At 33.6% G+C, this 57,671-nt stretch carries 52 protein-coding genes, 1 tRNA gene and 1 pseudogene (2 of these 54 running past the window's edge); 27 read left to right on the forward strand and 27 right to left on the reverse strand.

Features of this window, described 5'->3' with window-relative positions:
• Positions 1–4, forward strand: the 3' portion of a protein-coding gene (locus ACOOWA_RS11335; protein ID WP_421375319.1) for a sensor histidine kinase. The gene continues 728 nt to the left of window position 1, outside the view; 4 of the gene's 732 nt are visible here — the last part of the coding sequence; its start codon lies beyond the left edge, outside the window; the stop codon is at positions 2–4.
• On the forward strand, positions 1–648 hold the full coding sequence (locus ACOOWA_RS11340) for a response regulator (protein WP_421375320.1): 648 nt from the start codon (positions 1–3) through the stop codon (positions 646–648). Before ACOOWA_RS11335 ends, ACOOWA_RS11340 begins: the two co-directional genes overlap by 4 nt.
• Before the next feature lie 169 nt (positions 649–817).
• A pseudogene (locus tag ACOOWA_RS11345) lies at positions 818–1,147 on the forward strand (hypothetical protein); the annotation flags it as partial.
• 17 nt (positions 1,148–1,164) lie between these two features.
• The gene (locus ACOOWA_RS11350) at positions 1,165–1,518 is read left to right on the forward strand and encodes an ISAon1 family transposase N-terminal region protein (protein WP_421375321.1); all 354 of its coding nucleotides are present in this window, start codon (positions 1,165–1,167) and stop codon (positions 1,516–1,518) included.
• A gap of 28 nt (positions 1,519–1,546) precedes the next feature.
• Positions 1,547–2,491 (forward strand): ISAon1 family transposase, encoded by a 945-nt coding sequence (locus ACOOWA_RS11355; protein ID WP_421373631.1) that lies wholly within the window; start codon positions 1,547–1,549, stop codon positions 2,489–2,491.
• A 99-nt stretch (positions 2,492–2,590) separates the two neighbouring features.
• Here ACOOWA_RS11355 and ACOOWA_RS11360 read toward each other — a convergent pair.
• Together ACOOWA_RS11360 and ACOOWA_RS11365 are read right to left on the reverse strand one after the other, a co-directional pair.
• Positions 2,591–2,670: transfer RNA gene (locus ACOOWA_RS11360), tRNA-Leu, on the reverse strand.
• Between the two features lie 78 nt (positions 2,671–2,748).
• Positions 2,749–3,516, reverse strand: a complete 768-nt coding sequence (locus ACOOWA_RS11365; protein WP_421375323.1) for an MBL fold metallo-hydrolase — start codon at positions 3,514–3,516, stop codon at positions 2,749–2,751.
• Between the two features lie 54 nt (positions 3,517–3,570).
• On the opposite strand from ACOOWA_RS11365, the gene ACOOWA_RS11370 reads away from it, so the two are divergent.
• Together ACOOWA_RS11370 and ACOOWA_RS11375 are read left to right on the forward strand one after the other, a co-directional pair.
• A complete protein-coding gene (locus ACOOWA_RS11370; RefSeq protein ID WP_421375324.1) occupies positions 3,571–4,998 on the forward strand; it encodes a TonB-dependent receptor in 1,428 nt (475 codons plus the stop codon).
• An 11-nt stretch (positions 4,999–5,009) separates the two neighbouring features.
• Positions 5,010–5,459 carry a GAF domain-containing protein gene (locus ACOOWA_RS11375; protein WP_421375326.1) on the forward strand — a complete coding sequence of 150 codons (450 nt, stop codon included), beginning with the start codon at positions 5,010–5,012 and terminating at the stop codon, positions 5,457–5,459.
• 126 nt (positions 5,460–5,585) lie between these two features.
• Here ACOOWA_RS11375 and ACOOWA_RS11380 read toward each other — a convergent pair whose 3' ends face one another.
• The 3 genes from ACOOWA_RS11380 to ACOOWA_RS11390 form a co-directional block, all read right to left on the reverse strand.
• Positions 5,586–6,314 (reverse strand): ABC transporter substrate-binding protein, encoded by a 729-nt coding sequence (locus tag ACOOWA_RS11380; RefSeq protein ID WP_421375328.1) that lies wholly within the window; start codon positions 6,312–6,314, stop codon positions 5,586–5,588.
• 23 nt (positions 6,315–6,337) lie between these two features.
• Positions 6,338–7,660 carry a magnesium transporter gene (mgtE, locus tag ACOOWA_RS11385; protein ID WP_421375330.1) on the reverse strand — a complete coding sequence of 441 codons (1,323 nt, stop codon included), beginning with the start codon at positions 7,658–7,660 and terminating at the stop codon, positions 6,338–6,340.
• 83 nt (positions 7,661–7,743) lie between these two features.
• Positions 7,744–8,301: a pyruvate decarboxylase gene (locus ACOOWA_RS11390; protein ID WP_421375332.1), complete on the reverse strand. Its 558-nt coding sequence runs from the start codon at positions 8,299–8,301 to the stop codon at positions 7,744–7,746.
• Between the two features lie 202 nt (positions 8,302–8,503).
• Between ACOOWA_RS11390 and rpsO the strand changes: the two genes are divergently transcribed.
• The 3 genes from rpsO (at position 8,504) to ACOOWA_RS11405 (ending at position 12,546) form a co-directional block, all read left to right on the forward strand.
• Positions 8,504–8,773 carry a 30S ribosomal protein S15 gene (gene rpsO / locus ACOOWA_RS11395; protein ID WP_027386233.1) on the forward strand — a complete coding sequence of 90 codons (270 nt, stop codon included), beginning with the start codon at positions 8,504–8,506 and terminating at the stop codon, positions 8,771–8,773.
• Positions 8,774–8,977: 204 nt separating this feature from the next.
• Positions 8,978–10,108, forward strand: coding sequence for an acyloxyacyl hydrolase (locus tag ACOOWA_RS11400; RefSeq protein ID WP_421375335.1), 1,131 nt, complete (start codon positions 8,978–8,980; stop codon positions 10,106–10,108).
• A 140-nt stretch (positions 10,109–10,248) separates the two neighbouring features.
• Positions 10,249–12,546, forward strand: coding sequence for a polyribonucleotide nucleotidyltransferase (locus ACOOWA_RS11405; protein WP_421375336.1), 2,298 nt, complete (start codon positions 10,249–10,251; stop codon positions 12,544–12,546).
• A 390-nt stretch (positions 12,547–12,936) separates the two neighbouring features.
• Here the strand turns inward: ACOOWA_RS11405 and ACOOWA_RS11410 are convergent, their stop codons facing one another.
• On the reverse strand, positions 12,937–13,596 hold the full coding sequence (locus tag ACOOWA_RS11410) for a hypothetical protein (protein WP_421375337.1): 660 nt from the start codon (positions 13,594–13,596) through the stop codon (positions 12,937–12,939).
• Positions 13,597–14,480: 884 nt separating this feature from the next.
• Positions 14,481–15,011, reverse strand: a complete 531-nt coding sequence (locus tag ACOOWA_RS11415; protein WP_421375338.1) for a hypothetical protein — start codon at positions 15,009–15,011, stop codon at positions 14,481–14,483.
• Positions 15,012–15,566: 555 nt separating this feature from the next.
• Here ACOOWA_RS11415 and ACOOWA_RS11420 point away from each other — a divergent pair.
• The 3 genes from ACOOWA_RS11420 to ACOOWA_RS11430 all read left to right on the forward strand — a co-directional run bounded on the left by ACOOWA_RS11420 (position 15,567) and on the right by ACOOWA_RS11430 (position 17,696).
• Positions 15,567–16,421, forward strand: a complete 855-nt coding sequence (locus ACOOWA_RS11420; protein WP_421375340.1) for a hypothetical protein — start codon at positions 15,567–15,569, stop codon at positions 16,419–16,421.
• 44 nt (positions 16,422–16,465) lie between these two features.
• Positions 16,466–16,957 (forward strand): hypothetical protein, encoded by a 492-nt coding sequence (locus ACOOWA_RS11425; protein WP_421375341.1) that lies wholly within the window; start codon positions 16,466–16,468, stop codon positions 16,955–16,957.
• A gap of 343 nt (positions 16,958–17,300) precedes the next feature.
• A complete protein-coding gene (locus ACOOWA_RS11430) occupies positions 17,301–17,696 on the forward strand; it encodes a surface-adhesin E family protein (RefSeq protein ID WP_421375343.1) in 396 nt (131 codons plus the stop codon).
• Positions 17,697–17,866: 170 nt separating this feature from the next.
• Here the strand turns inward: ACOOWA_RS11430 and ACOOWA_RS11435 are convergent, their stop codons facing one another.
• Both ACOOWA_RS11435 and ACOOWA_RS11440 read right to left on the reverse strand, forming a co-directional pair.
• The gene (locus tag ACOOWA_RS11435; RefSeq protein WP_421375344.1) at positions 17,867–20,290 is read right to left on the reverse strand and encodes a TonB-dependent receptor domain-containing protein; all 2,424 of its coding nucleotides are present in this window, start codon (positions 20,288–20,290) and stop codon (positions 17,867–17,869) included.
• Between the two features lie 6 nt (positions 20,291–20,296).
• Positions 20,297–20,737: a MarR family winged helix-turn-helix transcriptional regulator gene (locus ACOOWA_RS11440; protein WP_421375346.1), complete on the reverse strand. Its 441-nt coding sequence runs from the start codon at positions 20,735–20,737 to the stop codon at positions 20,297–20,299.
• Between the two features lie 446 nt (positions 20,738–21,183).
• Between ACOOWA_RS11440 and ACOOWA_RS11445 the strand changes: the two genes are divergently transcribed.
• On the forward strand, positions 21,184–21,618 hold the full coding sequence (locus ACOOWA_RS11445) for a cold-shock protein (protein ID WP_421375347.1): 435 nt from the start codon (positions 21,184–21,186) through the stop codon (positions 21,616–21,618).
• Positions 21,619–22,350: 732 nt separating this feature from the next.
• On the opposite strand, the gene ACOOWA_RS11450 is transcribed toward ACOOWA_RS11445, so the two are convergent.
• The 4 genes from ACOOWA_RS11450 to ACOOWA_RS11465 form a co-directional block, all read right to left on the reverse strand.
• Positions 22,351–22,815, reverse strand: a complete 465-nt coding sequence (locus tag ACOOWA_RS11450; RefSeq protein ID WP_421375349.1) for a hypothetical protein — start codon at positions 22,813–22,815, stop codon at positions 22,351–22,353.
• Entirely contained in the window at positions 22,718–23,074 is a 357-nt protein-coding gene (locus ACOOWA_RS11455; protein WP_421375350.1) for a hypothetical protein, read from the reverse strand. The genes ACOOWA_RS11450 and ACOOWA_RS11455 overlap by 98 nt, the downstream gene beginning before the upstream one ends.
• 221 nt (positions 23,075–23,295) lie before the next feature.
• Positions 23,296–25,566, reverse strand: a complete 2,271-nt coding sequence (locus ACOOWA_RS11460) for an AAA family ATPase (protein ID WP_421375352.1) — start codon at positions 25,564–25,566, stop codon at positions 23,296–23,298.
• Positions 25,567–25,717: 151 nt separating this feature from the next.
• Positions 25,718–26,518 carry an RtcB family protein gene (locus ACOOWA_RS11465; RefSeq protein WP_421375589.1) on the reverse strand — a complete coding sequence of 267 codons (801 nt, stop codon included), beginning with the start codon at positions 26,516–26,518 and terminating at the stop codon, positions 25,718–25,720.
• Between the two features lie 1,037 nt (positions 26,519–27,555).
• Here ACOOWA_RS11465 and ACOOWA_RS11470 point away from each other — a divergent pair.
• The 3 genes from ACOOWA_RS11470 (at position 27,556) to ACOOWA_RS11480 (ending at position 29,328) form a co-directional block, all read left to right on the forward strand.
• Positions 27,556–27,888, forward strand: a complete 333-nt coding sequence (locus ACOOWA_RS11470) for a HopJ type III effector protein (protein ID WP_421375354.1) — start codon at positions 27,556–27,558, stop codon at positions 27,886–27,888.
• Positions 27,889–28,118: 230 nt separating this feature from the next.
• Complete coding sequence (locus tag ACOOWA_RS11475; RefSeq protein WP_421375356.1) at positions 28,119–29,141, forward strand: helix-turn-helix transcriptional regulator; 1,023 nt, start codon at positions 28,119–28,121, stop codon at positions 29,139–29,141.
• A 58-nt stretch (positions 29,142–29,199) separates the two neighbouring features.
• On the forward strand, positions 29,200–29,328 hold the full coding sequence (locus ACOOWA_RS11480) for a hypothetical protein (RefSeq protein ID WP_421375358.1): 129 nt from the start codon (positions 29,200–29,202) through the stop codon (positions 29,326–29,328).
• Between the two features lie 34 nt (positions 29,329–29,362).
• Here ACOOWA_RS11480 and ACOOWA_RS11485 read toward each other — a convergent pair whose 3' ends face one another.
• The gene (locus ACOOWA_RS11485; protein WP_421375360.1) at positions 29,363–30,553 is read right to left on the reverse strand and encodes a DUF1501 domain-containing protein; all 1,191 of its coding nucleotides are present in this window, start codon (positions 30,551–30,553) and stop codon (positions 29,363–29,365) included.
• A gap of 65 nt (positions 30,554–30,618) precedes the next feature.
• Positions 30,619–31,995, reverse strand: a complete 1,377-nt coding sequence (locus ACOOWA_RS11490; RefSeq protein WP_421375361.1) for a DUF1800 domain-containing protein — start codon at positions 31,993–31,995, stop codon at positions 30,619–30,621.
• A gap of 423 nt (positions 31,996–32,418) precedes the next feature.
• Here ACOOWA_RS11490 and ACOOWA_RS11495 point away from each other — a divergent pair, with 423 nt between their 5' ends.
• From ACOOWA_RS11495 to ACOOWA_RS11525, 7 genes are all read left to right on the forward strand, one after another.
• Positions 32,419–32,991 (forward strand): hypothetical protein, encoded by a 573-nt coding sequence (locus tag ACOOWA_RS11495; RefSeq protein ID WP_421375363.1) that lies wholly within the window; start codon positions 32,419–32,421, stop codon positions 32,989–32,991.
• 112 nt (positions 32,992–33,103) lie between these two features.
• Entirely contained in the window at positions 33,104–34,153 is a 1,050-nt protein-coding gene (locus ACOOWA_RS11500; RefSeq protein ID WP_421375365.1) for a glucokinase, read from the forward strand.
• A gap of 152 nt (positions 34,154–34,305) precedes the next feature.
• Positions 34,306–34,872: a YceI family protein gene (locus ACOOWA_RS11505; RefSeq protein ID WP_421375367.1), complete on the forward strand. Its 567-nt coding sequence runs from the start codon at positions 34,306–34,308 to the stop codon at positions 34,870–34,872.
• Between the two features lie 78 nt (positions 34,873–34,950).
• Entirely contained in the window at positions 34,951–35,562 is a 612-nt protein-coding gene (locus ACOOWA_RS11510; protein WP_421375369.1) for a YceI family protein, read from the forward strand.
• Between the two features lie 107 nt (positions 35,563–35,669).
• A complete protein-coding gene (locus tag ACOOWA_RS11515) occupies positions 35,670–36,311 on the forward strand; it encodes an alpha/beta hydrolase (protein WP_421375370.1) in 642 nt (213 codons plus the stop codon).
• Positions 36,312–36,406: 95 nt separating this feature from the next.
• Positions 36,407–37,753, forward strand: a complete 1,347-nt coding sequence (locus ACOOWA_RS11520; RefSeq protein ID WP_421375371.1) for an ammonium transporter — start codon at positions 36,407–36,409, stop codon at positions 37,751–37,753.
• 276 nt (positions 37,754–38,029) lie between these two features.
• Positions 38,030–39,448 carry an L-serine ammonia-lyase gene (locus ACOOWA_RS11525; protein WP_421375373.1) on the forward strand — a complete coding sequence of 473 codons (1,419 nt, stop codon included), beginning with the start codon at positions 38,030–38,032 and terminating at the stop codon, positions 39,446–39,448.
• A gap of 98 nt (positions 39,449–39,546) precedes the next feature.
• On the opposite strand, the gene ACOOWA_RS11530 is transcribed toward ACOOWA_RS11525, so the two are convergent.
• The 4 genes from ACOOWA_RS11530 to ACOOWA_RS11545 all read right to left on the reverse strand — a co-directional run bounded on the left by ACOOWA_RS11530 (position 39,547) and on the right by ACOOWA_RS11545 (position 42,906).
• Positions 39,547–40,932 carry a serine hydrolase domain-containing protein gene (locus ACOOWA_RS11530; RefSeq protein ID WP_421375374.1) on the reverse strand — a complete coding sequence of 462 codons (1,386 nt, stop codon included), beginning with the start codon at positions 40,930–40,932 and terminating at the stop codon, positions 39,547–39,549.
• Between the two features lie 10 nt (positions 40,933–40,942).
• Positions 40,943–41,512, reverse strand: a complete 570-nt coding sequence (locus tag ACOOWA_RS11535) for a YIP1 family protein (RefSeq protein ID WP_421375376.1) — start codon at positions 41,510–41,512, stop codon at positions 40,943–40,945.
• 5 nt (positions 41,513–41,517) lie between these two features.
• The gene (locus ACOOWA_RS11540) at positions 41,518–41,784 is read right to left on the reverse strand and encodes a DUF2089 family protein (protein ID WP_421375377.1); all 267 of its coding nucleotides are present in this window, start codon (positions 41,782–41,784) and stop codon (positions 41,518–41,520) included.
• Positions 41,785–42,060: 276 nt separating this feature from the next.
• Positions 42,061–42,906, reverse strand: coding sequence for a prephenate dehydrogenase (locus ACOOWA_RS11545; protein ID WP_421375378.1), 846 nt, complete (start codon positions 42,904–42,906; stop codon positions 42,061–42,063).
• Positions 42,907–43,280: 374 nt separating this feature from the next.
• On the opposite strand from ACOOWA_RS11545, the gene polA reads away from it, so the two are divergent.
• On the forward strand, positions 43,281–46,148 hold the full coding sequence (gene polA, locus ACOOWA_RS11550) for a DNA polymerase I (protein WP_421375379.1): 2,868 nt from the start codon (positions 43,281–43,283) through the stop codon (positions 46,146–46,148).
• Between the two features lie 34 nt (positions 46,149–46,182).
• On the opposite strand, the gene ACOOWA_RS11555 is transcribed toward polA, so the two are convergent.
• From ACOOWA_RS11555 to ACOOWA_RS11570, 4 genes are all read right to left on the reverse strand, one after another.
• Entirely contained in the window at positions 46,183–47,142 is a 960-nt protein-coding gene (locus ACOOWA_RS11555) for a Fic family protein (protein ID WP_421375380.1), read from the reverse strand.
• A gap of 43 nt (positions 47,143–47,185) precedes the next feature.
• Positions 47,186–47,572, reverse strand: coding sequence for an immunity 22 family protein (locus ACOOWA_RS11560; protein WP_421375381.1), 387 nt, complete (start codon positions 47,570–47,572; stop codon positions 47,186–47,188).
• Between the two features lie 180 nt (positions 47,573–47,752).
• Positions 47,753–48,316: a DUF4256 domain-containing protein gene (locus ACOOWA_RS11565; RefSeq protein ID WP_421375383.1), complete on the reverse strand. Its 564-nt coding sequence runs from the start codon at positions 48,314–48,316 to the stop codon at positions 47,753–47,755.
• Between the two features lie 372 nt (positions 48,317–48,688).
• On the reverse strand, positions 48,689–49,246 hold the full coding sequence (locus tag ACOOWA_RS11570) for a YdeI/OmpD-associated family protein (protein ID WP_421375385.1): 558 nt from the start codon (positions 49,244–49,246) through the stop codon (positions 48,689–48,691).
• Positions 49,247–49,557: 311 nt separating this feature from the next.
• Between ACOOWA_RS11570 and ACOOWA_RS11575 the strand changes: the two genes are divergently transcribed.
• Together ACOOWA_RS11575 and ACOOWA_RS11580 are read left to right on the forward strand one after the other, a co-directional pair.
• Positions 49,558–52,425 (forward strand): M16 family metallopeptidase, encoded by a 2,868-nt coding sequence (locus ACOOWA_RS11575; protein ID WP_421375387.1) that lies wholly within the window; start codon positions 49,558–49,560, stop codon positions 52,423–52,425.
• A gap of 160 nt (positions 52,426–52,585) precedes the next feature.
• Positions 52,586–52,945 carry a hypothetical protein gene (locus ACOOWA_RS11580; protein ID WP_421375389.1) on the forward strand — a complete coding sequence of 120 codons (360 nt, stop codon included), beginning with the start codon at positions 52,586–52,588 and terminating at the stop codon, positions 52,943–52,945.
• 112 nt (positions 52,946–53,057) lie between these two features.
• Here the strand turns inward: ACOOWA_RS11580 and ACOOWA_RS11585 are convergent, their stop codons facing one another.
• The 4 genes from ACOOWA_RS11585 to ligA all read right to left on the reverse strand — a co-directional run.
• A complete protein-coding gene (locus tag ACOOWA_RS11585; RefSeq protein WP_421375391.1) occupies positions 53,058–55,199 on the reverse strand; it encodes a S46 family peptidase in 2,142 nt (713 codons plus the stop codon).
• A gap of 254 nt (positions 55,200–55,453) precedes the next feature.
• A complete protein-coding gene (locus ACOOWA_RS11590; protein WP_421375393.1) occupies positions 55,454–56,035 on the reverse strand; it encodes a Crp/Fnr family transcriptional regulator in 582 nt (193 codons plus the stop codon).
• Positions 56,036–56,190: 155 nt separating this feature from the next.
• On the reverse strand, positions 56,191–56,835 hold the full coding sequence (locus ACOOWA_RS11595) for an MgtC/SapB family protein (RefSeq protein ID WP_421375395.1): 645 nt from the start codon (positions 56,833–56,835) through the stop codon (positions 56,191–56,193).
• Positions 56,836–56,912: 77 nt separating this feature from the next.
• Positions 56,913–57,671: the 3' end of an NAD-dependent DNA ligase LigA gene (ligA, locus tag ACOOWA_RS11600; RefSeq protein WP_421375397.1), read on the reverse strand. Its footprint extends 1,248 nt past the window's final position; only the last 759 of its 2,007 coding nucleotides appear in the window; its start codon lies beyond the right edge, outside the window — the gene reads right to left on this strand; it ends in the stop codon at positions 56,913–56,915.

The following is a 57,671-nucleotide window of genomic DNA, read 5'->3' on the forward strand; positions in this document are numbered from 1 at the left end:
ATGAAGGCTTTAAAACAAAATGTACGTATTGTTGTAGCAGATGATCACGGTATCGTCCGGATGGGTTTGATTCAAACGGTTAAAAGGCTCAAGCCGGAAGCTATTATCTTAGAAGTAGAAGATTATAAATCATTGTACAAAATAATTCAGAAAGAAGAATTAGACCTGGCTATTATGGATGTTAATATGCCTAACGGTACTGTTCAGGAAGCAATAGATTACATAAAAATTCACCAGCCAGATTTAAAAATTCTTATATTTTCTTCACAGGATGAGGATGTGTATGGGATGCGGTATCTTAAGATGGGTTCCGGAGGTTTTCTAAGCAAGCAGAGTTCCACTGAAATAATAGAAGCTGCCTTGACATCAATGTTCACAAAAGGTCGATACATCAGTGACAATGTTAAAGAAGCGATTTTATCAGAATCATTAAGTGGCTCGACAAAAAATTCTCCTTTTGAAATGCTCTCAGACCGCGAATTGCAGATTGCCAATAAGCTTGCGGAAGGTCTTTCCCTTAAGGAAATTTCTAATCAGTTTAATCTCCATTCATCTACGATCAGTACATATAAAAACAGACTATTTGAGAAGCTTAAGATACGATCTATACCAGAACTGGTAGAGATACTTAGGTTGTATAATAATTAAATTTTTTATTTCTCCTTTTGTTATCCCAAGTAATTGTATAATTTTGTCTTTTCATCAAAATCTGATGAAAACTATAGGTCTAAAAAATAAGTAATCGCACCAGAACAAAATATAAGCTTTTACTTTAAATATGGATTATTCGTGCATTTGTTCGGAAGTTAAATAAAGTTTTTTATCTTCGGAATTTCAGATTGACTTATTCAAATATGCTCACATAGAATTAGAAACTCCTGAGAGAATCAATCAAAAAAATTACAAACCTCAATTTTACTTTCAAAAACGAAAGAGGATTGAAACATTTTCCAGCTTTGTGCTCAATTTATGATCAGACGTAATTCCGCAAAGACTTTTGAGGGATTCAAAACTTGATTATTAGCTAGCGTAATGGCTCTAACCATTGTGTGATTTATTAACAAAGTATGTTTCAAACGGAAATATTAATAACTTAAAAAAGATTAATAAAAAATGGATCAATCACAAAACCTGGGGAGCAAAATAAAATAATAACTTTGTTATATGTTAAACAATGCCGAACTTTTTAAATTATTTTTACCGGAACTCTTGATTGAACATTTTGAGATTGTGAAATTTGAAGAGGAAAATAAAATTCTCCATATTTATTTTGAAGAGAAAAATACAGCTCCCAAAGAGTTTTCCACACTCATTTTGCAGTCAAAAGGATTTGTTCCTGAAATTACGGCAGATGATTTTCCTCTCCGCGGAAAAACCGTAAAACTCCATATTAAACGCAGAAGATGGACGGAAACAAAAACCGGAAAGATTATTCAGAGAGACTGGAATCTTATTGCCAATGGAACGCGCATGACACAGGATTTTGCCGAGTTCTTAAAAAAAATCAGCCGATACTAAAGCACTTCCCTGCAAAACAATTGGCGAGATGTATGGCGTGGATGGTAAGAAATTCCAAAGGCAGTATAAACAAAGCCTCAGCAATTTTAACGATTGGGAACAAAAACCGCATGCTGAAGAACAGATTCTTTATCCTGAAAATATCTCATCACAGCTCTCCATTGACGAAGTAGCACTTTCCGAGGGTGAACTCTACACCGTTTTAACCTCAAAAAAGGCAAAAGGCAGAAAAGGATGTCTTGTTGCTGTTATCAGGGGAACAAAAAGTGAAACCGTCATTGAACATCTTTTAAAATTAAGTAGAAAAACACGAATGAAAGTTAAAGAAATCACTCTTGATATGGCAGGTTCAATGAAGCTGATTGCTAAAAGATGTTTTCCGGCTGCAACGCAGGTTATAGACCGTTTCCACGTTCAGAAGCTTGCCACCGAAGCGCTGCAGGAGATAAGAATAAAACACCGCTGGGAAGCTATTGAGCTGGAAAATGAGCTTTTGGAAAGATCTAAAGAAAAAGAAGTAAAAACAGAAATTGAAATTTTCAGCAATGGCGATACCAGAAAACAGCTTTTGGCAAGAAGCAGATACCTCTTATACAAAAGCAAAGAGAAATGGACTCTGGAACAAACTCACAGAGCGGAAATTTTATTTTATCAGTATCCCGATTTGGAAAAAGCATACAGTCTGTCTGATGGACTTCGCAAAATTTACAATCAAAATATCACGAAATCGGTGGCGATGCTCAAGCTGGCGCACTGGTTCAAGAACGCTGAGGAATCCGGATTTAAATCTTTCAACACCTTAATGAAAACAATAATGCTAAACTATAATGGTATTCTAAATTACTTTAATGCACGCAGTACAAATGCTTCAGCAGAATCTTTCAATGCAAAAATTAAAAACTTCAGATTACAGCTGCGAGGCGTAAGGGATAAATCGTTTTTCCTATTCAGATTATATAAACTTTTTGCTTAGTCCCCAAGTTTTGAGATTGAGCCATAAAAAATGGCAACCCTTTTGACTACCTTGAAAAGCAAAAACCTCTGAAAATCAAATGATTTCAGAGGTTTTTTGTACCCAGGACCGGGATCGAACCGGTACTCCTAAGAACTGGTGTTTGAGACCAGCGCGTCTACCAATTCCGCCACCTGGGCAAGTGCTATTATGCTGTAAATCGGTGTGCAAATATAGAAACTTTTTTACTATTTAAAAACTTTTTGTGAATTTTTTCTTTAAAAAATTATTTCCAGACCATCGTAAGCAAGGCGGATTCCCGGTGGAAGTTGTTTATCTTCAATATCATGCAACCCGAAGTGATGGCTGAGATGTGTTAAAAATAATTTCTTAGGCTTAAGTTCTTCACGTAATTTTATGACATCCGGCAACACAAAATGGGCAGGATGGGGATCAAATTTCCGAATGCAGTTCAAAATTAGAACATCCAAACCGTTTAGTTTTTCTTTTTCGGCATCAGAAATAAAACCCGCATCAGTAATGTAAGCAAGATTTTTAAATCGATATCCCAAAACAGAAATTTTATAATGTATAACTTCAATCGGAGTAATTTCGGTATCTAAAACAGTAAAAACTTCTTTATCAATCTCGTGAAGATCAAAAGCCGGCGCTCCTGGATATCTTATATCTGCAAAAGCGTAAGGAAAACGGTTTTTTACTTCATGTCCGACTCTTGAAAGGCAATAAATCGGCATATTCTCACCACTTTTAAAAATCAAAGGGCGCATATCATCCAAACCAATCACATGATCGTTATGTTCATGAGTCAGAAGGGTAATATCTATATGATCTTCTTTATTAAGAAGCATTTGTTGCCTGAAATCTGGTCCGCAATCGATAAGGATTTTTCGGTTTTCATCGGTCGTAACCATCGCTGAAGCCCTGAAACGACTGTCTTTTGGATTTTGTGAAGTACATACCTCGCAAGTGCAGCCAATTACGGGTACACCCTGAGAAGTTCCGGTTCCTAAAAATTTCAACTTCATTTTCTTTTGAGGTTGTTTTAATTTTGGTAAATTTACGAAAAATTTAATGTCCTAATGTATCAGAAATTAACTCCTAAACAAAAAGCATTAACAATCAATCTAGATCCTACCATCTATGGTACTTTCGCAGAGATTGGAGCAGGGCAGGAAACTGTTCGACATTTTTTTAGAGCAGGGGGGGCTTCCGGTACAATTGCTAAGGCAATGTCTGCTTACGACAAAGATTTTAGTGATGCCATCTACGGAAAAGAGATTAAAAACAGGTATGTTACCCAAAACAGACTTCGCAAAATGCTTCGCTACGAGGTGGCGCTTATTGAGGAAAGAATTTCCAGAGACAACAATCCCGGTAGAAAGTATTTTTCTTATGCAAATACCGTTACTACGATTAATTTTGATAAAACTGTAAAAGGTCACGGTTGGGTAGGAATTCGTTTTCAGGTGAAAGAAAATGAAGATTATAACGAGGTCGTGATCCACGTTAAATTCAAAGAAAATGATGCTACTTTACAGCAGGAAACGCTTGGAAATCTTGGTGTGAATCTTATTTTCGGGGCATATTATTATTACGACAACCCGAGAAGATTGATAGAGTCTCTTTACGATGATATTGCAAAAGATAGTCTTGAAATCGATATGATTGATTTTAACGGGCCGGCTTTTGAATACGTTGATAACCGATTGATGTCTTTACAGCTCGTGAAAAATAATATGACCGATGCTGTAATTTTTAATGCGGAAGGGAATAATATGCTTCCTGCGGATATTCTATACAAGAAAAATATTTTTGCAGTAAGAGGTAGTTTCAGGCCGGTCACAAAAGTAAATATCGATATGCTTCGAAATGGGATAGATATGTTTTTAAAAGACGCTATCTGTACCCAGGAAGAAACAGAAATTCTTATTGAAATTACCATCTCAAACCTTCGTGCAGACGGAGATATTGATGAAAGAGATTTCTTAGACAGAGTAGACGTTTTGGGGAAATTGGGCTATACAGTTATTATTTCAAACTTCTCAGAATATTACAGATTGATTGATTATTTCTCTCATTACACAAATGGTGACATCGGCGTCGCAATGGGCGTGAATAACATGTTGATGGTATTTGATGAGAAATATTATAAAGATCTTTCAGGAGGAATTTTGGAAGCTTTCGGTAAGTTTTTCAGAAACGGCATGAGGGTTTACCTTTATCCTTATAAAGATCCCGAAACTCACGAACTATTAGATTCCTCAAACTTAAAAGTAGAAGAGAATCTGAAAGAATTATACAAGTATTTCAAACTCAATAATCGTATTGTAGATATCACCAATTACAATCCTGAGTTTTTGGAGATTTATTCCAGAGAAATTTTAAGAAAAATTGCGTGCAATATGAGTGGTTGGGAAAACCAGGTTCCGGAAGGAGTGGCAGAAATGATAAAAGAAAGAGCAATGTTCGGTTTTAAAAACGAACTGTCTCTAAAACAATTTTCATAAAAATTATTACAATGTCTGAATTAAAAAAAAGACTTTCGTTTATTTTAGAAAGTCCAAAACATAATACTGAGGAGAAGCTTGAGAAAGTTTGTCATTTATTGGATCAGGAAATTTCTTATTTCAACTGGACGGGTTTTTACTTCAAAAACGGAGATAAAGACGAACTTAAATTAGGTCCTTATGTCGGCGCAGAAACTGATCACACGATTATTCCCTATGGAAAAGGAATTTGTGGGCAGGTTGCTGTTTCAAACGAAACGTTCATCGTTCCGGATGTGCATTTGCAGGATAATTATTTAAGCTGCTCAATTGATACAAAAGCAGAAATTGTAGTTCCTATCTTCAAAAACGGAGAAAATATCGGTCAGATTGATATTGACTCTCACACCATCGATCCTTTCACAAAAGAAGATTTAGAGTTACTCGAATGGCTTTGTAATGAAGTTTCAAAGATTTTGTAATCTTATTTGAATTAAAATATAAACTCCGATTTTTTATAAAGTCGGAGTTTTTGATTAAATAATATCAATAGGAACGGGTTTTAGCCCGTTTAACAATATGAAAATTCTCTTGACTTTAGTCAAAACTTAATTGTTAAATTCCGAAATCAGTTCCTTAAAATAATTTTCACACTTCGCAATATGCGTCCCATACCACGAAAAAGCTTCTCCATCTACAATCATTATTCTTTTATCAGGAAAAATCTTTTTCAGTTCTTCAATATGTTTTTCTTTAAAAGGAAAAGGTTCCGAAGAAAGCATAATTACTTCAGCTTCTGTTAAATCGGTAGCTTGAATTTCCGGATAACGGGTTTGATTTTTAAAAATATTTTCAAAACCAATTTCAGTTAAAATATGATGAATAAATGTATCTGAACCGACTGTCATGTAAGGATTATTCCAAATCAGATAAGCAGTTTTTATTCTGTAATTAATTTGAGTCTGATTGAGAATTTCGTAGATTTTAAGATTAAAAAGTTGTGCTTTTTCTTCTTTGTGAAAAAGTAATCCTAGGTTTTTTAGCAAGTAATAATTGTCTTCAATCGTTTCTGTATTATAAACAATCACTTTAAAGTCATTCATTAAAGCTTCGACTTGTTCTTTTACGTTTTCTTCTTTATTGGCTAAAATTAAATCAGGCTTTAAACTTTGAATTTTATCAAGATTAAGATTTTTTGTGCCGCCGATAATTTCTACATTTTTTACTTTCTCTGAAGGATGAATACAGAATTTTGTTCTTCCGATAACTTCATTTTCCGTTAAACCTAAATCAAACAAAGCTTCTGTAATAGAAGGAACGAGAGAAATTAATTTCATATAATTTTAGACTTTGCCTAAAATTACAAAAGTTTTCCGGTTAAGAAAAGTCCGGCAACGGAGAAGTAAATAATTAACCCGGTAACATCTACCAAAGTCGCCACAAAAGGAGCAGAAGAAGTAGCAGGATCGAGTTTTAGCTTTTTAAGAATAAATGGAACCATAGAACCCGAAAGTGTTCCCCATAAAACAATCATTACTAAAGAAACTCCCACGCTCAAACCTACAAAAGCCCAATGAATTCCGTAGTCGAAAAAACCGACTTTATGCCAAATCATTATTCTGAGAAAACCTATAATACCTAGGATTCCACCCAATAAAAGTCCGGTGAAAATCTCTTTTTTCATCACATACCACCAATCTTTTAAACCAATTTCCTGAAGAGCCATCGCACGAATAATTAAAGTTGCAGCTTGTGAACCTGAATTCCCCCCGCTTGAAATAATTAAAGGAACGAAAAGTGCCAAAACTACAGCTTTCTGAATTTCATCTTCAAAAAAACCCATTGCAGAGGCAGTCAACATTTCAGAGAAAAATAAAATAACCAGCCACATTCCTCTTTTTTTGATCATTTCCATCAGAGAGGTCTGTGTATAAGGCAGATCTAAAGCTTCAAGCCCTCCGAATTTCTGAATATCTTCGGTATTTTGTGATTCAATCTGGTCTAAAATATCATCAATAGTAACAATTCCCACCAAAACTCCGGCTTCTGTAATAATCGGAATGGCAGTTCGGTCATATTTTTCAAAATAGGTTACAGCATCTTCTTTAGAGGTTGTAGTTTTAATGGCAACAAATTGATTATCTGTAAGTTCAGAAACTAAGGTGTCTTCTTCTACTAACAACAGACTTCCCAAAGCCAAGTCGTCAATCAAATGATTTCTTTCATCGACTACATAAAGATGATTAATAGTTTCAACCTTTTTTCCGACTTTTTTGATTTGCTGAAGACATCTTTTTACCGTCCATTCTTTACGGATTTGAATGTAATAAGGTGTCATCAGTCGGGCGATAGAATTAGAATCGTAACCCAAAAGTTTCAGAGCAATTCTTCGTTCCTGAGGATTGAGGTGATTGATGGAATATTTAATCAATTCATCCGGAAAATCTTCAAACAGCGCCGTTCTGTCATCGGGAGTCATCGCGTTCAGAATTTCAGAAACGTCATCACTTCCTATACTTCGGATAGTTTCTTCCTGGAAATCAGGATCCAGATGAGAAAAAACGTCGGCTTTGTATTCTTTCGGAACTTTCAGAAAAGCAAGTAATCTTTCATCAGCGTGAAGTTCGCTAAGTCTTTCGGCAATATCGGCGGGATTAAAGATAAGTTCGTCTGTAGAATTCAAAACCTGAAATTTTTGATATGCAAAAATAATTCAATTTTTTAGAATAGGAGAACGATGTGCGAAATTTAAGGTTTATTTAAAGTTCAAAAACCGGCTTCCACGGAAGGTTTTATTTTTCTCAATTCTTTTAAAATACTTTTCATAGCACCGTTTGTTCCTATTTTTATAGAGTTTTCTGCGGAGCCTAGAAGTCGCATGTTTTTACGGTAAGTATCGTAATCTGAGGAAGTAACGAGATTTCCTTCAGCATCAAAAAGTTTCATGCTTACTACAACCTGATTAGAGAAAACGTATTTTCCCAGCCCGACTTTAAAATATTTTACTTTCGGAACAATAGCAAAATCTGCATCGTTGTTTTTGCAATATTCGATGATGGTTTTAGAGTCGATGCTGTCGAAAGAAACCTGAATTTCAGATCTCAGCATTTTATTTTTTCGAAATGCACTGATATTGTCTGAAACAGCAGTGAAGAAAGCCAGATTTGTAGGTTCTTTTATTTCTTCAACATCGGGCTCTACTTCAGGATTGAAGTACAGAACTTTCTTTATTTTATCATGCACAGTACTTTTCTGCGCTTTCACAGAAGATATACTGATGATAAATACAGAAGAAATAAGCGTGTAAAATAAAAAATTTTTCATCTTTTTGTCGGCTGTAAAATTACTGTCTTTTAGTGGGATGACATAATTTTATTAAGAATTTTTTAACATATTTTTCTATCAAAATTAATACATGAAATCAATAATGTGACCAACTTTTGTTTAAAGATAAAATATTTTTGCCAAATAAAAAAATAGTTGTATTTTTGCACCCGTTACATAATAATCATTAAACAATATTGGAATGTACTTAACAACAGAAAAAAAAGCAGAAATTTTCGCAAAACATGGAAAATCTGCACAAGACACAGGAACAGCTGAAGGACAGGTAGCTCTTTTCACGTTCAGAATTAACCACTTATCTCAGCATTTGAAAGCTAATCGTCATGATTTCAATACTGAAAGATCTTTGGTGAAATTAGTAGGTAAGAGAAAAAGTTTATTGGATTATCTTAAGAAAAAAGATATTACAAGATACAGAGCGATTATCGCTGAACTAGGATTAAGAAAATAATCAATCCGGGTTTCCAAAAATAAAGAAGCAACTTCGAAAGAGGTTGCTTTTTTCGTTTACTGTCATAAAACTTCATTACGAAATTTATAAATCTTTAAAGAATTCGTTTAAATTTGCTGTTTTTAAAAAATTTAAATTAAAAATTTGAAACACTTTTATCTCTATTTCTTTCTGTTGATATCGGCTTTTTACAATTGCCAAGAATTGGATACCATTTCCAGATCAAATTTGCAGGGTTCTGTAAGTATGCAGTTCGGAAAATTTTTAGGAACAAATGATTATCTGAAGAAACTTAAACACAGAGAATTTATCGGGGTTTCTGCAGAACTTACTGTACAAACCGATGGAAGTCAGGAGTGGCACAAAAGATTTGGGAGACCTTATTATGGAGGAGGAATTGTAGCTTTTGATTATCTTAAAAATAGTGAAATGGGTAAGCCTTTTGCTGTTTACGGAACTTTTGGCGGCGTTATTAAAGAAACACCAACTCATTCCTGGAATTATGAAACAAGCGGTGGGTTTGCTTTCAACTGGACTCCTTTTGATTTGAAAAAAGGGTATGTTAATCAGACTTTTGGCTCATCTGCAAGTATTTATATTAACCTTGGAGCTAATTATAAATATTATTTAGGAAAGCATTTCGATGTAGGTTTAGGTTTAAATTTTAATCATTTTTCAAATGGTGCTTTGAAACTTCCGAATAAAGGAATGAATACTTTTTCTCCAAAAATTTCTCTTACTTATCATTTTGATGAAAGACAATTTGCTCCCAAAGATTCTTTGTCGGCATTTGATAAATATTCTACACTGGATGTCAATGTGTTTGGTGGCGTAAGACATTCTATTTTTTACGGTGTAGATCCAGGTTTTCAGGCTTCCGATGTTGATATGATCCGGAAATTTGAAGGTAAACATCATCAGAATTGGGGTCTGGAAACAGTTTATCACAGACAGATTACCTACAAGTCTTCTCTTGGGTTAGGAATCGGTTTAATGTACGATGAAGATTACAATAATAAATTTTATCAAGATGAGAATGGAGTAATTCAAAATACCAAAAGATTTCAGCGGGAACAGCTTTTGCTGAATGTTTTTCCTTCTTATCGACTCTCTATTTCAAAATTTGCTATTCAGATTCAGCCTGGATTTTACCTATTTAAAAAAGAAATTGACCGCCGTTACGATAAAACAATTTTTTATCAGCGGGTTGGTTTCCAATACACTGTCGGAAAGAATTTTTTAATAGGAATAGGTTTGAGATCATTCAAATTTCACAAAGCTGATTATATTGAATGGAGATTGGGTTATAGAATTTTTAACAGGAAAAATTTATAGTTAATTTAAATAAAACGATGAATTTAATGCCAAAATACTTTCATCACACTATTTAAAACAAAAACACTAAATTTGCATCACATTTAGACGATATATAAATAATTAAAGTGCTCAATACGGAGCGCAACACAAAACAATTTATGAGTGTACCTCAAGCAATTACAGAGCTGATTACTCTTGCAGACGGCAGAGAAATCACATTAGAAACAGGGAAATTAGCGAAACAAGCTGACGGATCTGTAGTAGTAAAAATGGGCGGAACAATGCTTTTAGCAACAGTTGTAGCCAGTAAAGAAGCTAGAGATGGTGTAGATTTCTTACCATTAACAGTAGATTACAGAGAAAAATTCTATGCAGGTGGTAAAATACCAGGAAACTTCTTCAGAAGAGAAGCCAGACCATCTGATCAGGAAATCCTGACCATGCGTTTGGTAGACAGAGTTTTGAGACCATTATTCCCGGAAGATTTCCATGCAGAAGTTCAGGTAATGATTTCATTGATTTCTTATGACGGACAGTCGATTCCTGATGATTTGGCAGGTCTTGCTGCATCTGCGGCAATTGCGATTACTGATATTCCTTTCAACGGACCGATGTCTGAAGTAAGAGTAGTAAGAATCAACGGTGAACTTTCTATCAACCCGAAATTCGAAGATCTTAAAATTGCTGACCTTGATATTATGGTGGGAGCAACGAAAGATTCTATCGTAATGGTGGAAGGTGAAATGAAAGAAATTTCTGAAGCAGAAATGCTTGAGGCAATTCAGTTCGCTCACGTTGAAATTAAAAAGCAGGTTGAAGCTCAGGAAAGATTAGCCGAAAAAGTAGGCAAATCTTTACCGAAAAGAGAATACAGCCACGAAAATCACGATGAAGCAATTCGTGAGAAAGTATGGAAAGAAACGTACGATAAAGTATATGAAGTAGCGAAAACTCCTTCAGGAAAAGAAGAAAGAGGTGAGAAATTCAAAGCTGTTTTGGCTGAATTCTTAGCTCAGTATGTAGAGCATCCTGAAGAATTGGAGAGAGTAACTCCTTTTGCTAAAGTATATTACCACGATGTGGAAAAAGAAGCGATGCGTCAGATGATTTTGAATGATAAAATCCGTCTTGATGGTCGTGATCCTGAAACAATCCGCCCGATCTGGAGCGAAATCGATTATTTACCTGGAGCTCACGGTTCTGCAATCTTTACAAGAGGGGAGACTCAATCTCTTACGGCTGTAACTTTAGGTTCAGTAAAAGATGCGAATATGGTAGACAGCGTAATGGTAAATTATGACGAAAGATTCTTCTTACATTATAACTTCCCGCCATTCTCTACAGGTGAAGCCCGTCCTTTAAGAGGAACTTCAAGAAGAGAAGTTGGTCACGGAAACTTAGCTCAGAGAGCTTTGGCGAATATGATTCCTGAAGAAAATCCTTATACGATCCGTATCGTTTCTGATATTTTAGAATCAAACGGTTCGTCTTCTATGGCGACAGTTTGTGCCGGAACATTGGCTTTGATGGATGCAGGTATTCAAATTACAAAACCGGTTTCTGGTATTGCAATGGGATTGGTAACTGACGTAAAAACTGGAAAATTCACTGTTCTTTCTGATATCTTAGGAGACGAAGATCACTTAGGAGATATGGATTTTAAAGTGACAGGAACTGCAGACGGAATCACTGCTTGTCAGATGGATATCAAAATCCAGGGTCTTTCTATGGATATTATGGAGAAAGCGCTTCTACAGGCCAGAGAAGGAAGACTTCATATTTTAGATAAAATCACTGAAACGATTGCTGAACCAAGAGAAGATGTGAAACCTCACGCTCCGAAAATGGTGATGATGGAAATCTCTAAAGATTTCATTGGTGCTGTAATCGGACCTGGTGGAAAAATCATTCAGCAGATGCAGAAAGATACAGATACTGTTATCGCGATTGAAGAAGTTGGAGAAATTGGTAGAATTGAGATTTCTGGTGTCAGCAGAGAGAAAATCAACGAAGCAATTGCAAAAATTAACGAAATTACTTTTGTACCTGTTATTGGGGAAGTTTACCAGGGTAAAGTAGTAAAAGTAATGGATTTCGGTGCTTTCGTAGCAATTGCAAAAGGAACGGAAGGTCTTCTTCATATCTCTGAAATCGAGTGGGCTCGTCTTGATAAAGTTCCTTACAAAGAAGGTGACGAAGTTGAGGTGAAATTTATGGGATATGATGACCGTAAGAAAATGAAACTTTCAAGAAAAGTTTTATTACCAAGACCACCAAGACCAGAACAAAAACCAAGAGAAGAGGGACAAGGAAGACCAGAAGGACAAAACAGATCTGACAGACCTGCGAGACCAGAAGGTCAAGGAAGACCAGACAGACAGGCAAGACCTGAAGGAAAAGTAAATCCTGAAGGGCAAGATCAGCCAGGAGAACATAAGCCTTTGAACGAAGCTTAAGATTTTTAGAATCATACAAATTAAAACCACCGAAATTTTCGGTGGTTTTTTTCATTCTTTAGCTAAGAATTATTTTAGAACTTATGTATCTTCTATAAAAATAAAATACATTTTTATCTTTTTAATAGAAAATAAATAAGTAATATTATCCATATGCAGAATATTGAATAATGTATATAGTTTGCAGATGCTACAATATCAATATCATATTTAAAAATAAAAAATATAAGTGTTAACAAGGATATCATTACAATACTGACAAGGATGATTTTAAGATTAGTACTTATTCCATTATTTTTCTTCTTACTTTTCTGTCTGTACAGTATAAAAAAAGTAATTAAAGATAAAACTGTTTGTATGTAAATTATACTTGGCTTCATAATTTTTATTTTATTTACATCTGACTGCCTGTGCTACAGTTGAAGCATAATAACCTGCAGTTCCAACTGCACCAATTGCTGCTCCCACGCCTGTAGGTGAAAATATTGCAGTAGCTGCTGCTGAGATACCTGTATCTAAAATACCCGCTGCTACACCCCATCCACATCCTTTTGGATTGATAACTGTAACCAGAGCGCCGAAAATCAGTTTATTTTCAGATGCTGTGGATGAATTAAAAATTTCAGCTTCATTCGCAACTGCTTCTTGAAGCTGTTCTCTGTTTGCTTCTGAAATTAGCTCTCTATTATTATAGATGATTGTGAATAAATCTACGGTAGCATCTTTATCAATACCAAAATAGTTTTGAAATACATCTCCCATTTCTGCAAAAGTTACATGGTCAGAACTAAATACCTTACCTTTTTCAAGATCCATTTTAAAGATCGACTCGTTTTTTAAAATTAAATCTTCATTTAGCTTAATTTTTGAAGAAGCTAAAACAATTTTTTTTGCAAGATTCTCAATTTCTAAACTGTAAGATTTATTTGTAGAATTTAAGTTGTTATTCTCAATATTAGAACGTTGCCCCAAATCATCATAACCATCAGTATTTGTACATGAATTTACTGTCATCGAAATAACACAAATACCCAACAAAATTTTTTTCATTTTTTAGTAATTTAAATATATTAATTAGAATTCAGAATCATTCTTTTACATCATTGGATTCTGATGAGTGTTTGCTTGCAAGCGTATTTATTCATTAATAATTCTGTGTTGCGCACCACAAATTATTTCATGTTTAAACCTTCTGCAATTATAAAAATTATATTTTACACTATAAAGTGAATATTACATTTTAAGGCTATTTTAAGATTATTTTAAGGCAGTTTATTCCAGATTTCTATGCAAAATGTAGTAATGAATTATTTTGTTGAAAAGATTGTTGCCAAAACTACCCCGACCTGAATAAAAACCAAGAGAAGAACACAAGGAAGACCAGACAGACCGGCAAGACCTGAAGGAAAAGTAAATCCTAAAGGGCAAGATGAGCCCGGAGAACATAAGCCTTTGAACGAAGCTTAAGATTTTTAAAATCATATAAATTAAAACCACTGAATTTCGGTGGTTTTTTTGTGGGGTTTTCGTATTTAATTTATAGATTATTGAATGCAGATAAGAAAATATTGATTTGTAATACGAGAATACTGTTTTACAAGGCAAAATTATAATTTTACTATGCAAAAATATTATTCCGAAAGGCAAGAATATTAATTTTTATCATTACAATATGCAATCACATTGTGCCAATATGAAATGACATTGCAAAAAAATGAAGTTACATGGCAAGAATATAACTTTATCGTGAAAGTAGATGGAAAAACACTTCAGCTTTTGGTCCTAATACAAGAAAAATAGCATTTACTTTGTCATTCCGCAGGGATCTAAACCGTTTTATTTGCAGTGTGATGAGATTCCTGCGCAATGACAAGCATGCTGTTTGAATCTTACTTGTAATTGTCTGCAAAAATTAATTGGTTTTTTGAATTTTTTTATTTTCTGCTTGTAAATTCGATGGCTGATACAGTGGTGTATTCCGCTGAAGTAGCTCCGTAAAGGCTTTTTACATATTTTTTTACGTTTTGGGCGATGGAGTAGAGTCCGGTTTTTTCTGCGTATAAAATTTTATTTCTTTCCATCAGCTTTACATTGAGTTCGGCTTCGGTCTGGTCAACATTTTGAGTAGTGTTTACCAATGAATCTTTGTAAATGTTGAGATTGATTAATTTCAATTCGTCTTCATCAGGACTGTATTCGGGAATGGTAGCCAACAATTGCAGAAGAATTCCGAAGTTTTCGGCTTGTTGGGTAAATGACTGTCGGGAGCTGGAAATTTGGCTGTTGGTGGATGGTTCTTCGTTCTCAGTCTTTACGGAAATTGTTTTTTTCTTACTGCCGCCCTGAATAGAACGGTTTAAAGATTTTGCCTGATCTAATGTTCCTGACAATAATCCCAAAATTTCTAAACGGTTGATAATACGGGTACAGGTTGTTTTCAGGTTTTCAAAAGCGGTTTGGCGCAAAGCGATGGCATTTTTATTAGCATTTCGTTTGCATTCTACGTCGACTAATTTTGTATTCGCTGTGGTTTATAATACTTGAAGATTAGCAATTGTAAGATTTGGAATGGGCGGATTGTAAAGCGTGTAAACGGAAATCTGTTGGGTAAGTTTTTGTAGGTTTGCCACATTTTGGCGTGCCCTACTTCTGAAGTACCTGACATCTTATTTGTGTTTTAAATTATTTATTCAAATATAGAATTTATTTTGAATTGAAATGATTTTTCAGTGGATTATTTTGATAGTGAGGATATTATGTTAAGTTTGGCGATAGGGGAAACCTCAGAGTGAGGCTGAGATTTGTTATTATTTGAATATAAGCAATGAGAATAAGTCCACACTATCTGTTTTTGAAGTTATTGCTCAGAATCTGGTGACTTTGAGCAGCGGGGTTGCTGTTAAAAAATAATTTATAAATATTACGTCAAGTTTTGACGTAATAGGGGTTTATATTTATACGTATAAATACGGTGGTGGTTATTGATAAATATGTATATATTTATCAAAAAAATTATAAACATGTCAACTAAATCAAGAAAAATCGGTTTTTTTTATCTAACAGCCTTGCCAAACATTAATATAGCTGAATCAATAAAGAATTTATTAACTGATATTACTAACCTACCCAAAGAAGAGAGAAAATTTGAATTAGGAAGCAATAAATTTATGTTATTAGACTCGTATACATTAACTAATAATGGGCTTAAAAGCAAAGTGTTGTTTAAAAGTGCAACACATAGTTATAGACCCAATCTTTTACATAGAGATACTGTAGAAGAAAGGGAAAACCCAAAACTATTAGAAGAAGGTGATTCTGAAAAAACACATGTTGCTATGAAATTCATTGGATCAAGAGTATGTTTTATTTTAGAGAAAAAACAAGCGGGGATAAACATTGGACAGTTTATTACTTACTTAAATAATTATAGTCATACCCTTGTTGGAGATCCAATTATAATATATGGGTATGAAACTGTAGTAAAAGAAAATTTTTTAGAAGAAATTGAACGTTTAAGTAGGGTAGTTAGTACGCAAGTTGTAGTTGATAAACAATTATTAGGTAGTGATGCCTTAAATTTTTCTGAGAATATTGATAGCGTAAAGCATGATATTGTGGTTAACGTTACAGCTAAAAACAGAGATTCTATTACTGATTTTGCTCAAGATGTGTTTGCTTTAATAAATGGAGGGAGACGGGATATTAATAAAATAAGAATAGTTGGCAGAAATCAAAGCAATCAAGAAGTAATTATAAATACTGATTTTTTAGAAAGACAAGAGTATATAAATGCAGAATTTAGACCGGGTACTGGCGAGGTAGTAACAGATGATGTATTTTTAAAGATGTATGAAGTATTAAATAATTTTGAATAATGTATATAGAATTCATTTTAATAGTTTTCGATTATTTTAAAACATTGAAAAAAAAGAGTGTTATTGTCTATGAATGGATACTTCCATTCATATTAACTGTTGCTTGCGTTTATATTGCAGATGTAAAAAACACGGAATTGTTCAATATTTTTAAAGAATCTTCGATCAATGTTATAGGCGTACTGTTAGGTTTCTCGATAGCAGTTATTACAATATTAACTACTGGTAATGGAGAGAATTTAGAAGGAATCAGAAGAAAAGAAACTGGAATAATTATAAAAAATAGAGCTATTATGCTTTATGATTTATTGTTGATAAATTTTACGTATTCTGTAGTACTTGAAGTTGTTCTAATTATTTCATGTTTAATAACACCACTTGTTAATCAAATTTTCGTATTCAGCTTTGAATCTAAGCTTATTTTTTATTCATTGATGATTTTTCTCGTTTTACATATCCTACTTCTGAATCTACGCAATATCACAGATTTTTATTTGATAGTCTCACGTCCTAATAACAATTCAACTACAGTTTAAGTTTTCAAATTTTCGTGTAATTTGAATATTATCTTCCTCACTCTAAACAAAGTCGGGAGACTTTGTGCGAATTATTATTTATCATAAATGTATTTTCAAAATTCCTTCGCTCTCCTGCACGAATCTTTTTATGAGTTAGTTTTATCGACTTCGCTGACAGTAGTGGTATCGACAGATATAACCTGAGCGATTAAAAAAAGTCATTAATTTCTAACTATTCTTTTGGAAATACAAACAACAAATAGTAAAAAGCAACGTTATTTACATCGGCCTTTTCTTCCCCAAAACACAGTCTCTTATGCAAGTCTTATGCTTTTTTCATTATATTTGGAAAAACTTTATCATGAAAAAACTATTATTCATTCTATTACTATGTCCTGTAGTTTTGTTTGCACAGGAAGACTGGGAATTTGTTGGAACTTCAGCAAATGACACCCAATATTTCATTCGAGATGTTTCTGCAAAAACAAATTCTACTAAAATTAAGTTTTGGGTAAAATCTGTACAATCCGATAAAGATTCCAAAAGGCAAAATAATCAAAAACCCGGAGATTATTCTCTTTCAAAGTGGGAAGGAGATTGTGATGAAGAAACTACGCAAACTAAAATCATGGTAATCTACAACCGAGATGGTGAAGTGAAAAGTTCTTCTACTGGTCCTTTTGAAGAAACTCCGATAATTCCAGATACAATGGGAGAGAAAGTGCTGAAAGCTGCCTGTAACAAATTTTCAAACTAAATATAAAACCTCGCTGCGCAAAGTCTCCCGACTTTGAGCAAATTAGTTTTTACCAAATATATGATTTCTTCATAAAAAATAAAGATTACGAAATTCCGTAATCTTTATTTATCTGCTTTTGCAAAAGATTGCTTCGTCCCTCGCAATGACACTAATTCTTCACAATAACTTTACCCATTCCCAATTCTCGATTTCAAATCATCCGCACCACCGGTTTTTCTTGGTTGTCCGTTTTTGGATGAACCAAAATTGTAGGTATAAGAAAGCGTTGCAACACGGGTTTCTCTTCGCACTACGAAATTTTCGATGTAATTGGAGTAAACGTTTTTAGCTTCGGGATTGCTTGTGAAGAAAATATCATTAATGGCAAATTTTAAAGTGCTGTTGTTCTTAAATTTCTTCTGAGCACCGATATTCACATACCAGTTTGGTTTCAGATCCATATAAGCATAGACTTCTCTTGCTCTGTAATTTCCGGTAAGTTCGGCTGTGAAACCATTTCCAAGTTTCAAAGAATTAATGCTGTTGAGATTGAAGGTGAAATTTCCCTGGTTTTTAATATAGGTATCGGAAATGTTTCCGGTGTAAGAACCATAGTAGAAATTAGCGCTGTTGTTCATATCCCACCATTTTGCGACTTTCACAGGAGCAATAAGATACAATCCTAAATAAGATGCCGAACTTAAATTATCATTGGTCTGAACCACCACAATATTTCCGTTTTCTACGGTTGGTTTCAAAACATCGGTGATGTTATCTGAAGTTTTGCTGTAGCTTAAAGTAGCAAAATATTTGCTTTTTAAGCTGTAAGTAAACTCATAATTCATTGTTGTTTGCGGATTCAAATCTGGATTTCCGGCTCTGTACGTTGTAGGATCGAGGAAAAACTTAAATGGATTCAACTGATTGTAACTTGGTCTTGTAATTCTTCGGCTGAAATTAAGTTCAATATTATTCTGTTCGTTCAGATCATAAGAAAATACGGCACTCGGAAACAATTGAGTATAATTCTTTTTGTTCACCTGATTGGTGGTAATCTGCGTTCCCGTCACATTGGTGTTTTCGGCTCTTAAACCAAATGTGGTGCTGAATTTATCCCATTTTTTAGAAACATTTCCGTACAAAGCATTAATATTTTCTTCGTAGATGAAATGATTGGTTTTGCTCTGATCAACGATTGAAATTCCCGAAGTAGCATCGAAAAACTGCATATCATTGTCGGCTTTTACGAAGCTGGTTTTAATACCGGATTCTATTTTCCAGTTGTTTTTCAAATGTTTAGATAAGTCAGATTTTAAGGAGTAAATATTTAAACCACCGTTAATGTCGCCTTTTAAAATATTAAAACTGCTCATTGCACCGTTGATAGCGTAATTTTTTGTGTCAAAATTCTGCAATGAAGTGTTTGAATAATTGATATAATCCAAATCGGTTGTCAATTCTGAACCTAATGAATCGATTTTGTATTTATAGTTCAGATTGAAAGAAGCATTTTTCCAATGGTCTTTTGAGCGATTTTGTGTGGTGAAAGTACTTTCAGGAAGTTGATTACTGCCTAAAACCAAACTCGAATTATCACCTCTCGGATCAAATCTGTTGCTTACGAAACCTGCAGAAAATCCGATTATATTATTGTCGTTGATGTAATAATCCATCCCGGCTTTTGCAATGTGATTTCTGAAATTAAACTTCAAATAATTGTCCTGGAGATAAGCTTTTTCAAAGTTTCCATTATTGTCATAAAAGTTTCTGTCTAAAACTAAATGATTGTAAAATTCTCTGTACGCAAAGCCATAATTGGCAAAGATGTTTACTTTTTTGTTGCGGTGATTGATGCTGAAATTATTGTTATTTTTAATATATTTTCCCGTTCCCAGTGAAGTAGAAAGACTTCCGTTTGTTCCTTTTCGCTGGTCTTTTTTAAGCTTGATATTGATAATTGAAGTTCCCGCTGCATCGTATTTTGAAGACGGATTGGTAATAAATTCCACCTTCTCTACACTCGAAGACGAAATTCCACGAAGATAATTGGCAAGATCAGTTCCGGTCATTGGTATGTTTTTACCGTCGATTTGAACCAAAAGATTTCCTTTTCCACGTAAACTGATATTGTCACTTCCGTCAATATTAACTCCGGGAGCTTTTTCTAAAACTTCAAAAGCTGAATTTCCGGTTGCGGCAATGCTGTTTTCTACATTGAGAATCATTTTTCCTTCCTGTCTTTCGATGTAAGGTTTGGCTTTTGTGACTGTAACGCCTTCAATCGTTTTTTCGTTTACATGAATGATGGGAAGATTTGTATTTTCTGTAACAGAAACAGTTTCAGATTTGTAGACCTCAGAACCGTTCTTGTTGATTTTTACGATATAGTTTCCGTTTGCAAGATCATTAAACGTAAATTTTCCGCTTTGATCGGCAACTTCGGTTTTTACAAGTTTGTTTTCAGAATTAAATAGATTGATTTCAACCTGATTAATTTTATCAGAATCGATGCTTCCTGAAAGCGAATGATTTTGTATAGCAGTTTGTGCTGAAAGTTTGATGCTGAAAATGGAAAGCAGCCAAACAAAAATGAATAGGATTAGTCGTGCCATCGTGTTTTATTTTTTAGAGTTAATAGTATTTTCTGAGATTTTTAATAGGGCATTGTTCATGATTTGCAGTTCTTCTTTGGAAATCCCGTCTAATGCGATGGCTCTGTTTTGTTCTACAATTTTCTGAACGTCTTTAATGATTTTTAAACCAGAATCTGTTACTTCCAGATTGGTTTTCCTTCGGTCTTTGCTGTGAACTGTTCGGATTACATATTCTGATTTTACCAATAGCTCGATAATTCTTGTTACCGATGCATTGTCTTTAAAAACCAAATTCCCGATTTCATTTTGAGTGATTTCAGGGTTTTCGAGAATTGCTTTAATGATTAACCATTGGTCGATTGTAATGGTAAAACCATTGATTTTTAGCTGTCTCTGAGCATAATTTCTGTAGGTTCTTATCGCTTTATCTATATTGTAGAATATGATTGAATCTAATTTTTCCATAATTAAAAATTTAATAATGATTAATCAATTATTGATATATCAATTAATTGGTAGCTGGATTTTTTGTTTTGTTACAATTTTGAAAAAATATTCCATTGTTATTTTAATAAAGAAATTGTATTTTATAAATTCTTGACTATGAAAAAGTTATATTTAGCTTAAAACCAATAATATTTTCGTATATTTGCATAGCAATTAATAGAAAGGTTTTCGACTTTTGCTTCAGGCAGGGTTAAAAAACATTTATTTTTCCCTAAGTTTTCACATTTCAGATGCCTCAGTTTATTCCTTAAAAATATTTGTACCGGCAATCTTTATATCATTACTGAAAAACAATAGGATACCTTTCTACATCAATTTCAGAAATAGTATTTGGTGGGATGAAATGTTTTAAAGTAAAACTTCATTCAAATATCAGCTCGTAACAAATAAATTTTTAAATATATATGGCGGATTCTTTCTCAAAAAAAGAAAATTTCAAGAAAAAAGTTCAGAAAGCAAAAGAAAAAGCTCAGAAAAGAGAAGAGCGTAAAACAGTCAACAACAAAGGTAAAGGTCTTGATGACATGATTATGTATGTTGATGCAAACGGTCAGTTGACTTCTACACCACCGGATAACAGCAATGTTGAAGATTTTGACATCAACAACATCCAGTTGGGTGCAGCTCCGATTGAGGCTGAAGAAGTTGTAAAAACAGGAATTGTAACATTTTTCAGTGAAAAAGGTTACGGTTTTATTACAGAAGACGGTTCTAAAGAAAATGTATTCTTCCACAGTAACAACTGTATGGAGCCGATTAAAAAAGGAAACAAAGTATCTTTTGAAAAAGAGAAATCTCCAAAAGGTTTTGTTGCCGTAGAAATCAGAATGGTTAAATAAATATTCAATTTCGGAATCAAAAACCGAATAGATTATAGTACAGTAAAGGCTCCGAATTTCGGAGCCTTTGTTTTTTAGTGACTGTATAGATTTTCTCTTATTTCCGCTAAAAGACCGATGTCGCGGATTTGCAATCCGTGACTATCCCGCATTATTTCTGGAAAATACTGAAAAAGTACTACTAGATGATGTTACTGTTTTATTTTTAATTGTGTGACAGCACGGATTACAAATCCGCGCTATCGGATTACAAATCCGCGCTATCGGAGCTATCGGATTTGTAATAAGAAAATAGAACTTTTCTAATCAAGAATGTGGAATTACATTGCAACAATGTAAAACTACAACGCAAAAATGTAAAGTTACAATGCAAGAAAGTAAAACTGCATCGGAAGAATGTGAAACTACATCATGCCAATGTAGAATGACATCGGGAAAAAGTGAAAATACATTGCAAAAAAATAAAGTTACATCCTAAAAATGCAACTTTACTTTGATACAATATTGAATATGAATATCCGTTTGTTATAAAGCTAAATGAGCAGTCACTTTGTCATTCCGCAGGAATCTAAGCTGCTTATTTTCGGCTTGTTGAGATTGACTTCGTCGAACCACTTCGTTAGGTTTCCTACGGAATGATAAACAAACAGTTGAAAATTTACGTATTAAAATTTACAGACATTCATTATACTGAATTACAAAATTTTAATATTTTTCGATTTTAAACACAAATTATTTTCTTTTGGTAAATTCGATAGCGGAGACGGTGGTATATTCCGGGGAAGTGGCTCCGTATAGACTTTTGACGTATTTTTTAATTTTTAGGGAGATAGCATACACTCCGGTTTCTTCTGCATAAAGAATTCTGTCTCGTTCTATGATTCTGGTGTTCAGCTCAGACTCAGTTTGGTCTACCGCGAGGGTCGCTGCTTTTAATGAGTCGTGATACGTGCTGAGGTTTTGTAACTTGATGTTATCTTCATTAGGTGTGTAAGCGGGTAGGGTGGAAAGCATCTGTAAGAGGAGTCCGAAATTTTCAGTTTTTGAGGTGAAAGACTGTCGGGAAGTAGATGAGGTTTTAGGAGCTTCTTTGCCTTCTTCAACCGGTGTTTTGCTTTTCCTTGAACTGCCCTGAATGGTCTGGGTTAAAGATCTTGCCTGGTTTAAAGTTCCCTGTGGTAAGCCTACAATTTCCAATACATTGATGATTCTGGTACAGGTAGCAACTCAAATTTTCGAAAGCGGTCTGACGGGCAACGATGGCATTTTTATTAGCGCTTCTTTTGTCTCCAACTTCTGTCAGTTTTGCATCGGCATCGGTGTATAAAGTCTGAAGACTCGGCACTGTAATGTCGGCAATCGGTGGATTGTAAAGGCTGTACGTAGAAACTTGTTGCGTAATTTTTTGAAGGTTCGCTACATTTTTAGCGTGACCTACTTCTGAGGTGCTTGACATATCAATTGTGTTTTTTTGTTAATGATTCAAATATAGAAATTATTTTGAATGTGGGGGATGTTTTGTTGAAGTATTTTGATTTTTAGGATGTTATGTTAAGTTGAGGGTAGCAAAAAAGACCGGAATTGCTTCTGGTCTTTTGCTGGCGCAAGCGTCTCGCTTGTGACAATCGTATTTATTGACAATGGGTACGAGCGTGACGCTCGCACCAGCGGGGATAATCATATTTGCATCATTTTGTCATAGTGACTTTTACCGCCTATTTTTTCAAATAATAGTTCGAAAGTTTTTAATGCAACTTCTTTGGATTCATCAGAGATTCTTGTAAAATAAATTTCATCATTTGTGGATACACTATGACTTCCATCTTGCATTTCAGAAATTAATGCTGTAATAATTAAGTTCTCTGAACTTTCTTCAGGTATATCTTCTCGTAAGCTCCATAAATCTACACCATTTATTAGTCCCATAAAATTTGCATAACTTTCAACAATTCTGCGCATATTATTCATAAGAGATATTGAAATTTTTAGAGAATCATCTTTTTTGATTTCTTGCCATAATAATTGATAATCATTGAACGCTACATTTTTATAGTTTTCTATTCTCTCAATAATTGATTCATTATTAAATTTCTTTACATTAAAATATGCGGTCGAATTACATATTCTTCCTCCAAAGGCTAAAGCAACTTCTTTATAGAAAAAAATATTGTGTGTTAAAATAAAAACTTGTTCTATATTTTCATTTTTTAATTGGTCAATCAAATTATTTCGTTGTTGATCTTTTCCTTTCCCTTTTTTGGCAATTAGTCTTCTTATTATAGTTGAAACAAAAAATAAAACCTGACTATCCATACTTGATACTGGATCATCAATTACAATAATTTTCTTTTTTATAGAATTTTGTGTATCGTTAGTCCCTAAACACATTTGATAAAAATATAAAAAGGCTATAAAATTTTTTTCTCCCTCACTTAAGGTTTTAAAAATGTGGCTTTCGGAAGTTTCTCCTTCTCGCAGGATATAATATTTAATGATATTATTCTCAGATTCCTTTTTTTCAATTTTAAATCCTGTAAAATTATTTTTTAATAGCAAATCATTTATATTGTCAACGGCTTTTTGCGTATTTACTGTTTGGTTTTGCCATTCTTTAATTTTACCATTGGAATTAATTTTTGCATCTTCAAAAACTTTAATTTCTGCTTTTAATTTTTCTATCCGTTCAACTGTAATATCATTAGTAGTTTTAAAAGAACTGATTCTATCTTTAACCTGATGAGAAATATATTTCCATATTTCATCTTTTAATTCTTGTTGGCTTTCTTCTATGTTGTCAATTTCTTTATTGTGTATTCTAATATTTTCGTTGATTTTCTCAATTTCGATTTTAAATAATTCAATGGTTTCTAACTTTTTCTTTTCGTTAGGATTATCAATTTTAGCTTGAATTTCTTTTTCATTTTTATTCAAAATTTTTGTTAGCTGACTTTGTATTTTTAGGACATCAAATTTGATCAAATCTAAATCTGTCAAATCCTTCAAACTTGAATCAAAAGAAGAAACTTTGTTGATATAACTTGAATATAAACCTTTAAGATTTTTAATTTTTTCTTCTCTTGTAGTATCAAAATAACTTTCAAATTGCTCTAATAAATCTTTATCAATTGTTTGTTTCTGACAGAAAGGGCAATCCTGAACTTCTTTCTCCTTATCCAAGAAATTTATTCCTTGTTGAATCCAAGCACTATTGTTTAATTGATTAATAATAGAAGCAATAGGAATCTCATTACTTCCTATAATAATTTCTTCTAAAGCATTGTTAAGTTTTTTTTCTAAATCAAGTATCTCATTAAAATGATTATCGGAAATGTTATTCTCTATTTTAACTAATTCTTCTAAATAGTATTTCTTATATTTTTCAGAGATATAATTTAAGGTTTTTGAAGAATATTCCGTTTTGTTTATTTCAACAAGTTTTTCATAAAAAGGATCTTTTCTTCCACCTAAATTTATTTTGTTGAAGTTCTCTTGAAATTCCTTATTGTAACTCCAGCAATCTTCTACTATATTAACAAACTCTTGCCTTTTTAATTTTTCAAGTTTTTTATTTTCTTCATCTTTATCTAAAATTGATTTTTCAATGTTCGATAATGTTATATATTCATTTTTTATATTTTCATCAATTTCTTCGTTTTTTTCATCCAATGAAAAAATTCCAGATAATTCAGTTTTGATGTAAAAGTTATTTTGTACAAAATCAGAATCAAATACAATTATTTCTTCTTCATTTCGATTAAAGCCATCAATCGAGCAATTATTGAAAGGACTTGAAAGAACTTCGTTTTGAGAAAGGTTGTAAAATAGACGAGCAATTGTAGACTTTCCAGAACCATTATTTCCAAAAAAGAAATTTACTTTTTTGAGATCATTTATTTCAGCATGATTTTTATAGCTGGCAACTTGATTAAGTTCAATTCTTGTTATCATAAGTTGGAAGATTGTTATTAGTTTACTGTAAATATAATATGAATGTACAAAAAACGACTACGGATTCCCATAATCGTTTAATTTTAATATCTCTCTTTTTAAATAATAATTCTACGGAAGGACAAAACATAAAATATTTTTATAAGAAAGCTTAAGCCTTTCTAAACTTCTTCTTCCTCTTCCACGGCGCATTCTTCTGCACATCACCTGCCATAATACATCCGTAAGGCATCACTTCATCCAGAACTTCGCAAAGTCCGTATTCTTCAATCTGCGCTCTCACGTTTTTGGCGCTTTTATAGGCTGTAGGAAGTTCCGAAATATCAATTTCATTCGAGAAGAAACGGATATCTAATCCTTTGGTTTCTTCTTCAAAAACTTCTTCAATCGTTTTATGAGCCAAAGATTTTTTATGCTGTGTTCTGCTGAAATTTCTTCCCGCTCCGTGTGGCGCAAAACCAAGGTTTCTCTCATTCGTTTTTCCCTGAACGATCAAAACGGGTTCTGACATATTCAACGGAATCAATCTCGGTCCCGTAATATCCGGCATAAATTTATCATCCAAAGGCGTTGCTCCTTTTGCATGGTAAAACAAATCTCCATCCTTGAAAACGAAATTATGTTCGTTCCAATATCTATCTTCTTTTTCGATTCCTAATTTATTTAAGGTCGCATCGTGAATAGAAGTATGGTTTTCTTTCGTCCATGTTCTGATCAACTGAAGCGCTTCCCAATACGATTTTCCTTCTTCAGATTCGTACGGAATCCAGGCATTTTCTCTCAATGTTTCAGGGGAAATTTCTATTCTGAATTTATTCGCAACCTTCATTCCTTTATCATACAAAGCAGCTCCGGGAGCTCTTGAACCATGATGCGTCACCAACATCGTATTTCCGGTATTTTTAGAAATTCCGACAAATAAGAAATGGTTTCCGTCACCCTGCGTTCCCATATGAGAACGGGCAATGCTGATTAATTTCTCATCATTTAAGAAATCATTCGCTCTGAAAACATCCATTAATTCCTGAGACATTTCCATCTGTTCTCCTCTCGGTCTCCCTCCGTATCCGAAATGCGTGATGGAATGGGCGACATCCAGAACTTCTTTAGGATTTGCTTTTCCAAAATCTGTCAACATCACCGAACAACAGATATCTGCGCTATGAAATCCCGGATGAATCGCATTTTTCGCCACAACAACTCCACCAACAGGAATCTGACCCACCGGACCTGTAGGACAAGCATCTGGCATAATTGCTCCGGCAACCAAAGTTGGAGTTTTCATCAAAACTTTCATGGTGTTGATTACTTTTTCCACGTTATCGTTTTCACTTTCATGTTCAGCTTTGATGTTGATGACGAAATCTTTTGCGGTTTCATGAAGCGGAATTAGTTCGGGTTGTTTAAACTGTTCCAAATATGCTGTGATTTGATTTTCATCTAAATTATTTTCGTTGATATGCTCAATAGCTTCTTTAAACCATTTCTTCGGTCTATATCCTAATTCGATTAAGTGGTTTCCGTTAAATTCCATGTGTTCTTTCATTTTGTTGATGCAAAGTAAAAACTAAAGTGTGCAATCTTTTTGCGTAGGTAAATTTATTTTGATTATTTTTGAGGAATTAACCATAAAAGAAACAAAAGTTTTTTTAACACATCAGTCGCATTAGTTTAAAGCTTAAATGATTGAGGATATTTTAGAGCACATTAGTTTTAAATATTACAGTGAATGGTCATCTTTAAGTATAACGTTAAATCAGTCGTTATTTTGTCATTCCGGAGGAATCTCAACACACTGAAGATAAATTAGTTTAGATTGACTTTGTCGAACCACTTCGTTAGGTTTCCTGCGGAATGACAAACAGGCTGTTAAAAATTAAGTTTCTAAGAAACACGCAACGATTTTTTGAAACTTTATACACAGATATTACTCAGATGGAGCAGGTTTACTGTTTTAAAATCGAATTATTTACAAATAAAAATTAAGATATGTTATTCGAACAATTAGAAAAATCAGCAGAGGAAATTCAATTTAAAGATGTAATTGCTTTTATTGATGAGCATTATGATTTCAATCCGACAAAATTTACAAACGGAAATACGGTCAATGAAGAAAATCAGAATAATGGTTCGTGTAAAGTTTTCAGTTTTGCTCAGTTAAACGACTTGTCTAAAGAGGAAACATTAAATCTTTTCGGGGGATTTTACAGAGATGATGTGTTGAAAAATCCCGAAGGCACGGATCATCAGAATATCAGAAACTTTATGGAATTTGGTTGGGATGGGATTGCTTTTGGAGGGAAAGCTTTGAAGAGAAAGTAAACTATCATTGCGAGGAACGAAGTGACGATACAATCTCGAAAAATTTAGGAGAGATTGATGAGTGCTTCCTTGGTAAGGAAGAGGTCATGAAAAATGGCAACTTTTTAACCACCCCGTCAAAAAATCTAAGATTTTTTGCCACCCCTCCAAGGGAGGGGAATTTTCCCCGTTTCAAAATTGGTTTTCAACTCGGCTTTGATTTTTTTGAACCTTCAACTTAACCTCACTGTATGTCATCCAACAAAAATGCTTTAATCCGCTACAAAACTTTAGATAAATGTCTGAAGAATAAGTACAAGAAATATACTTTGGAAGATTTGATTGACGAATGTTCTGAAGCTTTGTTTGAATTTGAAGGGAAAGAATCTTTTGTCAGCAAAAGAACGGTTCAGCTTGATCTGCAGAATATGAGGAGTGAGAAATTCGGGTATGAAGCGCCGATTGAAGTTTATGAAAGGAGGTATTACCGTTACAGCGATCCTGATTACAGTATTCATCAGATTTCTGTGAATGAAAATGATCTGAAAGCAATGAATAATGCCGTTCAGATTTTGAAACAGTTCAAAGATTTTTCGATGTTTAAAGAAATGAATGGCGTCATTCAGAAACTGGAGGATTCTATTCATTCAACCCATCAGAAATCTATTATTCATTTGGATAAAAATGAGCGGTTGAAAGGTTTGGAGTATATTGATGTGCTGTACGAATCGGTTCTCAATAAAAAAGTTTTAAAAATTTGCTATAAGAGTTTTAAGGCAAAAGAACAAAATGTTTTGACCGTTCATCCGCAACTGTTAAAGGAATACAACAACCGTTGGTTTCTGATTTGTTGGCACAAAAAAGCAATTTACAATCTTGCTTTAGATAGGATTGTAAGTATCGAAACCGATCATGAAACCGAATATATCGACAAAGATTTTGATGCAGACCGATATTTTGGAGAAGTAATCGGAGCGACAGTTTCAGAAACTCAACGAGGTCAGAATGTAATTTTCACTGTGAAAGCTGATCATGCTCCTTATGTGAAAACAAAACCTTTTCATCATTCTCAGGAAATTATTAAGGAAGATGATGAATGTACAACTTTCAAGATATGCGTTCAGCTTAATTTTGAACTGGAGCGCATGATTTTGGGAATGGGAGAATTTCTGACAGTTTTAGGACCGAGAAAGCTCAAACAAAGAATTGCAAAAAGTATCAGAATTGCTTATTCAAATTATCATACGACCGAAAACGGGGATGAAGAATTATAATTTAGTGGAGTTTTTAAAAATGGCTTGAAACTTGTAATTTACTTTTAAAATAAATATTATGAGATCAAGAATATTAAAAGCAGTACTTGCAATGGTAGTACCTATCGCAATTGATTATGTTATCAAAAAATTTACAGAAAAGAAAGTAGTGAATGATCCCAATAAGCAGATTCCTTCACCACATTAAAATAAAACGTTCCAAAGCAGGAAGGTTTTTTTCTTTATATGAAATCGTAAACTCCGTTTTTCCAGCCCAAAACTTTTGAAGAATCTGCATTAAGCCAGTTTTTAAGAATCGTTGCATATACTTTTCTGAAATCTTCGGTGTAAATTAAATCACCATCGTTAAGTTTCTGCAAATCGGGAAGTGCATTCAGGATGCCTTTCTTTTTTAAACCTCCGCTTACGAAAAACATTTGGTTTGCCGTTCCGTGATCAGTGCCGTTGCTTGCATTTTGGGCAACCCTTCTTCCGAATTCTGAGAAAGTCATGAGCAAAATATCATTAAAAAGTCCGTTGCTTTTCATGTCGGCAACAAAAGATTTTACGGCTTCATTAATTTCGCCAAAAAGTTTTTCCTGTCTTTCATTTTGATTAACGTGCGTGTCAAAACTTCCGATTGATAAATAATAAACCTGTGTATTGATGTCAGATTTAATTAAAGAAGCAACGGTTTTGAAGTCTTTTCCCAATTTCGAATTTGGATATTCCTCTGTCGTTTTTTTAGCTTTACTTTTTTCGAAAATATAACCGGCATTGTTGATGGTGGAACCTAAAGTCTGATATAAATAAGAAACGGTTTCATCATCGTGGTGATGATCGTGATCATATAAAGATTTGAAATATTTTTCCTGGCTGGTCTGATATAATTTTTTAGGATCTTTGAAGGCAAAAGCTTTGTTGTTTTCCCCTTTTAAAGCCAGACTCAGCATATCGTCAACTTCCAAAGCCTGAGTAGGATGTTCGCAATTGTAACATTCTTCATCCAGAAATCTTCCGAGCCAGCCTGTTTCCAGATATTCATCACTCTTGCTTGCGGAATGCCAAATATCCATGCTTCTGAAATGGGATTTATCAGGATTCGGATAACCGACATTATTTAAAACAGAAAGTTCGCCGTTATCAAAAAGCTCTTTAAAATAGGAGAGTGCAGGATTAATTCCTGTCTCGTCATTTAAAGCTAAAGAATTCTGAATGGCAATCTTGTTTCTTTCTTTAAAATAAATATCATTTTTTGTCGGAATAATGGTATTCAATCCGTCATTTCCGCCCGTAAACTGCAGAACAATCAATATTTTCTGATTGGGGTTCAGAGCGTTATCCAAAGTCATCGATTTCAGAAAACTGGGCATCAATAAAGATGCGGTTGCCAACGAACTTATCTTTAAAAATTCTCTTCTTTTAATAATCATGATTTCAATTTTTGAATTTTTGAATTGATTACATCTAAATTTACCTAACAATTAACAACTAACAACTACATCAGCTGATATTCCGGTGTAGACATCAGATTAATAATATTCATCTTTATACTTTGATCAGAAAACTGATTAACCGTTTTCATATCGATTAACTCGCTGTTTTGAATCAGATAATCTTCCGGATTTTTGTCTTTAAAAGCCTTTTCCACGGCTATCCAGTCGATCGTTATATTTGGACTTTTAAAAGATTTGAGTAAAGCTTCTCTCGATTTCATTCCCATATCCATGTCGTCATCTTCTTTCGCTGAATATTCCATTGGTCTTAAACCTGACCAGATTTGCGGAATCTGAAGTCGTAACATTAAAGTTGAACTGTCAATCCACGATTTTCCGCTTGGCCAGCCTGCGACATTGGGCGGAAATAAAAGCATTTGTCCTAATAACTTTTGATAAACTGTAATATTTTCAGGATTTTTGATTTCCATCGGAAGAATTCTTATCATTCCTGTAATCAATTCTGTGGGTGATTTTATTTTATTGCCGACATTCTTTTTGTCGTAAAACCATGAGCTTGAAAATATGCTATTCATTAATTTTTTAATATCATAATTGGAATCATAAAATTCTTCGCTCAGCTTATTAATATTGCTTTGATCAGGAATTTCATTCACGAAAAATTTATAAATCTTTGTGGTAATGAATTTTGCCGTTGCTTTCTGTTCCAGAATAATATTTAAAACATCATCTCCGTTGAAATTTCCTGATTTTCCAAGAAAAGTTTTTGTTCCTGTATCATGCTGTTTGGGTCGGTCGATAAATTCACCTTCTTTGTTATAGCCCCATCCTGTAAAAGCTCTTGCCAGTTCTTTAATATCGGTTTCGGTGTAATTCCCTCTTCCCATCGTGAAAAGTTCCATCACTTCGCGGGCAAAATTTTCATTGGGATGGTCTTTTTTGTTCTGTTGATTATTTAAAAAATTCAGCATTGCAGGAGATTTACTGACTTCAAAAAGAAGTTCTTTGAAATTTCCTAAAGCTTTTTTTCGAATCACATTTAATAACTGTTGATTAAATTTCGGATTATTCACGCGTGTTGCAAAATGTCCGTGCCAGAAGAAAGCTATTTTTTCTCTTAGCTGATCTTCGCTTTTCGTCATTACATCAAGGAAATTCAGATTCAGCTCTATGTTTTGCTTTTGGATGATTTTCTGAGTCTCTCTTTTTTGATCTGCGGTTGCTTTTGGATCAGTATATTCAATTTGAATAACATCTGGAGTATTATAATTGATTTCTGTGAACGGATATTCTTTAAATAAGTTGTTTACTAAAGATTTGTTTTTATTGTTCTTAATATCTTCAATCTGAGAAAATTTCATCCCAAAACCTGCTCTGGAAAGCAAATGTTTGTTTTGTGAAAGTGGCGATATAACCATGGTAAACTTTATTTTTTTAGATTATGATAAAGAAAATTGGTTAAAGTATATAAACAAGATTTAACATATAATTATTAATGAATGTCCGTTTTTAATCATAGCTCTAAAATCAGCAGTCGTTTTGTTATTGACCTCTTCGAATCTTCGATTTTCGGAGGAATCTAAACTGCTTGATTTCAGGATATTCAAATTTCTTTGGAATGATAAATATACTCTTAAAACTAATTATTATCAATTACTTACATTCATTAATTATTACATCAAAGGTAAAATATTTAAACGGATATTTAAGTTTTTTTCTGGATTTAAATTATTGTAAATCATTTTATTAATGGGTTTTCAGAGGGTTGTTAAAAGGTGAAATATAATGTTTTGGCATGATTTTTACATCTTGCAACCCGTAAAATTTAAAAAATCAGAGTTATGAAAATGTTTAAGCAAACCATTTTAGCAGCTGGAATTTTAACAGCCGGTTTAGTAAGTGCGCAAAGTGCTCAGATGAATAATATGATTAAAGTAGGGGCAACTGCAGGTATTGCCGTTCCTTCAGATAACCTTTCTGCTGCAGTGGGAGTAGATGTAGCTTACCAAAATCTGATTACACCAGGTCTTGGTTTAGGTATCGCAACAGGATATACTCATTATTTCGGGAAAAATAACAACGGATACACCAATAACGATGTAGGGGTAATTCCTGTAGCTGCACTTTTCAGAGTGTATCCTAAACAGACAGGATTTTATTTCGGAGCAGATTTAGGATACGGATTTTTGGTAGGAGATGAAAAAGTAGCAACCAATTCTACGGTAAGCAGACCAGATGGCGGTTTTTATTTAAAACCAGAGATTGGTTATCACAACAGAGACTGGAATTTCTTCCTTCAATATCAGAAAGTTTTCGCAGGGAGCAACGGAGATATTGCTGCACCGGCTTCTCAAGACTATAATGTGGGAAGTATCGGAGCAGGATTTTCTTACAATATTCCTTTAGGGAAATAATGATAAAAATATAATCAGTTATCAGCCAAACCTTTTCGAGTTTTTGAAAAGGTTTTCTGTTACCATACAAGAAATACCAAAACAATTATTATATTTGATAAAATTTGTGATTATGAACTTAAATCCAAAATTTCCTCTCTATTTACCGGGAGTAAAAAACAGCAATAATGATAATGTTTCTATTATAGGAGCCAACTTAAGAGAAGATGTGACAACGATTGCATACTACACTTCGAATAATTCCGGGATAGAACTTAAATTTAAAAATAATTATTCTACCAAAGAATATTCTTCTTTTGCAGATGTTCTTTCAGCATTCATTCAGGAATCAAACCTTGAGAATGTACAACGATTGGGAATTTCGGTTCCGGGACCTGTGCTTGACGGAAAAAGTAATCCTGCAAGATTAAACTGGCATTTAGACGTTGAAGAATATCAAAGTAAATTTGGTTTTGAGAAAGTTGATATGCTCAATGACCAGGAAGCTGCAGCTTACGGAATTGGTCTTTTGGATGATTCTGAGCTGGATGCAATCTACGTTGGAGATCACCGTGAAAAAGGAAATGTTGCTATTCTTGCGCCAGGAAATGGTTTGGGAGAAGCAGGGTATTTCTTTGATGGAAAATATTTGAGACCTTTCGCAACAGAAGGTGGTCACTCAGAATTTTCACCAAGAACCAATGTTGAGGTAGAATTTTATCAGTTTTTAAATAACATCTACGGAATTGTAAGCTGGGAAAACGTACTTTCAAAAACAGGTTTATTCAATATCTACAGATTTTTAAGAGACGTAAAAAGACATCCGGAACCGGAATGGCTTTCAGAGCGTTTGGCAAACGGTAATTTTACAGAAGAGATTTTTAAAGCTGCAATGCATGAAGATGCGATGATTTGCAGAATAGCATTAGACACATTCGTAGAGTTTTTGGCAAGAGAAGCAAATAACCTTACTCTAAAGCTAAAAGCTACAGGAGGTTTATTAATTGCCGGAGATATTCCACAAATCATCAGAGAATATATCGACAAAGATAAATTTTACGAGAAATTTAAGATCAGTGATAAAATGGAAGATATGCTGAAAAATATTCCTATCCATTTGGTGAATACAGACGGCACAAGTATCAATGGTGCGGCACTTTACACCGCTTATTATACAGAATAAAACAAGACTCCGAAGAAATTCGGAGTTTTTTTATGCCTGATTTTAGTTACGAAAATATTTTTATTTCTTGATGTACATCAACGAAATCTGTTAAACAAGTTGACTACATTTGCATCGGTAAAATAATAAACAATTAAACAATTTTTATTCAAATGAAAAAAATATTCTTAGTAGCAGTTTTAGCGAGTGGTTTAGCATTCGGACAGGCAAAAAAAGTAGTAAGCTCTGATGTTCATTGGTGGGGTTATAAAGTTGCTAAGTCTGAAGCAAGCTCTCATGACGGAACAGTGAAAGTAAAATCAGGGAACATGATTATGAAAGGGAATGAGCTTGTAGGAGGAGATTTTGTTTTAGACATGAACTCTATCACTTCAACAGACCTTTCCGGGGAATATCAGGGAAAATTAAATGGTCACCTTAAAAACGGAGACTTTTTCGAAGTTGAGAAATTTCCGACAGCAAGTTTCAAAATCACGTCTGTAAAGAAAAACAGTGACAAAGTTTATAACAAGCTTGTAACCGGAAACCTTACCGTAAAAGGAAAAACAAACCAGGTTTCTTTCCCTGCAAAAGTTTCTTATGCAAACGGAGTAGTGAGTTTAGAGTCTAATAAATTCTCTTGGGACAGACAAAAATTTGATGTTGCATACAAATCTACCATGAAAGATGTTTTTGTGAAAGATGAGATTGATATGACTGTAAAGGTGAGTGCAAAATAATTTATTCAAAAAAATATTATTAAAAGTGTAGAAGTTCTACACTTTTTTTTATTTTTGTTGAATTGTAAATAAAAAATAATGAAAAGATTACTATTGTTTGTTATGATGTGTGCAAGCATATCATTTGTTTTTGCTCAGAAGAAAGGAGATAAAATATCAAAAGTGATAACATCCGAGATAAAATGGTGGGGACACAAAGTAGTGAAAACAAAGCCTACTTCTCATTACGGAAGTTTAAAGCTGAAAAGCGGCAAATTTAATTTCGATAAAACGGTTTTGGTAGACGGTGAATTCGTAATCGATATGAGAAGTTTAGTCGTAGCTGATCTTTCCGGTGATGACCAGGTAAAATTAACCAATGAATTGAAGGGAACCAACTTTTTCGAAGTAAAAAAATTCCCGACCGCTAAGTTTCACTTAAAGAAAATCATTCCTCTTGCAAACAGTGAGTACAACTCCACCATTGTAGGCGATATTACGATTAAAAATATCAGAAAGACGATTTCTTTCCCTGCCAATGCGCATGTTACTCAGTTTACAGTAGAAATCGAATCTTCTAAATTCTCTTTAAACAGAAAAGATTTCAGAATTTTCTATCAGAATTCTTTAAAAGATTACTTCATCAAAGACGAAATGGATATTCAATTTAAGATTTCTACTCAAAAAGTTGATAACGAAAGACCTTTGTAAGGTTAAAATTTTTATAAAATAAGAAGGACTGCTTAATATAAGCGGTCCTTTTTTTATTTTAGCTACATCAAATGCTGTTAAATAATTTTTAAATTAAATATATTCCGGTGAAAATATATGTAATAAGTGGTCTTGGTGCGGATTTTAAAGTCTTGGAACGTTTACAGTTTCCAAAAGAACATGAAGTGGTTTTTATCGATTGGCTGATTCCTGAGAACGAAGAATCTTTCAGTTCGTATGTTGAAAGAATGGCCGAGAAAATCGATACTTCTGAGCCATTTTACCTTTTAGGATATTCTTTCGGCGGAATTATGGTTCAGGAAATTAATATGCTGAAGCCCGCTGAGAAAGTAGTGATTTTAGGAAGTATTAAATCTGATAAAGAAAAATCAAGATTGATAAAGATGGGAGAGATGACTAAAATCCCAAAATACATTCCTGTGAATTTTTTCAATCTTAAAAACTTTGAAACGTATTCTGTTTTCAGAACTTTTTTTGACCCTAAAAATCCTAAAATCAATCAGTATTTCAGAGTTACCGATCCTTATTATTTAAAATGGTCTGTTCAGCGTATTTCAGAATGGAAATTTGAGCAGAAAGATAATGTGATTCAGATTTTGGGTGACCGAGATATTGTTTTTCCGCTTAAAAACTCGAAACCAGATTATATTATTAAAGGAGGAACTCATCTTTTCCCGGCAACCAAACATAAAGAAGTCTCACTACTTTTGAATAAAATATTTATTTAATTTTAAAATACTATTAAATTTATAGGGGTTGTTGGTTTAGATATATGTTTTTATGAAATTTATTTTTAATTTTGACAGGGTTAAAATTAAATTACATGAAAGTTGGTTTAAAATGGAAAGTTTCATTCGTCATTATCTGCATCATCGCAATCGGGAGTTTATTCTTCAGGCCCGATGTTGATATTCCCAATACCGGAAATTTCCTCAGTGAAAAAGAAATTGTAGGTTCCGATGTAGCCTGGATATTGGCTGCAGCAGGTTTAGTTCTGCTGATGACACCGGGATTATCATTCTTTTATGGCGGAATGGTGGGAAAGAAAAACGTCATTTCCACAATGCTTCAGAGTTTTATTGCGTTGGGTGTAATTTCTATTTTATGGATTGTGGTGGGTTTTTCCCTTTCTTTCGGAGATTCCATCGGCTTTGAGATTGATGGAATTCATTACGGAATTATCGGAAATCCTTTTACCTATCCGTTTTTCAATCATGTAAGTGTTTATCCGCATAAAATGATGGCTTCTACAATTCCATTTGTTTTGTTCGCTTTGTTTCAGATGAAATTTGCGGTCATTACTCCGGCTTTAATTACGGGTTCTTTTGCGGAGCGGGTTCGTTTTATTTCATACCTGGTTTTCATGGTTTTGTTCAGTCTTTTCATTTATACACCGCTTTGTCATATGGTTTGGCATCCGGAAGGACTTTTAAATAAATTTTTCGGTGTTAAAGATTTTGCAGGCGGAACGGTAGTTCACATGAGCGCTGGTTTTGCAGCTTTAGCGGGTGCTATTGTTTTAGGACGAAGAAAAAATCCGCATCACGAACCTTCGAATATTCCCTATGTGATTCTCGGAACCGGAATGCTTTGGTTTGGCTGGTTTGGGTTTAATGCTGGTTCGGCTTTAAGTGCAAATGCAACGGCAGCAATAGCTTTCGGAACAACAACAATCGCTTCAGCATCTGCAATGATGACATGGATTTTCTTTGACCGAATAAACGGAAGAAAAGTTTCTGCATTGGGAGCTTGTATCGGAGCCGTTGTCGGTTTGGTTGCGATTACGCCGGGTTGTGGTTTTGTATCCATTCAGGAAAGTATTTTTATAGGGTTTATTTCTGCGATTGTCTCCAATCTGATGGTCAACTGGAAAGCATTAAAAAAGATTGACGATACCCTTGATGTTTTTGCCTGTCATGGAGTAGGCGGAATTATGGGGATGATTCTCACCGCAATTTTTGCTCACGGTGAACATGCAAGTCTTCTTCACGGAGGTTTCGGAGTTTTTGGGCATCATATGATCGCATTGATTTTGGTTTCTTTATTTGCCTTTTTTGGTTCTATGCTTTTATATAAAATTACGGATCGTATTATCACGTTGAGGGTTTCGGAAGAATCAGAAAATGAAGGTCTGGATATGTCTCAGCATCATGAAAGTTTGAAATGGTAATTTTTATTATCGCAGGTTTAGCAGAATACGCAGATTTTTATTCTTTAAATCTGCTCAATCAAAATAATCAGCGAGAGTTTAAAAATAAATTAGAAGATATTTATATATAAAATGTTGCACTCCTATGGAGTGCTTCTTTCATTTGTAGCTGTATTTCTACAAAGGTTTCGCTCCTACAGAGCTTACAATGAAAACAGCATTGTTGTGATAAATTATTCTTTTCGTACTAAGATATTTTCCGTGTATATTTGCTTTTCATGAAATTGAAAAATATATATGGAGTCAATATCTGTATTTGAGATCATTAAAGTAGGAATAGGTCCTTCAAGTTCCCACACTATGGGACCGTGGAATGCAGCATCTGCATTTATCAGAATTTTAAATCGTGAAAGGTCGGTTGCTGAAGTAAAGGAAGTTTTTCTGGAATTCTTCGGCTCATTAGCCAAAACAGGAATTGGTCACGGCACCGATATTGCTGGGATGTTGGGTTTAAATGGTGAAGATTTTAAAACCATCGATACTACAAAAATTGATGAAATTGTTGATAGAATTAAGGAGTCTCAAATCATCAATTTAGGCGGTGAAAAAGAAATTCCTTTCGTTTATGGATATCATTTGGTATTGAATATGTCTCAAACGCTCGGTTATCATCCCAACGGAATGATTTTCAAAGCAATTTTTGAAGACGGAACCGAGCTTGTGCAGGATTTTTATTCTGTAGGAGGCGGTTTTATCATGAGTCAGGAGAAAAACTCGATTGAGAAACAATGTGTCCGTACGATTTATCCCTGTCATCACGGTTCAGATATCGTAAAATATTGCGAGAAATTGGGATTTGATAAAATGTCGGATTTAATTTTAATTAATGAAGAAAGCTGGAGAACGCAGGATGAAACAAAAAAAGAAGCACTTTATATTTGGGAACAGATCAAAGAATGCATTTATAAAGGGGTAAATAAAGAAGGAATTTTACCGGGTGGACTGAATGTTACCCGTCGTGCAGCAGGAATAAACAGAAAACTTCTAGGTGACAAAATTTATAAAAATAAAGACGAATGGTTTCAGCAGGTGGTAGATGCTGAAGAAAATTTTACTAATATCAACAAATGGATTTCGTGCTTTGCTTTAGCCGTCAATGAAGAAAATGCAAGCTTTGGCAGAATTATCACGGCGCCAACAAACGGAGCAAGTGGAGTAATTCCGGCAGTCTTAATGTATTCTCAGGCTTTCACAGAGGCAACATCTGAAGATGATATTGCAAGATTTATTCTGGTCGCAGGAGAAATCGGAACTTTATTTAAGAAAAATGCAACCATTTCCGCTGCAATGGGCGGCTGTCAGGCGGAAGTCGGAGTTTCTTCTGCAATGGCTGCAGCTGGTTTAACGGAAATTTTAGGAGGAAGTGTCGGTCAGGTTTTGATGGCTGCAGAAATCGCGATGGAACATCATTTGGGCTTAACTTGCGATCCGATAAAAGGTTTGGTGCAAATTCCTTGTATTGAAAGAAATACGATGGGTGCCATAAAAGCGATTACGGCAGCAAATATTGCTCTGGAAAGTGATCCTGCAAAGGCAAAAGTAACTTTGGATGAGGTGATTCAGACGATGTGGGAAACTGCTTTGTCGATGAACGACCGTTTTAAGGAAACTTCAGAAGGCGGTTTGGCAATTGCAGTAAACGTTCCGGAGTGTTAAAATAAACCATAAGCAACAGGTAATAAAAACGTGCGCATCTTTTGATTAAAAGGTACGCACGTTTTCAAAAAAAGATACGGACGTTTTAGATGAAATTTTCACTTAACTTTCGGAAATTCATACTCCATTCCGTACAGAAAACTAAGTACTGCAATTACAAATTCATTTCCTGCAATACCGAGACGATCCGCATTCAGAGAATAAGAAATTGAAAGATTATCTTCACCATTATAAATCATCAAAGAATTTGTTCCATACGTTCCGCCACTGTGACCCAAAAAAATTTTACTGTGGAAAGGAACAATCGCTAATCCTTTTCCGAATCTGTTTTCTTCCGGAATCATTGATTTTAATGATTCTTCTGAAACCAGTTTACGGTCGAAAATAGCATTAATAATTATATTTAAATTATAAGGGGTCGTCGCAATATCACCTACACCAACAATAGTATTGAAGTCGAAATCGGTTATCAGATTCCATTTTTTATCATAAGAATAGGGTTTGTAAACATTTGATGGTTGCTGACTTGCTGTATAAAATTGTTTCAATTGTAAAGGTTTAATAATATATTCATTAAGGTTTTCTGCATACGATTTCTTTGAAATTTTCTCTAAAATTTTAGTTAAAAGATAATAACCCGAATTTGAATATTGTTGGTTAGAGCTAGGTTCAGATAATAAGCCCTGCTCAATAATTCTGTCAATAATCTGTTGATCTGTAGCTTTTTTTGTCAGCCATCTCGGATCAGTTTTACCTTGTACATAATCTCCAAGACCTGCGCTGTGATTTAACAAATGAGAAATTGTAATTTTTTCTGAGCCTGGAATTTGAGGGAAAAATTTTGAAAGTTGATCGGCAAGATTTAATTCTTTCTTCTCAATAAGTTTAAAAATCATGATTGCAGTCATGGTTTTAGAAATAGAACCAATCTGATAAACAGTATGAGTATTTTTAAAATCAGGAAGGTTTTTTTCTCCAAAATTCTTAGTATAAATTTCTTTTCCTTCTTTAAAAATGGAAATTTCTCCAGCCAAAGCATTGTTTTTTTCTAAATAAGAAACAAAATCATCAATCTTTTTTAAGCTTTCGGGAATATTGGAAAGCTTAATAACTTCAAGCGTTTTGTCTTTATTTTTTGTTTTATCGAAAGGTTTTAGAGTTAATTTTAAAGCCATTCCGTTTTGAGTAAAAGTTCCGGTAATTTCAGAGTTTTTCATCTTTCCTTTAAATACAGCATTCATCGCTGTGTTTTCAAAACTCAATTCATTGTTAACAAATGATGTTTTATCGATAGGAATTCCTTCTGCACCCTGCAACGGACTGTCGAGAGTAGATTTATAACCATCTTTTTCTTTTTGGATATTGATAATTAAAGGGAGTTTGTTGCCCTGAATGTCGAGCTCACCCATCCATGAACCGGTAATTTGCTGTGCGAAAATCGAGTTGAAGATCAGAAACAAGAGAAGTGTAAATATGTTTTTCATATTTTAATATTTATAAAAGTTGCATGGTAACCATCATCGTTAAAAGTAAAACTGCGAAGATTACAATATGACGCCAGTTTTTCATATTCGTAGCTGTTCTGAAGCCATTGAAAAGAATAGCGATTCCGTAAGCTGTAATTGCAAGCGATATGAAAGAATTCAAAGTGATAATTACAAGAGAAATCGTGTCTATTTCGAAAGATTGATTTTCAACAGAAGCCACAATTTTTTCCTGTGCATTTTTAATCAAAGGGATTTCGGATATGAGTAATAATAAAATTACGATAAATTGAGAAATAAAAATAGGATTTACGACATCAATAAAGCGTGTCCTCTTATTGATTATCTTTCCGAAAATAAAAAAAACCGCAATGCTTATTGCATAAACAATCAACGTTGATAAGATAATTTTTACTAATGAATCTTCGGAACTGATAAATCTGAAATGAAACAAACTGTCTGTCTGAAGACCAAAAGAATAACCAACAAAAAATACTGCAGTAATTGATACAAATCCTGTAATGAGCAAAGTTTTTTCATCAAACTTCAAAAAAGGATTAAAAATAGTTTTCCAGTTCATACTTATTATTTTTTCAGTTGATTAATTTTTGTGATAAGATCATCCACTTTATTTCTCATCGTTGGATAAGAAAGTTCTGCCTGCTTTGCCATTTCTTTGATGCTTCCGCTGGATAAAAAGAAGTTCATCAAAAAATCCTGTTCATCTCTGTTGAGTTTTAAAAAGATTGGAAGTTCATAATCACCATTTACATTGGTTCCGCAATCGGGACATTTCATCTGGCTTACATTGAGCGTATGATCACAACTCGGACAAATTATTGGCAGTTTCATTGAATTTTATTTTTACAAATGTAATATTTATTTTAATAAAGTTAAAAATAATTTTAATAAAGTTAAATATTTCTGTTAAAACAAAAAAAGACTTCCAAATATTGAAAGCCTAAAATTATTTTATCAGATATCATTTCTGATTGATAAACTTTAAAAAAATAGCAATAATTTTTGTCATTCAGGAATCTAAGCAAATTAATTAGCGTAGAGATTTCTACGAAATGACAAACTGTCTGTTATGATTAAATATTAATATAAATGAAAAATAAAAAGCAATCACTTATTCAGAATTCCACGGATTTTGTTGGCATTGGTAATCAGTTCTTCCAGATATTCAAAATTATCTTTTTCCAAAGCAGATTTGAATTTTCTGAGCTGAGAAATATGTTCGTTTAAAACATCCAGAACATTGTCTTTGTTTTGCTTAAAAATTGGAACCCACATTTCAGGATGAGATTTCGCTAAACGAACCGTGCTCGAGAAACCAGAACTCGCCAACTGAAAAATAGTGTCTTCTTCTTTTTCCTTTTCCAAAACGGTATTGGCTAAAGCATAAGAAGTGATGTGTGAAATATGAGAAATGTAGGCGGTGTGAATATCATGGTCATCTGCGTTCATATAAATCGGATGCATTTCGAGATTTTTGACGATATTTTCTACAACTTTCAATGCGTTTTCCGCAGATTCTTCTTTATTGCAAATCACTCCGGCTTTTCCTGAAAAACTTTCGGCAATGGCAGATTTCGGCCCGTTGTTTTCTGTTCCCCACATCGGATGAAACGCCACAAATCGTGATCTTTTTGGATGATCTTTTACTGATTTTACAATTCCGGATTTGGTAGATCCTACATCCATTACGGTTTGTTGGTCTGAAATTAAATCTAAGACTTTAGGTAAAATTTTCCTCGCCGAATCTACAGGAATTGCAATAATAATTACATCTGAATTTTTAATTCCTAATTCTAAATCTGTCTTTTCATTGATAATCTTTAAAGTTAAAGCATCATTAAGATTTTCAATATTATTGTCGATTCCGTAAATGAAATCTGCTACGTTCTTCTGTTTTAATTTTAGGGCAATCGATCCGCCGATTAATCCTACACCAATAATACTTATTTTCATCTGCTATAAATTTTTAAAATAAAAAACCCCGCCAAAGGACGAGGTTTGATTTATATATACAAGAAATCCTTATCCCAAATCTGAGTTAAAAATTCCGTAATAATAGGTTTTGTTTATAATCACAAAGCGAATGTAAGAATTTTTTTGAAAATATTATAGATTATTGCCTTAGAAAGTTATTGATAAAGATGAAAATAAAATTATTACAAATTACGGACATACATTAATTTTAATTGATTCTTAAAAAAATCTTACTATTTTAATTTTCTTAATGGTTGATTTTTTTGATTAAATTTTAAAACTCTAAAATTTAAAAGTATCAATCCTGAAATAAAATAATTCCTATTTTCCTATATTTGTTCATTATTCAAAATATGGAGGCAACACAAGATAAAAGGCTTTTTCTCATCGATGCTTACGCGATGATTTTCAGAGGTTATTACGCATTAATCAGAAGTCCGAGAATAACAAGTACCGGAATTGATACTTCTGCAATTTTCGGATTTACCAATTCTTTGATCGAATTAATCAGAAGAGAAAGACCAACGCATTTGGCTGTAATTTTTGATGTCGGTCAGGCAAGTATCAGAACCAATGATTTTGCAGAATACAAAGCCAACCGTAGTGAAACTCCGGAAGCCATCAGAGTTGCAATTCCATATCTCCACAGAATTTTAGATGCGATGCATATTCCTCACATGGGAGTGGAAGGTTATGAAGCCGATGATTTGATCGGAACTCTTGCCTGTAAAGCTGAAAAAGAAGGCTACACTACTTTTATGGTAACTCCGGATAAGGATTTTGCACAGTTGGTAACCGATAAAATTAAAATTTACAAACCAGGTTTAAAAGGTGGCGAAATAGAAATTTTAGGTGTTGAAGAAGTAAAAGCAAAATACGGAATTCAGGATCCCAAACAGGTTATCGATTTTTTGGCAATGATGGGCGATGCGGTGGATAATATTCCTGGTCTGGATGGTGTTGGTGAAAAAACTGCAATGAAGTTTTTGCAGGAATTCGGCAGCATCGAAAACCTTTTAGCCAATACCGGTAAATTAAAAGGAAAAATCAAAGAAAAAATAGAAGCTTCTGCGGAGCGTGGAATTTTGTCTAAAAAATTAGCCACCATTATTTGTGATGCGCCTGTAGAATTCCATCAGGAACAGTACGATCTTGAAACTCCGGATTTTGAAAAAGTGAAAGTTATTTTTGACGAAATCGAGTTCCGAAGATTGTATGAAAATCTTTACCGAGCTTTTGCACCTTCAGAAACAATGTTAGTGAAAAACACTGTTGTTTCCCAGGATGGTGTAACTGTTACAGAAATTAAAGCTGAAATATCAGAAACGCCTCAGCAGAAAGTGGCTAAAAACGTCGGTCAGCTCGATCTCTTTGCTACTTACGAAGAGCTCGATCAGGCAACTTCTACCAAATCCACGATTGCCGAGAATGATCATTTGTATCAGTTTATAGACAATCCTAAGGCGCAGAAAGTTTTAGTTCAGAATTTATTAAAACAAAGAGCCGTTTGTTTTGATACGGAAACCACTTCGTTAAATGAACTGGAAGCTGAATTGGTCGGAATGAGTTTCTCTTATAAAAAAGGATTGGCGTATTATGTTCCGCTTTCTGCAGATCAGGGTGAAGTTCTGCAGACTTTAGAGATCTTCAGGCCATTTTTTGAAAAGGAAGATTTAATAAAAATTGCTCACAATTTAAAATACGATTATAAAGTTCTTCAACAATACAATATGACGGTAAAAGGTGCAATGTTCGACACCATGATTGCCCATTACCTCTTAAATCCGGACGGAAGACACGGAATGGATTATCTTTCTGAAGTGTATTTAGGTTACAAACCTGTTTCCATTGAAACAATTATTGGGAAAAAAGGTAAAAACCAAGGCAATTTCAGAGATGCTGATGTAAGAACACAGACCGATTATGCAGCAGAAGATGCCGATGTGACTTTCCAGTTGTATGAATTGTTTGCACCACAGCTGAAAAAAGAGAACCTGGAAGATCTTTTCTTTAACATCGAAATGCCATTGATGGAAGTTTTAGCCAAAATGGAATTGGCAGGAGTTTCTCTGGACGAGAAATGGCTCGCTCAGGAAAGTATTGATCTTGAAAACGATTTAAGACAGTTAGAATCTAAAATATTTGAAATTTCGGGTGAAGAATTTAATATGAATTCACCAAGACAGTTGGGCGATGTTTTGTTTGAAAAAATGCAGCTCGATCCAAAAGCAAAAAAGACCAAGACCGGACAATATGCTACTTCTGAAGATGTTTTACAAAAATTATCTTCAAAGCACGAAATTATTCAGCATATTTTGGAATACAGAACCTATCAGAAATTGAAATCGACTTATGTTGATGCTTTGCCGTCGCAGATTGATAAAGATGATAACCGTGTTCATACCAATTTTTCGCAAACAACGGCCGCAACAGGTCGTTTGGCAAGTGTAAATCCGAATTTGCAAAACATTCCGATCCGTACGTTGAGAGGTCAGCAGATTCGTGGAGCGTTTGTTTCAGGTGAAGGAAAAAAGATTATCTCTGCCGATTATTCACAAATTGAATTGCGTTTGATTGCTGAAATTTCGGGGGAAGATAATATGATAAAAGCATTTCAGGATGGTGAAGATATTCACGCTTCTACGGCCGCTAAATTATTTAAAATTCCATTGGAAGAAGTTTCAAAAACGCAGCGTGGACAGGCGAAAACCGTTAATTTTGGAATTTTATACGGTCAGGGAGCTTTTGCATTAGCCGAACAAACAGGTTTGTCAAGATCTGAAGCTAAGCAAATGATTGAAGCGTATTACGAAACATATCCAAAATTGAAAGCGTACATGGCTTCACAGGTAGAAAGAGCTCGTGAAATGGGTTATGTAGAAACGATTTTAGGAAGAAAAAGACATTTAAAAGATATCAATTCTGGAAATTTTGTTGTGCGTGCTCATGCGGAAAGAAATGCGGTCAACGCTCCAATTCAGGGAAGTGCCGCAGATGTGGTGAAAATGGCGATGATTAAAATTGATAAAGAACTGGAAGCGCAGAATTTTCGGACTAAAATGCTTCTTCAGGTACATGACGAATTGTTGTTTGAAGCGCCGATTGAAGAAATTGAAGCCGCTACAAATTTGATCAAAAAAGAAATGGAAAATGCCATTGAAACACAGGTTCCGCTATTGGTTGAGGTTGGAGTCGGGAAGAATTGGCTGGAAGCGCATTAAAAATTTTAAATCTTCTGTCGAAAGGCAGAAGATTTTATTTTACAGCTTTTTTGTAAATACTTGAATTTTTATCTCCAAATTTTTGTATAAAGCCGTTTTCAATAGCAAATTTTAAATCACGACTTGCTGTGGCGGTAGATATTTCTGAGAATTTTTTCATATAATCTTTTCGTGTAAAATCACGATGAGTATTTTCTAAGAAAATTAAAATTCTATCTTTTTGTGAAAGTTTCTGAACAGAATTTTGTAAAAGTTCAGATAAAGAATCATTTATAATCCCCAACATATATTCTATGAATTTTGTTGAATGACCTTCTTTATCAGATTGAGAAAGTGCATGATAATATTTCGGTTGATTTTTAGAAATTAAAGTTTCAAAAGGTAAAAACTCAAACAGAGGAAATTCTTTCATCAAAATTAAAGTTTGCCAAAGTCTTCCCATTCTACCATTACCATCCTTAAAAGGATGAATAAATTCCATTTCATAATGAAAGACACAACTTTTTATCAAACTCAGTTCTGAACTCTCTTTTAAATAATAAAAAAGATCTTTCATCAAATACGGGACATTTTCTGCCGGTGGAGCAATGTGCTCTACTTTGGAGCCTTTTACTATTCCTACACCTTTGATTCTATATTTACCAGGATTTTCAATGAGTCCAGTCATAAGGATTTTATGAGCCTTCAAATAATCTTTTTCACTAGTGAATTTAAGTTTATTTATTTGATCATAAATTTTTAAAGCATTCAGAACTTCATTGATGTCTTTTTGAGGACCCAATACTCTTTTATTTTCTAATATTGCTGTGATTTGTTCTTCAGAAAGTGTATTTCCTTCGATACTTAATGAAGAATGAATGGTTTTAATTTGATTTTGCTTCCTTAATTGAGGATTGTTTTTAATTAAATAACTGGCATTGACTTCACCAATTTTTTGTGAAATATTTGAAATTAATTGTAAGATTTCGGAAGTAATTTTATAAGGTGGTTGCATAAATGATAGTATCATTTGATACTATCAAAGATATAAAAATATCTTAATACTCAAACTCAATTCCGCCCACATAAACCAAAGAAAAATCATCCGTTTCCACCGATTTAGGTTGAGGAATCTGTCCCTGACTTACAAAAACCAACGAGTTGATATCAAACTTAAGATTCATTTCATTGATTCTGTTGTATAAAACCGGAAGCCACTGTTCGGCAAAAGAATATTCAGAAAAATGCTGGATGCTCTGTTCAAAACCATATTCCATTAAATCCTGGTCGAACCAAATAGTGTCTTGAGATTCTGCGAATTTTGAAACGAAATTATCATCATCATCTTCTGTCAGATAATAGTTTTCATCTTCCTCTACAAATTGAAAAAATTCTTCTTCCGTTCTAAAACTTCCTACCCAAAAATCTAAAATCTGTCTGTCCATAGTATTTTATTCAAAACTCAAAGGTATGATAATAGTTTTTGTATTCAAAAAAATTGAATTGTGTAAAAAAATATTTTTCTTCGTCATTTCGAATAACGTATGGAGAAGTTATTTTTATTGAGTTTTTCGATTAAAAAAAATGCAGAATTTTACTTAATAAGACGAGATTAAAAACGAATACTAAACCTTCAAAACCCCTCTGAAAGCTCTCGCCGCATAATAAGAATTGGCGCCATTGTGATAGACGAAAACGGTATTATATCGACGGTCGCAGAATATAGCTCCACCCAATTTTCGGATTTCGTTTGGTGTTTTAATCCAGCTTGAAGTCTTTAAATCAAATTCTCCCAAACTCTGCAAATAGCGATATTGTTCCTCAGAAAGAATTTCTATGCCCATTGCTTTGGCTGCAGTTATTACATCGTTTTGTGGCTTATGTTCTTTTCTGGAATCCAAAGCTTCACGGTCATAGCAAAAACTTCTTCTACCTTTCGGAGTTTCAGCGGAACAATCGAAGAACAGATATTCATCAGTTTTTTCATCATAATCCACAACATCAGGTTCGCCGCCTGAAATTTCCATCTCATTGAGAGACCATAATTTTGAAGGATTCGTTTTCAGTTTCTCTTCAATTTTAGACCAATTCAGTTTTTCGTGACGGTTCATATTAATTTCAAAACGTTTTTTCAGGGTCTCCAAAATTTCGTTACTTTCTTCTGTGGAAATTTGTTTTTTTGTTGCCATTATTTTTGAGTTGAATGAGTTTTAAAATTAATTAAAAATTCCGATTCAGCATCACTGACAATTTGTCGTAAGTGAAATATCTTTCTGAATTTAGATTTTAAGACGAGAGTACAGAAAGAGTACAGCGATGATACAGCGATACTTAAGTAAAATTAGATATCAAAATGACAAAATTGATTAGATTGTATTAAAAAATAATGAATGTCCATAAATTGTAATAAGTTTTTAACGGTTTGTTTGTCATTCCGGAGGAATCTCAACACATTGAAAATAAAACAGTTTAGATTCCTACGGAATGACAAAGTGACTGATTATTAAAAAAATGGATATTTATGAAAATCTGCGTTATCAGCAAAAATCTGCGGGAGTATTTTACAAAATTCTCTTCTCTTTTTCGCTTTCATTAATCGTTTTTTCAAGACGGGAAAGTTTAGTTTTTTCCTGTTTCGCAGTCATGATCCAATGAATCATCACTTTTTTGTAAGATGGAGCCTGTTTTTCAAAAAACTCCCAAGCTTTTTTATTCTCTTTAAATTGCTTTTCGTAATCTGAATTAAGTTCAGCTGGTTCTTTTTCGTGAGAATAAATCCCGGATTTATCTTCTTTTCTCAGTTTAAAAGCTTCCAGACCTGCTTTTTGTATCAATCCGGCTTTAGTAAGTTCTTTAATTTTATTGATATTGACAACGCTCCAGATGCTGTCTTTTTTGCGTGGTGTAAAACGGATGGTGTAGCTTTCTTCGTCAATCGATTTTCTTACCCCGTCAATCCAGCCGAAACATAAAGCCTGATCAACATATTCTGACCAATTCATCGAAGGCTTATTTGATTTGACTTTATAAAATCCCACCAGTAATTCTTTTTCGTTCTGATGGTTTTTCTCAAGCCAGTTTCTGAAATCTTGTGGAGTGGGGAAGAATATTGGTTTCATCTATTGTTTTTTTGAAAGCTTGCAATTAAGTATTTCAAGTAAATCTTTGGTTTTTACATTCAAAATATCAGTTTGTATACTTGTGTTAATAATAATTGAATAATCATAAATCTAAATTATTCAAAGCAAATATAAATAGTTTCAGATTAAAAATTTGATGATAAAGTGGATGTTTTTACTTAAAAAAAATTACTTTAAAGTTTTTAAAATTATCATTATAGATTTAATGTAACTAATTGTGGTAGATGTTCCTTTTCGAATCCGTAAATTTGTAAGATGTTCTGAGAAATCAGAATTTGTAAATTGAATATATGACTGATAAAACATACAGCAAAACACAACATACCGACAAAAATAACTACGATTACATCACCATTACCAACGACGAAAATAAAGTAAGAATTTATACCCTGAAAAACGGGTTAAAGATCTTCCTAGCCCAAAATTTCGATGCACCAAGAATTCAGACGTTTATTCCGGTAAGAACGGGAAGCAATAATGATCCTTCTGATAATACGGGTTTGGCACATTATCTTGAACACATGATGTTTAAAGGAACATCAAAAATCGGAACTCATAATTGGGAAAAAGAAAAAGTTTTATTAGAGGAAATCTCAGATCTATACGAAAAACATAAAGCGGAACAAAATCCTGAACTGAAGAAAGAAATCTACGCCAAAATTGACGAGGTTTCTCAGGAAGCAAGTCAATTTGCAATCGCAAACGAATATGATAAAGCAATTTCATCTTTGGGAGCAACCGGAACGAATGCACATACCTGGTTTGACGAAACCGTTTATAAAAATAATATTCCCAACAACGAGCTTGAAAAGTGGCTTAAAATTGAGAAAGAACGTTTCTCAGAAATGGTTTTAAGACTTTTTCATACCGAACTGGAATCTGTTTATGAAGAATTCAACCGAGCACAGGATAATGATTCCCGATTGGTAAATTATGAATTAATGGATGCGCTTTTCCCGATTCATCCAAACGGTCAGCAAACAACTTTGGGAGATCCTGAACATCTTAAAAATCCTTCAATGAAGGCAATTCACAAGTATTTTGATGAATATTATGTTCCTAATAATTATGCAATCGTTTTGGTAGGAGATTTAGGTTTTGAAGAAACCGTTCTTTTGATCGACGAATATTTTGGTAAAATTCCTTACAAAGAATTGCCGAAGAAAGATTTAATTATAGAAAAACCTCTTACTGAAATTGTTGAAAGAACGGTAAAAAGTCCGACAACACCAAGAATTCAGCTGGCTTGGAGAACCGAAAGTTACGGAACAAGAGAAGCAATGTTGGCGGATGTTACGGCTAATATTTTAAGCAATAGAGGAGAAGCGGGAATTTTAGATTTGAATATCAATCAGACTCAAAAAATGCTTTGGGCTCAAGCATATTCTTTAGGTCTGAAAGAATACGGGTATTTTTCTGTCGTTGCCGTTCCTAAAGAAAATCAGGCTTTGTCAGAAGCCAAAGAAATGATTTTGGAGCAATTGGAATTGTTGAAAAAAGGAGATTTCCCCGATTGGATGCTTCCTGCGATTATCAATGATTTCAAATTACAGAGATTAAAAGGTCTGGAAACTGCAGAAGGTTTGGCAACAAATCTTTACGATACTTATATAAAAGGCAGAACCTGGGAAGAAGAACTGAGTGAAATGGATGAATATGAGAGGTTTACAAAACAGGATGTTATTGATTTTGCCAATTCGTTTTTCAAAGATAATTATGTAGTTATCAATAAAGAAAAAGGAATTAACGATCAGCTTTTAAGAGTTGATAACCCGGGAATTACACCGATTAAAATCAACCGTGAAGCACAATCTGATTTTTTAAAGGAAATTTTAAATGACAAAACAAAAAATATTCAGCCTGAATTTATTGATTATCAAAAGGAAATTCAAACTGATCTGGTTAAAAACAAAAAACTGAGTTTCGTTGAAAATAAATACAACGAAATAGCTCAGGTTCATTTTATTTTTCCTTTCGGAAGCGATAACGACAGAGATTTGGGTATTTCTACACAGATTTTGCAATATTTGGGGACGGATAAATTTTCACCGGAAGATTTAAAAAAAGAATTCTTTAAAATTGGAATTAGCAATGATTTTAAAACCAGTTCAGGTCAGTTAACTATTTCTTTAAACGGATTAGAATCAAATCTTGAAAAAGGAATTTCTCTTTTGCAACACTGGATGTCAAAAGTAAAACCGGATCAGGAAATTTACAATCAGTTTGTCGAAACGCTGCTTGAAAATCGTGATGCCGTAAAAAAAGATAAAAACCGCATCATGACAGCTTTAACTACTTATACGAAGCTTGGAAAAACATCAAGGTTTTTAGACATCATTTCAGAAGAGCAATTAAAAAATGCAAAAGTGGAAGATTTTACAGACAGAATGAAAAAGTTATTCGGCTTCCCGCATCAGATTTTCTTTTATGGAAAAGATTTTGAAGGTTTTAAAAATTATATTCCAAATTATATTTTTGATGAAATTTCTGCAATTCCTGAACCTAAAAAATATCCTGAACACGAAACGACAGGAACTGTTTACTTTACAGATTACGACATGGTTCAGATGGAAATGAGCAAAATTGGAAAAGGTAAAGCTGTAAATCCTCAAAACTTCGGAAAAATAAATGTTTTTAATGAGTATTTTGGTCGCGGTTTGTCATCGATCGTTTTTCAGGAAATTCGTGAAAGTAAGAGTTTGGCGTATTCTGCATATGTTTCTTACGCTCCGAATTCTGAACTTACGCATCCTGATTATATTACAACTTACATCGGAACTCAACCGGATAAACTGCAGATCGCAGTTGATACGATGAATAAATTGATGAGTGAACTTCCGGAAGTTCCTGAGCAGTTTGAAAATGCTAAAAATTCGGCCTTAAAACAGATTGCATCAACTAGAATTACGAGAACCAATATTTTCTTTAATACTTTGCGCTTGAAAAAACTTGGAATTGATTACGATTTCAGAAAAGATATTTATCATCAGATTGAAAACCTCACATTTTCTGATGTGAAAGATTTTTATCAGTCAGAAATTAAGCCGGTTCATTTTAATACTGCCATTATCGGTAAAAAGGAAAATCTGAATATGGATGCAGTGAATGAAATGGGAAGTTTTGAAGAAGTGAGTCTGGAAAAGATTTTTGGGTATTAACAATTGGTCATGGAACGGTAATTTCATCATTTCAGAATCTTAATTAAAAAACTATATATTTCTGCATACCAAAAGCTTTGTATTAATACAAACAGAGCAATTATGGAAAACCATAATTGCTCTGTTTGTAATTTTATTAGTTTTGAATAAAATTTAATTAATGCAAAAATTATCAGACTTTATTAAAAATTCAAAATCACCAAAAGTTTTATTTCATATTTCTTATGATATTATTGGAGCTAGTAAAACCAAACCAGAAAATCCTTTATTGTACATTCTAACTGTTTTAAAAAAAATAGGTGCAAACGATGTTGAACGACACTCTGAATCAACATTAATCGTAAATTTTGATTCGCCACCGATTACAATCTTTGATACCTTTAGTAAAAAAGTATCGCCTTACTTCTACTATTCAATATCACAAATAGATAAAATGCCGAATGAAAATTTCATTTTAAAGAATAATAGTAATGATGATTTAAATAAAAGTGTTAAACAAATTTTTAGTGATATTATTTAAAGATAAACATCTTCAAAAACGGCTTCAGGATGATAAAATTTATCATTATAAAACAACATATATTATCTTAAATAAAAATAAATCCTAGAAAAATTCTAGGATTTATTTTTATTTACTTCACAATTTTCATCTCGTCAATCAGCCATTTTGAATCGGCAAATTTATCGATAATGAAAAGAATATATTTTGTATCAACCATAATGTTTCTGCTGAAACGAGGGTCGTAATTGATGTCGCTCATCGTTCCTTCCCACTGTCTGTCGAAATTCAGTCCGACAAGATTTCCGTGTGCATCCAAAGCAGGGCTTCCGGAATTTCCACCAGTTGTATGGTTGGTTGCCGTAAATCCTACAGGAACATCTCCGCTTTTATCTTTATAATTTCCATAATCTTTTTTGTTGTACAAATCGATTAGCTTTTTAGGAACATCAAATTCGTAATCTCCCGGAACATATTTTTCAATAACTCCAGCCAAATGGGTCTGATAATCGTAAGAAACAGCGTCTCTCGGAGTAGAACCTTTTACTTTTCCGTACGTTACACGAAGCGTGGAATTGGCATCCGGAAAGAATTTTCTGTCTTTATCTGTAGAAATTTGTTGCGCCATAAATGTTTTCTGTAAAACATCAATTTTAGCCTGTAATCCTGTAAATTGAGGATCTGCAGTTTTCATATAAGTATCTTTTATACTCATAAATAACTGATAAACTGCATCTTTTTTAATCATTTTAATTAATTTATCCTGGTTTGAAAACGCTTTTTCAATATCTGCATTGAGAGAAGCACCATTTACCTGGCTTCTTCCTGTAATCACAGAATTTTTTGATAATTCTTCAAAACTTGCGATATTCTGAGCTTCGTTTTTATATTGATCGAAACCGGCAGGTAAAAACTGAGATTCGGTTTTGTTGGCATACAAAGCTAAAAGTTTAGCGGTAACTTTAGAATCCAATTCTGCGCTGTAATCTTTGTAGAATGAAGTTAATTTGGTTTTGAAAGCTGCAGTACCTTTATCGTCCATTTTTCCGGCTTCCACCGATGTGATGTAATTTGAATATAAATTGGCAAGCGCAAAAGTCTCTGCATTTCTTATCACTTCACTGTAATAGGCGTTGTTCAACGCATAAGGAGCCTGATCGTTATATAATTTATTCAATTGATCTAAAGTAGTTTTCACTGCTGAATTTTTAGCCACAAGAGAATTTTCATATGTTATTTTTTTCTGTACGGCATTAGATTTTTTCAAACCTTCAACCTCACCGATCCATTTTTTCCAATAGTTGGCTACAGATGCGAATTTTGAAGCATATTTAATTCTGGTTGCATCATCTGTGCGCATTTTTTCGTCTAAAGTTTTCAATGCAACATCTCGCACAGCAATTCTTGCAGGATCAATCTCTTTCATTATTTTTTCAACCGCAATTGCCGGAAGATATTCTGTCGTTCTTCCCGGAAATCCGAATACGAAAGTGAAATCATTTTCCGCTTTATCTTTTATAGAAACAGGTAAATAGTGTTTCGGAACATAAGGAACATTGTCTTTCGAATATTCTGCGGGTTTATTGTTTTTATCAGCATAAATTCTGAACATCGAGAAATCTCCTGTATGTCTTGGCCAAACCCAGTTATCGGTATCGGAACCGAATTTTCCGATGCTTTGTGGCGGTGCTCCCACCAAGCGTACATCTTTATAAGTTTCGATAACGTAAGCGTAATATTTATTGCCGTAATACATCGGTTTCACAGAAATCGACTGATAGCTTTCAATTTTCTGAGAATTTTTATAAACCTCAATATTGCCGGCGATTTTTTTAGCTAAATCCTGATCCTGAAGATTGTCTGTGTTTTCTAAAATCTGTGCAGAAACATCTTTAATGTCAACAATAAAATCAACCGTAACTCCCGGATTTGGAAGTTCAGTTCCCATATTTTTGGCCCAGAAACCATTGGAAAGCAAATCATTTTGCACTGTAGAATGTGCCTGAATTTGCCCGTAACCACAGTGATGATTGGTAAGTAATAATCCTTTTGGAGAGATGATTTCGGCTGTACAACCACCATTAAACTGTACCACTGCATCTTTGATGCTCGGTTTTTGTGTATTGAAAATATCTTTCGCAGAGATTTTCATACCGAGATCTTTCATTTCTTTTTCATTAAGTTCCGTAGGAATCCACATTCCACCGTATTGCTGCGCCATTCCTAGAGAGAAACTGAAGAAAGCCGAAGCAATAAGAATATTACGTTTTATCATTATTTAAAAATTTTGCTTAAAAATACACATTTTAATTTTTTGTAAAAAGAAAACCCTTTCTAAAATTTAAATTTAGAAAGGGTTTTCCGGGATTGTATTTTTTTCAGCTAAAGATTTAAAATTCATTTTAAATCTTTTTACACTGTGATGATATTCTATTTCATTGATTTTGAAATAAAGAATTTCATCACTTGTGTTCCTTTATTTAATGGCAAAGAAACAGCTAATTTTTGATATAAAAAATGAACCTATGTTCATAAAATATGTTTTCTGATGCGACTTAGCGCTTGCGGAGTAATCCCGATATAAGAAGCAATATGTTTCAACGGAATTTCCTGTATAAATTTAGGGTAAGCTTTTGCTAAATTTACATAACGTTCTTCTGCACTGTGCATCAGTAAGGAGATTTCCCGCTGCGTTTTTCTCACATACAAATTTTCTGCAGATATTCTTCCCAAATAATTTCCCACCTTACTTCTTCCATACAATTCCTGCAGATCATCATAATGAATTCTGTAAACCACCGTTTCCTGAACTGTTTTCACATTATATGCGCACGGAATTCTTGTAATAAAAGAATCGTAGGCACTGCAAAACATATTTTCAGCGATAAAAGAGAACGTGATTTCTTTAGATGGCTCTGTGGGATGAGTTTTATTCACAAAAAAGCGGATAATTCCACTGTCTATAAAATAGAGATAATCTTCGATGATTCCTTCCTCCAAAATCAATGTTTTTTTCGGGAAAACCATTCTTACAAATTTACTGACGTGATAATTTGCTTCTTCCCGAGAAAGCCCCTCTATTGAATTATAAATACTGAGTAACTTTTCCATGAAAGTATTATGGATATTAGGTTTGTTAATACAAATGTAGGGTTTATTATTGTTTAAACCAGATTTTAGGATGATGAAATTAGGTAAAGTGATTTAATTTTAAAAAAGTATTTTAAAACTAGAATAAAGTTTTTTAATTGATAACATCAGGTGAATCAAAATATATAAGAATTTATCTTTTCATCATTCATCATCGCTTTTATCAGTGTGTCATGATCTGTACTTTTTCCTGTAAGACGCCATGTTGTAACCAAATTTTCTGTAGAAAGCTGTTGCTTAATAACAATGAATTTAAGATTGTTTTGTTTAAATAAATTTTCGCAGTGCAGAAGATTGTCTTTATTTGAAATGACTATTTTATACTCTCTAATTTTATGATAATTATCTATGAAATTCTGAAAATAAGTAAGCGAACTTAAAATCAACAGTACTAATACAGTTCCCAAAAGCGATAAATAAACATATCCCGAGCCGACTGCCATTCCTATGGATGCTGTTGCCCAAATTGTTGTGGCTGTTGTGATGCCGTCGATTTTATTGTCTCCTTTAAAAATCACGCCGGCTCCCAGAAATCCGATTCCTGTAATAATATTTGCAGCCAATCGATCCGGATTACTCACACCGATTTTAATAGAAAGAATAGTGAAAAGGCAGGAGCCAAAGCAAACCAGAATAAACGTTCTTAATCCTGCAGATTTATTGCGGTATTCTCTTTCTGTACCAATGCACAGACCAAGTAATACTGAAATAAATATCAGTAATAATTCATTTTGTATGGAATGGTCTTTAAGGAAATCCATTTTTAATTTTAAATAAAGTTACAATAAATTATAAGCTATAAACAAAAAAGACTGCCTTAAAAGACAGTCTCATTTAATTATTGCTTGTCTATCAAATCCAGAAACTGCTGCTCATCCAGAATCGTAATTGTACCGATATCCTGTGCTTTTTTCAGCTTGCTTCCTGCTTTTTCGCCTACAACTAGATAATTAAGGTTCTTGGAAACGGCAGAAATATTTTTACCATTGTGTTTTTCTACCATTTCTTCAGCCTGTTCTCTGGTAAATAGTGATAATTTTCCTGTGAAAAGAAAAGTTTTTCCTTCAAGAACATTAGATAAAACTTCGTTGGTGTTTTCTCCTTTTTCCAATTGAACTCCGTAAGATTTCAAGCGTTCAAGCATTAAAATATTTTCAGAATTATGAAAGAAATCTACAATGCTTACGGCGATTTTCATTCCGATGTCTTCTACCTGACACAATTCTTCAGCGGTGGCCTTTTTTAAATCTTCAATTGTATTGAAATTTTTTACTAATTTCTTGGCAACTGTTTCTCCGACGTGTTTTATACCAATCCCGAATAAAACTTTTTCAAAAGAAACTTCTTTTGATTTTTCAATTCCGGAAATAATATTTTGGGCAGATTTTTCAGCCATTCTTTCAAGCGGAAGAAGCTGTTCTTTAGTCAAAACATAAAAATCAGCAGGATTTTCAACCAGTCTTTCTTTATAAAGCTGTTCGATCGTTTCACTACCTAAATTATCAATATTTAATGCTTTTCGGGAAACATAATGAATCATTCTCCCTACAACTTGCGGCGGACAATGAAGATCGTTCGGACAAAAGTGAATCGCCTG

It is taken from the genome of Chryseobacterium sp. GP-SGM7, from assembly GCF_049166575.1.
Lineage (GTDB): Bacteria > Bacteroidota > Bacteroidia > Flavobacteriales > Weeksellaceae > Chryseobacterium.

Coding starts and splice junctions, on each gene's coding strand:
- ACOOWA_RS11340 (WP_421375320.1), top strand. CDS start 1: ATGAAGGCTTTAAAACAAAATGTACGTATTGTTGTAGCAGATGATCAC.
- ACOOWA_RS11350 (WP_421375321.1), top strand. CDS start 1,165: ATGTTAAACAATGCCGAACTTTTTAAATTATTTTTACCGGAACTCTTG.
- ACOOWA_RS11355 (WP_421373631.1), top strand. CDS start 1,547: ATGTATGGCGTGGATGGTAAGAAATTCCAAAGGCAGTATAAACAAAGC.
- ACOOWA_RS11365 (WP_421375323.1), bottom strand. CDS start 3,516: ATGAAGTTGAAATTTTTAGGAACCGGAACTTCTCAGGGTGTACCCGTA.
- ACOOWA_RS11370 (WP_421375324.1), top strand. CDS start 3,571: ATGTATCAGAAATTAACTCCTAAACAAAAAGCATTAACAATCAATCTA.
- ACOOWA_RS11375 (WP_421375326.1), top strand. CDS start 5,010: ATGTCTGAATTAAAAAAAAGACTTTCGTTTATTTTAGAAAGTCCAAAA.
- ACOOWA_RS11380 (WP_421375328.1), bottom strand. CDS start 6,314: ATGAAATTAATTTCTCTCGTTCCTTCTATTACAGAAGCTTTGTTTGAT.
- ACOOWA_RS11390 (WP_421375332.1), bottom strand. CDS start 8,301: ATGAAAAATTTTTTATTTTACACGCTTATTTCTTCTGTATTTATCATC.
- rpsO (WP_027386233.1), top strand. CDS start 8,504: ATGTACTTAACAACAGAAAAAAAAGCAGAAATTTTCGCAAAACATGGA.
- ACOOWA_RS11405 (WP_421375336.1), top strand. CDS start 10,249: ATGAGTGTACCTCAAGCAATTACAGAGCTGATTACTCTTGCAGACGGC.
- ACOOWA_RS11410 (WP_421375337.1), bottom strand. CDS start 13,596: ATGAAAAAAATTTTGTTGGGTATTTGTGTTATTTCGATGACAGTAAAT.
- ACOOWA_RS11420 (WP_421375340.1), top strand. CDS start 15,567: ATGTCAACTAAATCAAGAAAAATCGGTTTTTTTTATCTAACAGCCTTG.
- ACOOWA_RS11430 (WP_421375343.1), top strand. CDS start 17,301: ATGAAAAAACTATTATTCATTCTATTACTATGTCCTGTAGTTTTGTTT.
- ACOOWA_RS11435 (WP_421375344.1), bottom strand. CDS start 20,290: ATGGCACGACTAATCCTATTCATTTTTGTTTGGCTGCTTTCCATTTTC.
- ACOOWA_RS11440 (WP_421375346.1), bottom strand. CDS start 20,737: ATGGAAAAATTAGATTCAATCATATTCTACAATATAGATAAAGCGATA.
- ACOOWA_RS11445 (WP_421375347.1), top strand. CDS start 21,184: ATGGCGGATTCTTTCTCAAAAAAAGAAAATTTCAAGAAAAAAGTTCAG.
- ACOOWA_RS11455 (WP_421375350.1), bottom strand. CDS start 23,074: ATGTCAAGCACCTCAGAAGTAGGTCACGCTAAAAATGTAGCGAACCTT.
- ACOOWA_RS11460 (WP_421375352.1), bottom strand. CDS start 25,566: ATGATAACAAGAATTGAACTTAATCAAGTTGCCAGCTATAAAAATCAT.
- ACOOWA_RS11465 (WP_421375589.1), bottom strand. CDS start 26,518: ATGGGAACGCAGGGTGACGGAAACCATTTCTTATTTGTCGGAATTTCT.
- ACOOWA_RS11470 (WP_421375354.1), top strand. CDS start 27,556: ATGTTATTCGAACAATTAGAAAAATCAGCAGAGGAAATTCAATTTAAA.
- ACOOWA_RS11475 (WP_421375356.1), top strand. CDS start 28,119: ATGTCATCCAACAAAAATGCTTTAATCCGCTACAAAACTTTAGATAAA.
- ACOOWA_RS11480 (WP_421375358.1), top strand. CDS start 29,200: ATGAGATCAAGAATATTAAAAGCAGTACTTGCAATGGTAGTACCTATC.
- ACOOWA_RS11485 (WP_421375360.1), bottom strand. CDS start 30,553: ATGATTATTAAAAGAAGAGAATTTTTAAAGATAAGTTCGTTGGCAACC.
- ACOOWA_RS11490 (WP_421375361.1), bottom strand. CDS start 31,995: ATGGTTATATCGCCACTTTCACAAAACAAACATTTGCTTTCCAGAGCA.
- ACOOWA_RS11495 (WP_421375363.1), top strand. CDS start 32,419: ATGAAAATGTTTAAGCAAACCATTTTAGCAGCTGGAATTTTAACAGCC.
- ACOOWA_RS11500 (WP_421375365.1), top strand. CDS start 33,104: ATGAACTTAAATCCAAAATTTCCTCTCTATTTACCGGGAGTAAAAAAC.
- ACOOWA_RS11505 (WP_421375367.1), top strand. CDS start 34,306: ATGAAAAAAATATTCTTAGTAGCAGTTTTAGCGAGTGGTTTAGCATTC.
- ACOOWA_RS11510 (WP_421375369.1), top strand. CDS start 34,951: ATGAAAAGATTACTATTGTTTGTTATGATGTGTGCAAGCATATCATTT.
- ACOOWA_RS11520 (WP_421375371.1), top strand. CDS start 36,407: ATGAAAGTTGGTTTAAAATGGAAAGTTTCATTCGTCATTATCTGCATC.
- ACOOWA_RS11525 (WP_421375373.1), top strand. CDS start 38,030: ATGGAGTCAATATCTGTATTTGAGATCATTAAAGTAGGAATAGGTCCT.
- ACOOWA_RS11530 (WP_421375374.1), bottom strand. CDS start 40,932: ATGAAAAACATATTTACACTTCTCTTGTTTCTGATCTTCAACTCGATT.
- ACOOWA_RS11535 (WP_421375376.1), bottom strand. CDS start 41,512: ATGAACTGGAAAACTATTTTTAATCCTTTTTTGAAGTTTGATGAAAAA.
- ACOOWA_RS11540 (WP_421375377.1), bottom strand. CDS start 41,784: ATGAAACTGCCAATAATTTGTCCGAGTTGTGATCATACGCTCAATGTA.
- ACOOWA_RS11545 (WP_421375378.1), bottom strand. CDS start 42,906: ATGAAAATAAGTATTATTGGTGTAGGATTAATCGGCGGATCGATTGCC.
- polA (WP_421375379.1), top strand. CDS start 43,281: ATGGAGGCAACACAAGATAAAAGGCTTTTTCTCATCGATGCTTACGCG.
- ACOOWA_RS11555 (WP_421375380.1), bottom strand. CDS start 47,142: ATGCAACCACCTTATAAAATTACTTCCGAAATCTTACAATTAATTTCA.
- ACOOWA_RS11560 (WP_421375381.1), bottom strand. CDS start 47,572: ATGGACAGACAGATTTTAGATTTTTGGGTAGGAAGTTTTAGAACGGAA.
- ACOOWA_RS11565 (WP_421375383.1), bottom strand. CDS start 48,316: ATGGCAACAAAAAAACAAATTTCCACAGAAGAAAGTAACGAAATTTTG.
- ACOOWA_RS11570 (WP_421375385.1), bottom strand. CDS start 49,246: ATGAAACCAATATTCTTCCCCACTCCACAAGATTTCAGAAACTGGCTT.
- ACOOWA_RS11575 (WP_421375387.1), top strand. CDS start 49,558: ATGACTGATAAAACATACAGCAAAACACAACATACCGACAAAAATAAC.
- ACOOWA_RS11580 (WP_421375389.1), top strand. CDS start 52,586: ATGCAAAAATTATCAGACTTTATTAAAAATTCAAAATCACCAAAAGTT.
- ACOOWA_RS11585 (WP_421375391.1), bottom strand. CDS start 55,199: ATGATAAAACGTAATATTCTTATTGCTTCGGCTTTCTTCAGTTTCTCT.
- ACOOWA_RS11590 (WP_421375393.1), bottom strand. CDS start 56,035: ATGGAAAAGTTACTCAGTATTTATAATTCAATAGAGGGGCTTTCTCGG.
- ACOOWA_RS11595 (WP_421375395.1), bottom strand. CDS start 56,835: ATGGATTTCCTTAAAGACCATTCCATACAAAATGAATTATTACTGATA.